General features: G+C 46.3%; 22 protein-coding genes and 1 pseudogene. 5 read left to right on the top strand and 18 right to left on the bottom strand.

The window, feature by feature from the left end:
* From AC5ELV_RS25610 to AC5ELV_RS25575, 8 genes are all read right to left on the bottom strand, one after another.
* A partial coding sequence (locus AC5ELV_RS25610; RefSeq protein ID WP_493432367.1) for an amino acid adenylation domain-containing protein occupies window positions 1–13,965 on the bottom strand: 13,965 nt, incomplete at its 3' end.
* Between the two features lie 2,064 nt (window positions 13,966–16,029).
* Window positions 16,030–16,338 carry a hypothetical protein gene (locus AC5ELV_RS25605; RefSeq protein ID WP_493432366.1) on the bottom strand — a complete coding sequence of 103 codons (309 nt, stop codon included), beginning with the start codon at window positions 16,336–16,338 and terminating at the stop codon, window positions 16,030–16,032.
* Window positions 16,339–16,458: 120 nt separating this feature from the next.
* On the bottom strand, window positions 16,459–18,309 hold the full coding sequence (locus AC5ELV_RS25600; RefSeq protein ID WP_493432365.1) for an ABC transporter ATP-binding protein: 1,851 nt from the start codon (window positions 18,307–18,309) through the stop codon (window positions 16,459–16,461).
* Entirely contained in the window at window positions 18,302–20,065 is a 1,764-nt protein-coding gene (locus tag AC5ELV_RS25595; RefSeq protein ID WP_493432364.1) for an ABC transporter ATP-binding protein, read from the bottom strand. The genes AC5ELV_RS25600 and AC5ELV_RS25595 overlap by 8 nt, the downstream gene beginning before the upstream one ends.
* Window positions 20,066–20,139: 74 nt before the next feature.
* On the bottom strand, window positions 20,140–20,550 hold the full coding sequence (locus AC5ELV_RS25590; protein WP_493432363.1) for a MarR family winged helix-turn-helix transcriptional regulator: 411 nt from the start codon (window positions 20,548–20,550) through the stop codon (window positions 20,140–20,142).
* A 504-nt stretch (window positions 20,551–21,054) separates the two neighbouring features.
* The gene (locus AC5ELV_RS25585) at window positions 21,055–21,285 is read right to left on the bottom strand and encodes a hypothetical protein (protein ID WP_493432362.1); all 231 of its coding nucleotides are present in this window, start codon (window positions 21,283–21,285) and stop codon (window positions 21,055–21,057) included.
* 5 nt (window positions 21,286–21,290) lie between these two features.
* A complete protein-coding gene (locus AC5ELV_RS25580) occupies window positions 21,291–22,514 on the bottom strand; it encodes a Ger(x)C family spore germination protein (protein WP_493432361.1) in 1,224 nt (407 codons plus the stop codon).
* On the bottom strand, window positions 22,495–24,024 hold the full coding sequence (locus AC5ELV_RS25575) for a spore germination protein (protein WP_493432360.1): 1,530 nt from the start codon (window positions 24,022–24,024) through the stop codon (window positions 22,495–22,497). Before AC5ELV_RS25575 ends, AC5ELV_RS25580 begins: the two co-directional genes overlap by 20 nt.
* Before the next feature lie 179 nt (window positions 24,025–24,203).
* Between AC5ELV_RS25575 and AC5ELV_RS25570 the strand changes: the two genes are divergently transcribed.
* Window positions 24,204–25,316, top strand: coding sequence for a GerAB/ArcD/ProY family transporter (locus AC5ELV_RS25570; protein WP_493432359.1), 1,113 nt, complete (start codon window positions 24,204–24,206; stop codon window positions 25,314–25,316).
* Between the two features lie 285 nt (window positions 25,317–25,601).
* On the opposite strand, the gene AC5ELV_RS25565 is transcribed toward AC5ELV_RS25570, so the two are convergent.
* The 3 genes from AC5ELV_RS25565 to AC5ELV_RS25555 all read right to left on the bottom strand — a co-directional run bounded on the left by AC5ELV_RS25565 (window position 25,602) and on the right by AC5ELV_RS25555 (window position 28,100).
* On the bottom strand, window positions 25,602–25,808 hold the full coding sequence (locus AC5ELV_RS25565) for a xenobiotic reductase b (protein WP_493432358.1): 207 nt from the start codon (window positions 25,806–25,808) through the stop codon (window positions 25,602–25,604).
* A 179-nt stretch (window positions 25,809–25,987) separates the two neighbouring features.
* Complete coding sequence (locus AC5ELV_RS25560) at window positions 25,988–27,010, bottom strand: NADH:flavin oxidoreductase/NADH oxidase (protein WP_493432357.1); 1,023 nt, start codon at window positions 27,008–27,010, stop codon at window positions 25,988–25,990.
* 208 nt (window positions 27,011–27,218) lie between these two features.
* Window positions 27,219–28,100 (bottom strand): LysR family transcriptional regulator, encoded by an 882-nt coding sequence (locus tag AC5ELV_RS25555; protein ID WP_493432369.1) that lies wholly within the window; start codon window positions 28,098–28,100, stop codon window positions 27,219–27,221.
* 102 nt (window positions 28,101–28,202) lie between these two features.
* On the opposite strand from AC5ELV_RS25555, the gene dapA reads away from it, so the two are divergent.
* Entirely contained in the window at window positions 28,203–29,084 is an 882-nt protein-coding gene (gene dapA / locus AC5ELV_RS25550; RefSeq protein WP_493432368.1) for a 4-hydroxy-tetrahydrodipicolinate synthase, read from the top strand.
* A 366-nt stretch (window positions 29,085–29,450) separates the two neighbouring features.
* Here dapA and AC5ELV_RS25545 read toward each other — a convergent pair whose 3' ends face one another.
* Together AC5ELV_RS25545 and AC5ELV_RS25540 are read right to left on the bottom strand one after the other, a co-directional pair.
* Window positions 29,451–29,555, bottom strand: coding sequence for a DUF6254 family protein (locus AC5ELV_RS25545; protein ID WP_023988604.1), 105 nt, complete (start codon window positions 29,553–29,555; stop codon window positions 29,451–29,453).
* Between the two features lie 507 nt (window positions 29,556–30,062).
* On the bottom strand, window positions 30,063–30,977 hold the full coding sequence (locus AC5ELV_RS25540; RefSeq protein WP_493432356.1) for an arginase family protein: 915 nt from the start codon (window positions 30,975–30,977) through the stop codon (window positions 30,063–30,065).
* 106 nt (window positions 30,978–31,083) lie between these two features.
* Here AC5ELV_RS25540 and AC5ELV_RS25535 point away from each other — a divergent pair, with 106 nt between their 5' ends.
* The gene (locus AC5ELV_RS25535; protein ID WP_493432355.1) at window positions 31,084–31,425 is read left to right on the top strand and encodes a winged helix-turn-helix transcriptional regulator; all 342 of its coding nucleotides are present in this window, start codon (window positions 31,084–31,086) and stop codon (window positions 31,423–31,425) included.
* Between the two features lie 311 nt (window positions 31,426–31,736).
* Here the strand turns inward: AC5ELV_RS25535 and AC5ELV_RS25530 are convergent.
* From AC5ELV_RS25530 to AC5ELV_RS25520, 3 genes and pseudogenes are all read right to left on the bottom strand, one after another.
* Window positions 31,737–33,388: pseudogene (locus AC5ELV_RS25530) on the bottom strand (glycoside hydrolase family 2 protein).
* A gap of 280 nt (window positions 33,389–33,668) precedes the next feature.
* Complete coding sequence (locus AC5ELV_RS25525; protein ID WP_493432354.1) at window positions 33,669–34,598, bottom strand: ArsR/SmtB family transcription factor; 930 nt, start codon at window positions 34,596–34,598, stop codon at window positions 33,669–33,671.
* 264 nt (window positions 34,599–34,862) lie between these two features.
* Complete coding sequence (locus tag AC5ELV_RS25520) at window positions 34,863–36,923, bottom strand: beta-galactosidase (RefSeq protein ID WP_493432353.1); 2,061 nt, start codon at window positions 36,921–36,923, stop codon at window positions 34,863–34,865.
* A gap of 149 nt (window positions 36,924–37,072) precedes the next feature.
* Between AC5ELV_RS25520 and AC5ELV_RS25515 the strand changes: the two genes are divergently transcribed.
* Window positions 37,073–37,915 (top strand): AraC family transcriptional regulator, encoded by an 843-nt coding sequence (locus AC5ELV_RS25515; protein ID WP_493432352.1) that lies wholly within the window; start codon window positions 37,073–37,075, stop codon window positions 37,913–37,915.
* Window positions 37,916–38,081: 166 nt separating this feature from the next.
* On the opposite strand, the gene AC5ELV_RS25510 is transcribed toward AC5ELV_RS25515, so the two are convergent.
* Entirely contained in the window at window positions 38,082–38,969 is an 888-nt protein-coding gene (locus AC5ELV_RS25510) for a LysR family transcriptional regulator (protein WP_493432351.1), read from the bottom strand.
* Window positions 38,970–39,079: 110 nt separating this feature from the next.
* Here AC5ELV_RS25510 and AC5ELV_RS25505 point away from each other — a divergent pair, with 110 nt between their 5' ends.
* Window positions 39,080–40,465: an MFS transporter gene (locus AC5ELV_RS25505; protein WP_493432350.1), complete on the top strand. Its 1,386-nt coding sequence runs from the start codon at window positions 39,080–39,082 to the stop codon at window positions 40,463–40,465.
* A gap of 278 nt (window positions 40,466–40,743) precedes the next feature.
* Here the strand turns inward: AC5ELV_RS25505 and AC5ELV_RS25500 are convergent.
* On the bottom strand, window positions 40,744–51,026 hold a 10,283-nt coding region (locus tag AC5ELV_RS25500; RefSeq protein WP_493432349.1), incomplete at its 5' end, for an amino acid adenylation domain-containing protein.

Here is a 51,026-nt window from a genome sequence, read left to right as displayed (position 1 = left end):
TTCCCCAACCGTCTGGGTCTGCTCCTTAATCGTATCTAGCTGCTCCAGTGTCAGGCCTTTAAACAGCACATCACTTGGAGTCAATTCGGTCCGCTCCCGTGTGGCACAATGCTCGATAATCTCAAGCAGATTGGATTTCAGCAGATTGGCTAGCATTTGGACGGTGTCCTTACGGAAGGCTTTGCCGTTATACCGAATGTCCAGTTCCAGGATGCCGTTCGTTACGATCCCGCTCACATCCAGAGCATATTTCATCTTCGTCCGGTCACTAACGACCGATCCAATTGAGTAAGGAGACATCCGGATATCGCTGTTTTGCAAGTCCTGATCCAGCTGGCCGAGATAGTTAAAGCTCACTTGTGGCTCGGCAAAAGCTTGATATTGACCAAGGTGCTGTACATCTGCTTGCTGACTGGCGACTTGGCCGGATTCACTCAAATATCTCCATATTCCGTAGCCCATTCCTTTATTCGGAATATGGCGCAAACTCTCTTTGACCTGTTTGATGCGTTCCGACAAAGCGTGATCACGACCGATGTCCAGCCATACCGGATATGGACTCGTAAACCAGCCTACCGTACGAGAAATGTCCATATCCGGCAAAATGTCCTCACGTCCGTGTCCCTCCAGATTGATGAGGCTGCGTTCATGACCCGTCCACGTGTACAGCATCATGCCCAAAGCCGTCAGGAGCAGATCGTTCACTTCCGTGTTATATGCGCGGTGTGCTTGCTTCAATAATCTTTCTGTCTCTTCTTCCGTAAGCTGGAAGGCCACTGTATCCGTGTCAGCCAAGGTAAAGGGCTCAGCCTGCGCTTGATCCTCAGGCAAACGTACTTGGTCAGCCCAAGCGGCTGCGTTCCATTGCTCCCAGTAGGCGTGTTCACTGTCCATAGCTGTGCTATTCGCATAGGTGGAAAGTTGCCCAGACCAGGAACGGAAGGAATCCGTTTTGTCCGGCAGCTGAAGCACTTCCTGATGAACGGCCTGTTCATAGGCAGTAGTCAAATCCTCAAACAAAATACGCCAGGATACCCCGTCCACGACCAAATGGTGAATCGCCATCAGCAGATGATCCCCATCTGCACAGTGGAACAAACCAGCCTTTAACAGCGGTCCTTCATGCAGTTGGATACTGCTTTGAATTTCACTGGCTTTCGCCTCAATTGCCGCGCTGAGCATAGCTTCATCCGTCAAATTTCTAAAGTCCAGCACGTCCAGGTGATACAGCTCGCCTTCCTGTATTCCGCGGTTCCATGCTTTATAGCCTTGCTCGGTCTTGCTGAACACCATCCGCAGAGCATCATGATGCTCTGTCAGTTTGATAAGCGCCTGACGCAGAGCAGCTTCGTCAAAGCCCTGCTCCCGGTGCAGCATAACGGCCTGATTGAAGTGATGCGCATCCACTTGGGTCTGCGCAAAGAACCCATGCTGGATCGGAAGCAACGCCGTTTCTCCGCTCACTTCTCCCTGATCTGCCCTACGACTGACCTCGTGCATATGCGGTGCCAGCGTTGCGACGATGGGATAGCGGAACAAATCCTTCATGTCCAGCTTGTAGCCTGCCTGGAACGCACGAGACACGATTTGAATCGCCTTGATCGAATCGCCGCCCAGATCAAAGAAATTGTCCAACATACCGACGGTTGGCACGCCCAGGACGGACTGCCAGATCGCTACGAGTGTTCGTTCTGTTACAGTGCGTGGCGCTGCATAATCCGCACCGCTGTGCAAACCGCCTTCCGGTGCTGGCAGGGACTTGCGGTCGATTTTACCGTTCGGTGTCAGCGGCATCTGCTCCAACCAGATGAAATACGACGGCACCATATAGCTTGGCAGCTCTTGTCCCAGCTCATGTCTCAGCTCACCCGCTCCAAGCTCTTGACTCGCCACGTAGTACGCCACGAGCTGTGTTTGGCCCGTTTCGTCCGTGCGTGCCATGATGACCGCTTCTTGTACGGACTCCACCTGCAGCAGCTGCGATTCGATCTCGCCCAGTTCGATCCGGTAGCCCCGGATTTTCACCTGATGGTCCATCCGGCCCAAATATTCAATGTTGCCGTCCGGCATCCATCTTGCCAAATCGCCTGTACGGTACATCCGCTCATGGTCTGACTTGTCATCAGCAAACGGATGAATTACAAATTTCTCGGCCGTCAGTTCTTCACGTTTCCAATATCCGCGGGCCAATCCTTCCCCTGCAATATATATCTCACCCGGTACGCCGACGGGCTGCAATTCCTCATTCGCATTCATGATATAGATTTGGGTATTTGCGATAGGACGTCCGATATTAATGTGCTCCGCATGGGTCAGTTCCTGCACGGTTGACCACACCGTCGTTTCTGTAGGTCCGTACATGTTATAGATGCGAGGACCGTTTATTTCTTGCAGTGCTGCCAGCAGCTTGGGCGGAAGAGCTTCACCCCCGACCATCATTGCCTTCACGCCTTGCAGCGCGCGGGAACCTGCTTCATGACCCAGCAGCATTTGCAGCCGGGATGGTGTCATTTGCAACATCTCAATATGATGATGAGTAATCAATTCACCCAGCGCCTGAGGATTGACCTGATGCTGGCTGTCGCCAAGCACCACCGTCATTCCACCCAACAGGGGCAGGATGGTCTCCAAGACGAAAATATCGAATGAAATGGTCGTCAGTGACAAAATGGTTTGGTTCGCTTCAAAGTCAATGACTTCGCGCATCCCGGTAATAAAGTTGAGGACCGAGCGATGCTGGAGCATAACTCCTTTTGGATTTCCAGTCGAACCCGAGGTATAGATGACATAAGCCAAATGCTCTGGGCGGGCAATCGTCTCCAGATTGCCGCTCTCTCCCTGATACAAGGCTGCATCCTCAAGAAACAGGGTATTGGCGTTGTATTGGTGCTCTTCTGCCAAATCACGACGGGTCAGAAGCACTGTGGCCTCGCTATCTTCCAGCATGTATACAATACGAGAGGACGGAAATTCGGGATCAATCGGTACATAAGCACCACCTGCTTTTAGCACGGCCAGCAGACCTACGATCATTTCCACGGAACGCTGTACCATCAGGCCGACCAGTTTGTCAGGTCCTACTCCCTGTGCTTGAAGCATTCGTGCCAATGAATTGGCACGTTCATTCAGCTCCCGATACGTCAGACTCTGATTTGCAAACACCAATGCCACCTGATCCGGTGTACACTCCACCTGATCCTCGAACAGCTGATGGATCGTCTGATGAGACGGAAATGCACAAGCGGTGTCATTAAAGGCCGCTGTAATCTGTTGTTTTTCTGCTGCTGTGAGTAGTTCCAGCTCTTCCACCCGAACATGCGGGTTGATCGAAATTTGCTCCAGCAGGCGCGCAAAATGTCCATACAGACGTTCAATACCTGCTTGATCAAAGCTGAGCGTGTTATACATAAAACGAATCTTGATGCCTTCACCCGGCATCACGACGACGTTCAGGTCGTAGTTGGTTTCCTCTGTAGACACCACGTTCGAAATCGTAAATTTATCCTGTCCGTCACTGCCCAACTGCTCTACCTGCTGCTCCACCGGATAATTCTCAAATATCATAATATGATTGATTAAATCCTGCTTCTGCCCGGTCAGTGCTTGAATTTCATACAATGGGAACGCATCATAGGCATTGGAAGCCAGTGCTTGCCGCTGTGTTCGTTTCATCAAGTCCACAAAAGCTTCGTCCTTTTCAGACTGTACACGCACTGGAATCGTATTAATGAACAAGCCAATCATATACTCCACACCCGGAATATCGCCTGGACGACCGGACACAACACTGCCGAACACGACATCCGAACTGTTATTGTATTTTTGCAACAAAACGCCCCATACCGTCTGAATCAGCGTATTGATCGTCACCTGATTTTGCTTCGCCACTTGTTCGATCTGAGCCACCAGCTCCGGCTGGAAGTCGCAATCCAGTTCTCCAGCGATATATTCCCCGGTGTGCATCGATTTCGGCTGTGCTTTTTGCTGCGGAAGCGTAATTTGCTGCTCATAGTCCGCCAGATACCCACGCCAGTATTGCAGGGCTGCCTCACGGTCCTGACGTTCCAGCCATTCAATAAATCGACTGAACGGCGTGACAGGCTCCAGCGCTGGCTCATGACCCGCGCGCAGTGCCAGATAGCTACCAAATACCTCCTGTGTCATAAAGGACAAGCACCAGCCATCCATCAAAATGTGATGGAAGCTCCAGATAAAGTGGTACGTTTCATCCCCGGTTTGCAGAATAGAGATACGAATGAGTGCATCTTCTGCAAGATTGAATCCTTTCGCTTTATCCTCGATGACAAAAGCTTCAACACGAGCTTTACGTTCCTCTTTTTCTAGTCCGCGCAAGTCTTCATAATATAATTGCCCGCTACGGTTGCGGAAGACGACCTGCACAGGCTCATCCTTCCAGGAGTTGATAAAGTTCGTCCGTAACGCCTCATGACGTTGTACGAGCAGATCCAAGCTTTTACCGAAAGTAACCACATCAAACCGTCCATTCAATTCAAAGGTGGCCTGCTCAAAATAAGCTGCCGAATTCTCATCCATTAGACTGAAGAAGAGCATACCTTTTTGCATCGGCGTCAAAGCATACACATTTTCTAGTTCGCCCATATCTTGTGTATCTTTCACCAATTGCTCCAGCTCGTCTAGCGTTACATGGTTTAACAGGACATCACTTGGGGTCAATACCGTTCTTTCCTGAGCGACACAATGATGAATCACCTCACGCAAGCCGGACGCCAGTAGTTCTCCAAGCCGTGCAATCGTTTCATGCCGGAATTGTGTGGTGCCATAACGAAGGGTGAACATCAGCTCGCCATCCTCGATTAATCCATTGATATCCAGTGCAAAATCCATAATAGCGTTCGTGCTAACAGGCACACCGATGGAATAGGATGAAGGCTGTAGATCGTTGCCTTTATAATCCTGATCGAATTGGCCCAAATAGTTAAAACTGATCTCAGGCTGAGTTTTTAACTGCACGCCCGCTTTCTCTAGCACATTTAGATCAGACAGGTAGCGTAAAATACCATAGCCGATGCCTTTTTGCGGAACATGACGCAGCCCTTCCTTGATCCGTTTGATCAAACGGGCGGTATTTCCCCCTTGTCCCAGACTTCCATCCAGTACAACCGGGAATTGGCTCGTAAACCAGCCGACCGTGCGCGTAATATCCACGTCGGGTACAACGGCTTCCCGTCCATGCCCCTCCAGGTTAACCAGCACCCGTTCGGAACCGGACCATTCATACACGGCTTTGCCGAGTGCGGCCAGCAGCAGGTCATTCATTTCCGTGTTGTACGCGCGATGAGCCTGCTTGAGCAGCTGCTTGGTTTCCTGCTTCGTCCAGCGGACCGTGACCACCTCACTGTCTCCCAGCAGAGCATTGTCATTTGCAAAATCCTTTGGCAAAGGCTTCGCAAGACTGGCTTCTGCTTGTTCGATATGCTGCCAGTATGCGAGCTCCCGCTCCATCGTCGCACTATTCGCATAGACTGACAGCTGTTTGGCCCATACCTGGAACGAATCTGTTTTATGTGGCAGTCGAATAGCTTTGCCTGTTTTACCTGCAACAGCCTGCTCATAACCGGATGCCAAATCCTCCAGTAAAATACGCCACGATACGCCGTCCACGACCAAATGATGAATGACCATTAGCAAATGATCGCCCTCAGCGCAATGGAACAGACCGAGCTTCACAAGTGGACCCTCGCTCAAATGAATGCTGGCTTGAATTTCACTCGCCTTGGCTTCGACAGCGGTGGATTCGTCTTCAACTCCGCTAAAATCTACGATGTCCAGCGTGTATAGCTCGCCTTCCTTTACACTGCGGTTCCAAGCGGTATAGCCTTGCTCCGTCTCACGGAATACAGTGCGCAATGCGTCATGATGCTGGACAATACGTTCCATCGTACGGCGCAACGCGTCGACGTCAAAGCGCCCAGCTCGATACAGCATCATCGCCTGGTTGCTGTGGTGCAGGTCAACCGGTTGCTGCTCGAAGAACCATCGCTGAATAGGTGTCAGCTCTACCTGGCCTACTGCCTCTTCCTGGCTGGCAATCTTGCCATCTGTACGAAGCAAAGGACTGAGTGACGCTACCGTCGGATTGCTGAACAAATCCTTCATGTCCAGTCGATAACCTGCTTGCAGCAATCGGGAGGATACTTGCAGCGCTTTGATCGAATCGCCGCCCAGTTCAAAGAAGTTATCCTGCGTGCCTACCGTTTCCACGCCGAGCACCCCGGCCCATACCGCAGCCAGTACTTGCTCCACCGTGGTACGCGGTGCCACATAAGCTGCACCCGTATGGATGCTTCCTTCCGGTTCCGGCAACGCTTTGCGGTCGATTTTTCCATTGTGGGTCAGTGGGATCGTCTCCAGACGCATCAACCGTGCAGGCACCATGTGCGCTGGCAGCCCTGCTTCCAGTTCGGCCTGTACCTCCTCGATCCGCAGCTCGGCTTCTCCCGTGATGTATCCGCACAAATACTTGTGTCCACGTTCGTCCGTCCGGTCGATGACTATAGCTTGACGCACACCCGACACCCGCTGAATTGCCGTTTCAATCTCGCCTAGCTCGATCCGATATCCCCGGATTTTGACCTGATAATCCATCCGCCCGATAAAGTCTACATTGCCGTCTGGCATCCACCGCGCCAGGTCACCTGTGCGATACAGTCGTTCACCCGCTACATACGGGTTCGCTACGAATTTTTCGGCTGTCAGGTCTGCACGGTTCAGGTAGCCTCGTGCTACCCCGGCTCCGCCAATGCACAGCTCGCCCAGTACGCCGATCGGCACCGGATTCAGCTGGCTGTCCAAGATGTAAAACCGTGCGTTCAGCCACGCCTGACCAATCGGCACACTGCCGCTATTTGGCAGCTTCGACAGTTCTTCGTCGTAGAAGCTGGAGTCGATCGCCGCTTCCGTGACGCCGTAGCTGTTTATAATGCGGATATCCGCACCAAACCGTTCTTGCAGCACCCGGTAATCCGTCACGCTGCAGCTATCCGAGCTGGTGATCAGCAATTCCAGACTGCTCATGTCCAGTCCCTGCTCATATACATGCTGCATAAACGGTACAATCAAGGCCGGGGTCGATTCGAACACTGTAATCTGATACTCGCGAATCCAGCCGTACAGGCGGCTTGGATCAATCCGGTCATTTTTCGGACAAATGACCATCGTGCCGCCGTTATAAAGCGTCCGCGCGATATCCCCGACGAATACGTCGAAGGAGAAGCTTGCCAGTTGCAGCAATCGTACCGGGAACTGGTTCAGACGGTAATCCCGGCGGTAGGCTGCGGCTGTGTTTACCAGACTGTGATGCTCGATCATGACCCCTTTCGGGCGTCCCGTTGTACCGGACGTGTAGATCACATACGCCAGATCCTGCGGCTCGTTGATATGCTCGATATCCGTGGCATCCCCGATGTACAGCGACTCATCGTCCAGCGCCAGTACGGTGTGCAGACGCAAGTTCGTTGCGGATTCGGATGCTGCTTCGCTATCAGATGACGAATCTGATTTCAAGCTTAATCCCTCATTAAGGCTGTTTCTTTCCATCGTTTCAATGCTAACCGCCGTTTCTAGCTCACCCTCAGACTGCCCTCCGGCCAAGGCCTGTCGACTTTCCTCCAGCCATGCTTGGGCACGCTCCTGCAAACTGGTTTGCGTCAGTAGCACTGTCGCACCGCTGTCCTCCAGCATAAAGCGGATTCGTTCGGATGGATAATCCGCATCTAACGGTACATATGCCCCGCCGGCTTTCCATACTGCCAATACGCCAACCAGCATGTCCACCGAGCGCTCGCTCAAAATACCAACAATGGATTCGCGCCCAATGCCTTCATTCCGCAATCTACGAGCAAGTTGGTTCCCACGCTCGTTCAGCTCGCGATACGTAAGCTGCCGCTCCTCGTATACAACTGCCACGTGATCCGGCACAAGCTGCGCTTGTTCTTCCACATAGGCGTGGAACAACCCTTCTGATTGCTTTTCATCAATCCATGCAGATACACCAACGGAACCAAAGCCGTCGATGATCTTCACTTTTTCCTCAGCAGTCACTAGCTCCAGCTCATCTACTAGCGCATTCGGTTTGTGAATTGCTTCTTCTATCACACGCAGCCAGTGCTCACGGAATTGCTCGACAGCTGCACGTTCAAACACTAGCGCGTTGAATTCAAAATGAAAATCCATTTCATCGCCTGGCACCACAGTAATGTTGAAATCATAGTTCGTTTGCTCCGACACGGAAGCATTGGCAATCGTAAAACCATTCGTACCACGGCTACCCATTTGCTCCATGCGCCGTTCCACTGGGTAGTTTTCAAACACCATAATATGGTTCACCAGGTCCTGTTTTTGCTCTGTCAGGGCCTGAATTTCATATAACGGATAGGTTTCATAGGCACGGGAAGCCAGTGCCTGCTCCTGTATCTGCTTCATTAACGCAGCAAACGTCATATCTTTCTCACTGTGAATCCGTACAGGAACCGTATTAATGAACAAACCAACCATTGTATCGATGCCCGGAATATCCGCTGATCTACCAGATACGACACTGCCAAATACAACATCCCGACTGTTGTTATATCGTTGCAGCACAACGCCCCACGCTGCTTGAAGAAGCGTATTGACCGTCACTTGCTGCTGCTTAACCAGCTTGTTCATCCGCTCCGTCACTTCACGGCCCAATGTAAACGAAAGCTTGTCCGCTTCATATGCTTTAGCCTGACCCTCCAGCTGTTTTGCTTGCGGCAATACCGTCTGTTGCTCAAAACCAGCAAAATAGTCACTCCAGAACCGCTCAGCCTCCATGTTATCCTGCCGATCCAGCCATTCAATATATTCGCTGTAAGGCGTTACCGGGGCTAGCTCCGGTTTGCGGCCTTCAAGCAGGGCAAAGTACGAATTAAATGCTTCCCCCACAACTAGGAACAAGCACCAGCCGTCCATCAAAATATGGTGGAAGCTCCACACAAAACGGTACGATTCCTCGCCTGTACGCAAAACAGACACCCGCATCAGCTCGCCTGAACTGAAATTAAAGCCTTCGACTTTGTCACGCTCAGCAAAATCAGCAATGTATGCGTCCTGCTCTTCTTGCCCCAGTGATCGTACATCTTCAAAACGGAATCCAGCCGCTTTATGGCGGTACACCACCTGTAAAGGCTGTTCATTCCAGCCGCTATAAAAATTCGTTCTGAATATTTGATGCCGATCCACCAGTTGATTTAAGCTTTCGGCAAAAGCCTCCACTTGAAAGCTGCCTTGCAGATCAAATGTCGCCTGCTCAAAGTACGCCCCGGATTTCGGCTCCATTAAGCCGTGGAACAGGATGCCTTTTTGCATGGGTGTTAACGAATAAATGTTTTCTAATTCTCCCACAGCAGCCGTCTGCTCTACAATATGATCCAGCTCTCCAGCCGTCAGTCCTTGGAAGGACAAGTCGCTTGGCGTCAGCTCCGGCAGCTCTTTTTGCACACAGTGAGCCAATACCTCACGCAAGCTCTCCTGCAGCAGATCAGCCAGCTTTTTGATTGACTTTTTCATGAACGTTTTGTTACTGTAGCTGATCGTCAGTTCCAGTGCACCGTCCGTGATCATGCCGTTGATATCCAGGGCATACCGCTTGGTCAACGTATCTCTAATGGAAGCTCCGGTGGAATAAGGAGACATGCCAAATGCATTATGTTTCAAATCCTGATCGAATTGTCCGAGATAGTTAAAGCTAATTTCCGGCTCGGCGACAAAAGCGGCTTCCCCTTCCCTAGGCGCAGAAAGATATCTCAAAATCCCGTATCCAATTCCTTTATGCGGCAAACGGCGCAGTCCTTCCTTGACGTTCTTGACACGCCGTCCCACACCCTGTTCCTCGCCCATATCGAGTACAACCGGGAATTGGCTGGTAAACCAACCGACCGTACGCGTCATATCCACATCCGGCAAAATGGCTTCCCGACCATGACCCTCCAGATTTACAAGCACCTGACGAATACCTGCCCACTCCTGAATAGCGGTTCCCAGCGCTGTCAACAACAGGTCGTTCGCTTCCGTATTGTAGGCTCGGTGTGCCTGCTTTAGGAATTGCTCTGTTTCTTCGACCGTCCATGCCACGGTCAGTGTGCGGTCATCTCGTAGCTGAGGCTTGGCCTCGGATTTGCGAGTGTAATCCTTGGGCAAAGCTGCTTGAGTAGCTGCCGCTTGTTCCAGTTGTTGCCAGTACGCACACTCCTTCTCCAAAACCGAACTGTTCGCATATGCCGACAGCTGATCAGCCCACAGACGGAAGGAATCTGTTTTGTTGGGCAAACGGACAGACTCGCCCCGTAAAGACTGCTCATATCCGGTTGCCAAATCCTCCAGCAAAATACGCCAAGACACACCATCGACCACCAAATGGTGGATCGCCACCAGCAAATGATCTCCATCCGGGCAATGGAATAGACCCACCTTTACCAGCGGTCCTTTGGATAGGTTCATGTTGTTCTGAATTTCAGTTGCTTTCACCTCAATCGTCGCGCTCAGCATGGCTTTATCTGTCAAAGCCCTAAAGTCCAGCACGTCCAGATGATACAGCTCGCCTTCCTGTATTCCGCGGTTCCACGCTTCATTGCCTTGTTCGGTCTTCCTGAACACCATCCGCAGTGCATCGTGGTGCTCCGTCAACTTGATAAGCGCCTGACGCAGAGCAGACTCGTCAAACCCCTGCTCCCGGTGCAGCATAACTGCCTGATTAAAGTGATGCGCGTCTACTTGCTCCTGTTCAAAGAACCAATGCTGGATCGGAAGCAACACCGTTTCCCCGCTCACTTCTCCCTGATCTGCCATACGACTTGTCTCATGCATGTACGGTGCCAATGCTGCGATGGTTGGATACCGAAGCAGCTCCTTCATATCCAGCTTGTAACCTGCCTGGAACGCACGGGATACAATTTGAATCGCCTTGATGGAATCGCCGCCCAGGTCAAAGAAATTGTCCAAAATACCGACGGTTGGCACGCCCATGACAGACTGCCAGATCGCCACGAGTACCCGTTCCGGCGCGGTATGCGGCGCTTCATAATCCACTCCGCTGTGCAGACTGCCTTCCGGTGCTGGCAGGGACTTGCGGTCGATTTTACCGTTCGGTGTCAGCGGCATCTGCTCCAACTGAATGAAATACGACGGCACCATATAGCTTGGTAGCTCCCGCCCCAGCTCACTTCTCAGTTCACTGGCTTCCATTGCTTGACTGGCCACATAGTACGCCGCCATTTGTTTTTGGCCCGTTGTTTCGTCCGTACGGGCCACGACGACCGCTTCTCGTACCGACTCCACCTGCAATAGCTGCGATTCGATCTCGCCCAATTCGATTCGGTAGCCCCTAATTTTCACCTGATGGTCCATCCGTCCCAAATATTCAATGTTGCCATCCAGTGTCCATCTCGCCAGATCGCCTGTACGGTACATCCGCTCATAGCCTGCCTTGCCTCCGGCAAACGGATTTTTCACAAATTTCTCGGCCGTCAGATCTTCGAGATTCCAATACCCACGAGCCAATCCTTCCCCTGCAATACATAACTCGCCCGGCACACCGACTGGCTGCAATTCCCCGCTCGCATTCATGATATAGATTTGGGTATTCGCGATGGGACGTCCTATATTAATTTCTTGAGCATGAGTCAGTTCCTGTACGGTTGACCAAACCGTCGTTTCTGTAGGTCCGTACATGTTATAAATAAGGGGACCATTTATTTCTTGCAGCGCTGCGAGCAGCTTGGACGGAAGGGCTTCACCTCCCACCATGATTTCCTTCACACCTCGCAGTACGTGGGAACCTGCTTCATGATCCAGCAGCATTTGCAGCCGGGATGGTGTCATTTGCAACATGTCTATAGAATGATGAGTAATCAACTCACCCAGCGCCTGAGGGTCCACCTGATGCTGGTGGTCGCCAAGCACAACTGTCATTCCACCCAACAGCGGCAAGATGGTTTCCAAGACAAAAATATCGAATGAAATGGTCGTCAGTGACAAAATGGTTTTGCCAGCTTCAAACTCAATGATTTCACGCATCCCGGTAATAAAGTTGAGGACCGAGCGATGCTGGAGCATAACTCCTTTCGGATTTCCAGTCGAACCAGAGGTATAGATAACGTAAGCCAGATGCTCTGGGCGGGCAATCGCTTCCAGGTTGCCTCTTTCTCCTTCATACAATGCTGCATCCTCAAGAAACATGGTATTGGCGATGTAATGATGTTCTTCCGCCAGATCACGACTGGTCAGAAGCACTTCGGCCTTGCTGTCTTCCAGCATGTATGCAATACGAGATGACGGAAATTCAGGATCGATCGGCACATAAGCACCGCCTGCTTTGAGAACGGCCAGCAGTCCTACAATCATTTCCACGGAGCGCTGCACCATCAGGCCGACCAGCTTGTCAGGTCCTACTCCCTGTGCTTGAAGCATTTGTGCCAATGAATTCGACCGTTCATTCAGCTCCCGATAAGTCAGACTCTGATTTCCAAACATAACCGCTGTCTGATCCGGTGTACGTTCTGCCTGTTCCTCGAATAGCTCGTGAATTCCCACATCGTGTGGAAAGGGGACTGCTGTCGCATTAAATACATCCATAATTTGTGCCCGCTCTTCGTCACTCATCAGTGACAACTCCTGAATCCGCTTCTGTGGCCCTTTCACCATATGCTCTACCACACTCAAGAATTGACGAATAATTCGGGCGATTTCCTGCTCGTTGAACAGCTCGGTCCGATAATCCAGTTGCAGTACAAGTTTATCGTCATCCAACATGTCTATCATGGCAATATCGAAGTCGCTCACCGTATCTCCGCAGAAATCGGTATGCACCTGCTGAACAGCTTCATCAAAACGGGAGAAGCTCAGCGTACGGTACTGAATGGTAACGCCAAACAGGCGGCGAATATTCGTGCCGCTTTGCTGTTCACGCAAATCCTGTATGATTTTGTTGTACGGATAACGCTGATGCCGCAAAATGGACGCCTGCTCCTTGCCAACACCCTGCAGGAAGGTAAGTAGCTCGGACTCCGGCTCAACTTGCAAACGTGTAGCCACAGTGCTAACGAACATGCCCATTGTATTTTTTTCCTTTTTCAACGTACGGTTAGCATACAATGTACCCACGGTTAAATCCTGTTCCCCTGTCGTTTTATGTAAATAAATATACAGAGCAGCCAGGAAAAATGTAAAAATACTGATGTTATTCGCCTCGCAAAAAGCCGTGACACCACGATATAATTCGTGCTCCAGTGTATAGTTCTCCCGGCGTGCAGCCGTACTCACCGTGAGCGGATTGTATGGTTTTAAACCTGTAACCTCCGGCAGATCGGCAAATTTCTCCGTCCAGTACGTCTTATCCTTTTGATAGCGGTCCGATTGCTCATAGCTTTGCTCCACCTGAATAAAATCGAGATATGAATTCGCTGGAACTGGCGCATCTGAACCTGTACCATGCACAATATTCATATAATTCCCCGTAATTTCATTAATGGCCTGCTCCATAGTAACGCCATCAGAAATAATATGATGCATCTTGAAACTAAACCAGGTGTCTTCTGCCCCCAGCTGCAAAATAACAAACCGATACAGCTGCGAATCCAGCAAGGGGAACGGCTGTGCGTTATGATGGCTGACCCATAGCTCAGCTTCCTCCGGGGTAACCTGAAGCGTTTCTATGCTTTGAGCAGCAAACGGCTCCACATATTGATAGGGAATGCCGTCCCTAGCCGTGATTTTGATACGAAAAGAATCGTTTTGTGCAATCACCTGGTTCATTGCCTGCTGCAATGCATCTATTCGAACCGTTCCCTTGATTTTAACAGTGGTAATAATCGTGGACGTGTTGCGATTGGGATACACAAGCTCCGTATACCAAATACGTTGCTGGGGTTGGCTTAATGCAAACAATTGAACATTGTGCTGAGTCATACGTATCTCTCCTCGCGAAATAGATATGGGTAGAAAGTAACTCCTCATAAATGACCGCCCTTGTCAAGGAACTGGTCATGCGTGTCTTTTCTCCGGCATTAAATTGCCAATGGCAGTTCGGCAAAGCGACCACTCCTGATATACCATTGAGACATGGGTGCCTTCAAAGAGCTGAATTTGATCGAAACAAGCATATCTCTCTTTTTCATCGATCACACTTTCGCAGTGCAAGCTTTTTTTAGTTGGGCGGACCTAGTGAAATAACTCTGACTCTGGATGTATGAATATGTGCATGGAATGAGAACATTTTTGAATTATGCTGAGAGTACATCTTGGTGGTGGGTTGTAGAATGGCTACCGCAGTGTTAACAACGTAGTGTATCGTGATGTGTGCTGTCTGAATCTTGGCTGGAGGGTATCGATGCTGTGAGATGCATAAGCTGCTGCAGCGTGGTTAGGAGTGTAATTCTAGGCTGAAAGGAGCGAAAAAATACTCACAACTGCGCTTAAAACTTCCTGTTTTTGTACATGGATGAAAAAATAATGGGCATCGGACGAGCCAACGGGATTCCCAGGCTGTTAAGGATACGTTTCGCATACCTTAAAAATAATAGAGTTGTTTTTTGGAATACGGAAAATGTGAGACGGATTTACCAGATATGATGTTATGGACAGCTGTTTCGATTACAATTAGTGCTCCCATTCAGTTTCTAAAAAAGAAAACAGCTTATGTACTTATGAAGCCATTTCGGGAAGCAGTGAGAGCATGTTGTCCTGCTTGATGTCCATGGAGCTTCTGTTGAACAACTTTCATGTTCTGTAAGCCATTCAGGCAAAGCCCTCGTGTCGGGCGAAACAAAATAACTGGATCTTCTCAGTCAGATGGATCACGATTTTAAAAAACCAAGGCATGACCGAGTCGCCATATAAAATTTCTCACATCCTCTTTCTGTCCAAAATTTCTCAATAAATCCTTATATCCCTTTTTTCCTCCCAATACTTTCTAGCTATTTTAAATATACAAACTTTAAAACCGATTAGCATGGGACATAAGTTCCAAATTGATAGATTTCATAAAATCAATAAATAATCCATATTATTCTATTATTTTTATATCTTCAAATGCAATAATTTCACTTTTTTATTAAATTGAATACTGATCATGACCCGTTAATGTGGTTCAAAACGAAATTTTTGATTTTATAAATTGATAAAATCAAAATGATGTAGGCTTGCAAAAAAGGTCCAAAACCCTTGTACCAAAGCAAATTTTACGTTACATATCATTAACATAAATGTAACAAATCAATTCTGACATCATCCGACAAATTTCAACTTTTTCAGCAATATTCTTTAATTACCTATATTATGGAATTTATTTACATAAAGCTGAAATGATTCAAAATTAATAACTCTTCACTTTTTAAATAGATAGTGACTTTTCATAGATCTTTTGAACTAATTCACATGCGGAATTTTCTTTAATTTTCCTCCTGAAATTTCAATTCAGATTAAGTTTTCTCTAATTTAAGCTATAAACTTTATTTTTTAATTAATAGAAACGTTTTGATTTCCCTTTAAAAGTATAAATTTTTAGAAAATTCATAACTTTGGAACTATTATTTTTCACAAAATTTAATGAACAGAAAACACAAAATAGCAAGTCTCTAAGTTGCAAGAGGCTTGCTATTTTTAAGTTTTGGCGACTTGACCCTTAAGTATGAAGTGAATACTGCCACAGCGAACGTACCGGAAACATTTGTTGTGTGATGTATACTGTGTACGAATCGAATCGTTTTTGTTGCCGAGCGCATCACAACCGAGTGAGCTTCTGCCGTGTGACCAGACAGGAAACGAACCCTTAGAAACCACTCACCAGATATATGATATTCAATAACTAAATTTTATTAGCTTTACTACGTCCAATGCAGTTACGTGGTTAACAAAAATGCTGACATCTATGTAACTCGATGTCAGCAGGCAGAAATCAGTACTATCCATTTGCTGTAAAGATTCACTACGAAGTCAATAACCTTCAGCAGAATAAGAATAGTAAATAGTTCATCATCCATCCACCACATCTGCTTGCAAATCTGTTGCAATTTCAATCATCTTAGGCACGACAGCCTCATCGGAAATAGCCACATACACATCCCCCATGTAATGACGAAAAGGTATCTCTACGTCAGCATACTTCCACATGAAAAAATCTCCATCGATCGACATGGTGCTCTCAGCACCTTGTATGATAAGCACTCGTGAATACGAAAAGTCTGGCTGGGATGCAAAGTAATCTTTGCACTCCTCCAGGGAAATGGATTGCTCCACAGGATTCTCCTGCATGGAACGGGTGATTCGAAAACGCTGGTTCATTGATCTGCCTCCACAATTGTGATTAAGAAATTCTGGCTTTCATAACTTATAATGTCCACATGCTGATGTCAATGCTGTTGGAACTATATGGATATTCATTGTAATTTCAAGCAGTTACTTTTAGGATGCATGTTCAAACTGACTGTTGTATAGATCGGCATAGAAGTCGCCTTTAGCTAGCAATTCCTCATGGTTACCCATTTCGATAATGTCACCGTCCTTCATGACCAGAATCAGATCCGCATTCTTGATCGTCGAAAGTCGGTGAGCAATCACAAAGGAGGTTTTCCCCACAGTCAGCTGGTCCATCGCTTGTTGAATCAGCAATTCCGTGCGCGTATCAACCGAGCTTGTGGCCTCATCCAGAATAAGCATAGGTGAATCTTCAATCATCGCTCTTGCAATAGTAATCAATTGCTTTTGACCGGCAGAAAGATTGGCTTTGTCGTCCAGCACTGTATCATATCCCTGCGGCAGTGTTTTAATGAAGCTGTGCAGCCCCACCGCTCTACATGCAGCTTCCACCTGCTCATCGGTAACATGATCCTTGGAAAAGACGATATTGTCACGAATCGTTCCTTCGAACAGCCAGGTATCCTGAAGCACCATACAGAATAATTCATGAATATTCTCACGCGTTAATTGGCTGATCGGGGTTCCGTCAATGTAGATTTCTCCATCGTTCAGCTCATAAAACCTCATGAGCAAATTCACGAGCGTGGTCTTACCCGCGCCTGTAGGACCGACAATGGCTATTTTCTGACCAGCTTCAGCTTTCATGGAGAAGTCCTTGATGATCATACGGTCTGCATTATAGCCGAAACGGACATGTTTGAATTCGACATCCCCTTTGGCGGTGTCGAGCTTTGTAGTCTTGTGACGCTCATCTGCCAATTCTTCTTCACCCAGAAATTCGAATACACGTTCACTGGCAGCGGCTGCCGATTGCAGATTGGTTGCGGCCTGTGCCAGCTGCGACAAGGGCTGCGTAAACAGTCGAATATACACCATAAAGGCGACAATAGTTCCAATGCTTATAGTCTGTTGGTTGACCAGCAAAGCTCCCACAACACAGACTGCGACATAACCAAAATTTCCAATGAACATCATGACTGGCATCATCAGACCAGACATGAACTGAGACTTCCATGCATTTGTATATAAGCGGCTGTTAATGCCATGAAACACTTCCTTGGCTGCTTGTTCCCCGTTATATACCTTGACTACGTTATGACCAGCATAGGTTTCTTCGATATGACCGTTGATCTGGCCAAGTTCCGCTTGCTGTGCTACAAAATATTTCTGTGAATGCTTCATAATCACGCTCATCAGGCAAAAGCCGATCAGCGTAGCTACAATTCCGGTAACGGTCATGATCCAGTTCGTATAAAGCATCATAATCAAGGCGCCCACGAAGGTAGCCAGCGCACTGACAAGCGTGCCGAGACTGTTGTTTAACGTTTGTCCGATGGTATCGACATCGTTGGTTACGCGGCTAAGCACATTACCGTAACTCGTAGAGTCAAAATACTTCAAAGGCATATGATCTATTTTTCGAGACAGCTCTGTCCGCATCTTCTTGGTAAGACGCTGTGAGACGGTTGCTGTAATGAAGCCCTGAAAATAGTTAAAGATAAGACCAAATCCATATAAAAGCGCCAATACAAGAACAATCTTCTGTACAGCACTTACATCAATCCCGGTTACGATTCCTTCCTGAATCAGGTTTGCAATATCACTGAGCTTTTCCGGGCCAATCACGTTGAGGGTAGAGCCGACCAAGGCCAGGACCATAGCGAGTATAATCATAGGCACATAGGCCTTGCAGTAGGATACAAGCTGGCTGATGGTCTTTTTAAAATTATTTGCTTTTTCACCAGCACCCATGCCTCCCGCGGGTCCTTTACCCATGGGACCTCGCTGATTCATTTTCATTTGCTGGCTGTCGACGGTGTGTTCATTCTTATCCATGTATGAGTTCCTCCTTCGAAAGCTGCGAATACGCGATCTCCTGATAGGTGCTGCAGTTTGTCATCAGCTCTTCATGTGTGCCGCTCCCTACAATCTCCCCCTGGTCCAGCACGATAATCCGGTCAGCGTCTTTGATAGTGCCTATGCGCTGACCAACGATAAGTGTCGTAGCGTGGCCGGTTTCTTTTTTGAGAGCGGAGCGCAGAATCCGGTCTGTTCTGTAGTCTAGTGCCGAGAAGGAATCATCGAAAATATAAATTTCCGGCTGTCGGTAGATGGCACGCGCAATGGACAGCCGCTGCTTTTGACCACCGGACACGTTCGCTCCACCTTGCGAAATTCTACCCTGATATTGACCATCCATTTTTTCAACAAACTCCGTTCCTTGAGCAATACTAACGGCATCTTTGACGAGTTTCTCCGATGCTCCTACTCTTCCGTTATCACCATACGAAACGTTGGATACCACCGTACCGTTGAACAGTACAGCTCTCTGGGGAACATACCCGATTTTGTTATGGAGTGACTGCTGATTATAGTCCCTGACATTCACACCGTCCACAAGCACCTCTCCCTCGGTCACATCATAGAAACGGGGAATCAGATTGATCACGCTGGTTTTGCCGCTGCCTGTAGCGCCAATAAAGGCAACCGTCTCGCCTCGTTTGGCGGTAAAGCTAATGCTGCGAAGCACGGCCTCCTCCGCGTCCGGATATTTGAAGCTGACATTACGGAATTCCACTTGCCCCATAACGCTCTCTTCTCCAGTCGTCTCATGCCCGTTAACGATGCTGGATTCGGTATTCAATACCTCCATGATCCGTTTGGCAGAGATCGAAGCGCGAGGCATCAGGATGAATATCATACTTACCATCATAAAAGCCATAACCACCTGCATTGCATAAGAGGAGAATACGACCATATTGGAGAACAACGTAATGCGGTCTGGTACGGCCGCCCCGTTAATCAAGTAAGCGCCGATCCAATAGATAGAGACACTCAGACCTGACATAATAAAGGTCATACCTGGGCCAATCATCGTCATTAATCGGTTCGCAAACAGGTTTGTATTCGTCAACTCGACGTTAGCCTGCTCGAACTTCTCCTGCTGGTACTGATCTGCATTATAAGCGCGTACTACCCGAAGTCCGATCAGATGCTCACGTGTTACCCTGTTCAGATTATCGGTGAGACGCTGGATTCTCTGGAAACTTGGAAGAGCGAAAACAACAATGACACTTAGCATCAGGATCAGAACAGCCACAGCCGCTCCTGTAGAGGCGGTCCACTGCCAGTTTTTGTCCGCAATCTTCACAATGGCCCATACAGCCAGAATCGGTGCCTTGATGATCACCTGCAACCCCAACGCAACCACCGTTTGAATCTGCGTAACATCGTTCGTGGAGCGGGTAATGAGGCTTGCCGTCGAAAAGCTGTTCATCTCTTCCATCGAAAAGGATAAGGTTTTGTCAAAGACCATCGCACGCAGACGCATGGCCAGCCCTGCAGCCACCTTTGCCGCGAAATAGCCCACAATAATAGATGCAATCATACTGCCGACGGCACAAAACAACATGTAACTACCGGGAATCAGCAGTTCGGACACAGGCGTTCCTTCCGTTTGCAGCTTGGTCGTAATTTCTGCCATATAATCAGGTAGCTTTAGATCAAGCCATACCTGCACAACGATGAAAGCCAAGCTGCAAAGCACGAGCATCCATTCATTTTTCTTGAGATATTTGAATATCTTCAGCATTCTGTTACTCTCCTTTTATCTGATAGTCTTTGATGTCTGGTGAAGTATGGTGCATCCTGCATTTGCATAGAAATTCAACTTCTAGAGACAATAAGCTTAATGAGTCGGATCAGTTCTTTGGCATCCTGTTCGTCTAATTTTCGAAGGATATTCTCCGTCCATGCGATTCCTTCATTATGCCTGTCAATCATAAATTGCTTACCTGAATCCGTAATGAATACAATCACCTTACGTTTGTCATTGACATCAGTACGCCGTACAACTAGTCCTTTCTTCTCTAGGCTCTTCAGTGCCGTTGCTACCCGTCCTGTACTAACTGACAAGTATTCGCTCAAGTGACCAGAGGTGACCCCGTCCTTATTGAAATTCAGACAAATGAGAATCCCCATTTCACCACGTGAGAAGTGCCCTCGTTCCTCTAATGCCGGTTTCCGCGATTTGACGATATACTCGAATAGTTCTGTCGCTAATGCTTTATAATCCAATGGTCACAACACCTTCTCGCTAATACCTTATAGTATTAGATAATTAATCTTATAGTATAAGATAATAATAATGTCGGGTTACAAAGTCAATTAGAGAAAATATGGAATACAAAAAAGCATGCGTAACCAGCTAGTATTTTCGCCAAATTTCCCACGCAAAAAGTTCAATGGGAATGAAAAAAAACATGAGGAGTAGTTTGCAGCAGATATGAAGAATCCTCATGAATCTTGAAAAAGACCGGATCAGTACGGGGAAATATAAAAGACTGCTTCTAAAAGTAAAGCAGCAGCTCACTAGGACTTAAAAAGTAAAGTCTTAGACTGCTGCTGCTTTTACCAACATTCACTTCTACCATTAAAATCAAAGATACTACTACTATTTTCAAAAGCATTTCTGATAGAATCACCCCAAGAGATTCTTTCGTCGGCAAGCACTTCCTTTTGCTTCATAAAGTAACTTCAAAGATTGTATCCTTCCGCTCAAAAGTTAAATTTCTCTACAACCTAATAAAACCAGGATGTAAACAGATTGTTAACCGGTTTATAGATCATCATGATGAGAAGCAATGGACTCGGCACATTGATCTTGTACAAGGAGCAGACCACCCCACTAATGCCCGTAATCCAAAACAAGCCCCAGACTAGAAGGTCACGGCGCCTGCTTCCTCGTGTCAGCAAAGGCACATCGATGACCGCACAGACCGCTGCTGTTGCCAGAAAAAGCAGTAACACCATTGCCCTCACTCCTTGATATCTTCAATAAAAGATTTGTCTGTAATGCCAATCCGGTTAATCGACACGCTGGCTTTGTAATGGACGGGTAGCGATTTTAGGTAATTGTCCCCTTTTTCCTGTTGTAGCCTAGCCCAAGCTTGGGGGTTGGCACGGTAGATCAACTGTCCAAAACCCATAGTATCCGCATTGTAGCGCTCAATAATATGCTCAACTGAAGTTTTCATCCGCAAGATAATTCGTTCTTCCGATTTCCTTTCCAGCTCTGTAATCACGCGCTCTGCCTCCAGATTATCTTTGCTCATTACCTCTTCAACATTACACAAGGCCTTTACATGGATGTAAATATGTGGTTTACCGTCAATCATCTTGACTTTACGTTCGGTGTCTGTATGTAGTGCTTCAATGACGATGGGCCGTCCGTCGTCTCCTATTACAGGACCTGAACTTTTGACAACGTTATTGGTGACATAATTGTAGCCGATCGTCTCGTTATCGCTTAACCACCCGATCATCTTATCCTTCCGAAATACGGCTATATTACTGTAACGTAATCTGGCTGTGGGCGAGCTATCTTCCACATTGCTCTTCTTTTCGCCCTCACTGACACTGCCGGACATCTTCACTCCGGTCAACACCGGATTCTTCCCCTCGTACAGCAAATCCTCAATAAATTGGTTCAAAGAAACAGCGACTGTTTTTGCCGACGCCTTATATGATTTGTCCAGGGAATTATACAATTTACTTGCCGGCAATTTCTCTAGCGGGGTAAGGACCTTCAGGACATCTTCGGCAGTGGTGTCTTTGGCGACCATGGCGTAGAAATCATTACGCGGCTCTCGGCTCCGCTTCAACATATCAAGTGCCTCGCCAATTCCGGCCCGGGCAAGCTCCTCTCCGATCACCAGTATACGGATATGCCCAAAGTAGCTGGCTCTCGCACTGTCGAGACTGTACTTGCGCTGGGCTTCATAGATCGTGGGTACCGTTAAGGTAGATACAATCACCGGCACCCCGGCACCTCCTGAGCCTCCTGCCGTCTGCGAGGCAATTGCTGAAGGAATAACCACCTGCAGCGTAACCTTATAGCCAGATTCAGCCTTATCTAGCCCCATCCCCAACACAAAGGCCATTTCATTTAACTCCTGTCTTTCCCAGCACCCGCTGAGCAGCATAGGGACTAAAAGGAAAAGCAGGAGTCGGTAAACAATTTTACGGTTTTTTGGGCTCATCTGCCGACTCCTTTCGCTTGTCTGTGCTTTGACGGTCAAGGTTCTGAACCATACTTTCTGCCGGCCTTGTCTTTAAAAACGGCCAAGGAAAGCGGAAAATGGAATCCTTCAGATCATTTGAACGGTATGGACCGATCGGACTCATATAGGGCATGCCAAAGGAACGCAGACTCGCCAAATGCAGCACGATCAAAAAGACGCCGAATAGTATTCCGTATAGTCCAATAAAGCCGGCCAGTCCGATAAGAACAAAACGAATGATTCTTGCAGCGATCGACATGCCCGTCTCTGGTATGACAAAACTGGATATGGCCGTAATGGATACAATGATAACCATTGCTGATGAAATAAAGCCCGCCGCAACCGCCGCCTGGCCTATGACAAGTGTTCCAACAATGGATATCGCCTGCCCTATATTTTTCGGAATCCTCACTCCCGCTTCCCGCAGAATCTCATACGTTAATTCCATAAGCATCGCTTCCACAAATGCGGGAAAGGGAACGCTTTCCCTCTGTGCTGCAAGGCTGATAACCAGATTGGTAGGAATCATCTCCTGATGATAAGTCGTAACCGCCACATAAAAGGAAGGGGCAAGCAACGTAATAAAAAAGGAAAGAAAACGGATAAACCGCAGCAAGGTGCCGATATCGGCCCGCTGATAATAATCTTCGGCGGATTGAAAAAAGGTGACAAAAAAGGTAGGCACCAACAGGACAAATGGTGTTCCATCTACAAGAATCGCAACTTTGCCTTCGAGGACCCCCGCTGCGATAGTATCCGGTCGGTCGCTGTTATAGATCGTAGGGAACGGCGTAGCAGCCGTATCTTGAATAAATTCCTCGATATATCCGCTCTCCAGAATACTGTCCGTATCGATTTTGGCCAATCTACGCTTCACCTCCTGCACAAGGTCAGGGTTTGCGATGTTGGTGAGATACATAATGGCTACACTGGTTTGAGTCACCTTGCCGATTTGGAAGGTTTCCAGCCATAACTGGCTGTCTTTAATTTTCCTCCGGATCAGCGCCGTGTTTGTCCGCATATTTTCCGTGAACCCTTCCATCGGCCCACGCACAACTGATTGTGAGCTGGGTTCGCCTACATTGCGGTCCTCCCATCCAGGCAGTCCGATCCGCAGGGCGCTGGATGTTCCGTCCACCAGCACCATGATATTACCGGATAGCAGTTCATGAACAAATTGCCCAAGGTCATGCGTGACGGACAGATCCCCCGCAATCAGCATGCGTTTTCGCAAAAGCTCAATCTTCTGATTAGCATCAAGATCTCTCATCTGCTCAGGGGTACAGCGTTCCTGAAGCGAAAATAATATGGAGTTATGCAGAACCTGTGTATCCACAAGACCATCAATATAAAGCAAAGCGATATGCGTAGATTCATCCAGTTCCAGCTTTTTAGTGATCAAATCGGTGCTTGTCCCGAGCAGTTGAACCAACTGCACCAAATTGTCCTCCAAGCGGTGTGATAATGTGCCAGTAATTGTATCCTTCATGTCACAACCTCCGCATTCCGTGAGCAAACTAAAACTAGTATGACAGAAGAAGTTGATAATTATCCCCTTATCATTCCTTTTCGACTATCAATTAATAATTATGTTATAAAATCACATACTAATGGAAATGACAAAAGAAAAACTTGAGGGGCAGTTTGCAGCAGATTTGGAGGAATCTCATGAATCTTGAAAAAGACCGGATCAGTACGGCTCAAATGATAATGCTTGGTTTTTACTCGCTCATCGGGGAAATGGCACTTGTGTATCCTGCGGCAATGACAACAGGAGCCCACGAGGACGCGTGGATTGCCGCCTTGATTAGTATTCCGCTAGGACTTGCATGCGTAAAGCTGATGGTATCTACATCAAATATTGATCCAACTAAAACGATTATCGAGCTTTCATTACAAGTGTTAGGAAAATGGGTGGGTGGAGCTGTAGCGTTGAGCTATTTATTCTTTTACCTGATTGCTGCCTCCACCTATGTCAGAGAAATTGAAGATTTCATGTGCACACAGATTTACGAGGGGACACCAGGCGGGGTCATTCGCTTCATGGCGATTTTTTTGCTGGTGTATGGCTTGCGGCTGGGTCTTGAATCGCTGGGCAGAGCAGCCCAAATTTTTTTTCCTTTCTTTGCGTTTTTTCTGATTTGCCTAATCGTTCTCTTGTTCCCCGATGTCAAGTTAGAGCGTATCTATCCTATTTTGAATACACCATTTCCTGACATGCTGCACACCATTATGTTCGGCGTATTTTATCCCTTTGGAGAAATGTGCGTGTTCTTCATGGTGTTTCCCTATGTCCAAAAACAAAGCAATACGAGCCGCAATTTATTCATCTCCCTGTTGGTCGGGGCCGTTGGACTCAACCTCATTTTGTTTCTCTCCCTGACAGTACTCGGGGCATATTTCTCAGAACACGAATTTTACGCTGCCTATATTCTTGCCCAGAGAATCAACATTGCTAATTTTCTGCAGCGGATTGAGGCTTTAATGGCCACCACGTGGATCATTAGCACCTATTTCAAAACAGCGCTTTTCTTTTACGCATTTGTTTTGGGGACAGCTCAGCTACTAAAGCTTAAATCCTACCGGCCATTGATCTTTCCAGTAGCATTTCTGATTTTCGGACTGTCACATCTGATTGCAAAAAATATTATTTTCTACGTCAAGGAGATCCCAGCCTATTGGGTAGATTGGGATCTCACCCATGCCTTTGCTTTCCCGTTAATCCTGCTCATTGTTTATCATATCAGGAAACGTATCAGTCACAATAACCAACTAACGTAAACTAGTAAAAGCTAAAACTGAATCTCTTCTTATGTATCTTCCTCTGAACATATTCATTATTGTTTGCAAGATCAGGCTCAACATGCCGTACTTTGATGAACTGTCTGGTCATGGATTCCACCCACAGATTCATAAGTATATTCAGCAATTTTACACACTTCTCCCGCCACAATCGCAAACCTTCTTCCACGCTCTCCATGATTGCAGAGTTCATTCAATTAGACCTTTTGTAGAGTACCTTGATAGAGTACTTTACAGAAGGTCTAAAGGATGTACTTTTTTTGCTTAATCGACCATTTCAAAGTCCTTTATCGTTGCATTCGGTCTTAAAATCTTTTCCTGGTCAAATATAGCTAGCGATTCATCATTTTTAACTTTGACAGGCCGATTATGATTAGCAAGAGCTCCTTTGCCCAAAGTAATAATATCGGCTGTACAATTTTTGACCATCTGACTTGCTTTAGATGAGTCTTCCACGTGTCCATTAGCCATCACTGTAATGTTCCCATACTTCTTGGCAAGCGCAGCAAGAGATTGTCTACTACTGTCTGGAAAGAAGGCTGGTTACCAAGCCTCATATTTCTGTTACATGAATATAATCAAGCCCCGACTTTCTCCGTTCGAATTTTGCTGACCCAAGCAGGGTCAAACAGTAATGCAACCAGTCAGTCTTAGAATCCTGTAGTATACTGTGTAGGGATTGCAGTTTCTTTTTTCAATTTTGATGCGGCTTCCAGTGACCAATAAGGATTTCTCAACATCCCTCTACCCACAGCAACCAGATCGGCCTCTTCATTTCCGATAACTGCATTCGCCAAAATTGGATCTTCTAGTCTTCCAACGGCCATCACCGGAATATCCAGTGCTTCTTTGATCTCTTTTGCCAAGGGAACTTGATACGCTGCGTGAGTTCCTGGTCTACCCCATGCAGCTATAGGTCCCTCACCGCCAGATGAAATATCAAACATATCTACTCCAGCCTTTTGATATTCCTTGGCAAAAGCAATGCTTTCCTTAATACCATATCCACCTTCTACGTATTCTTTGGCAGAAATACGCATCAAGAGCGGCATATCTTCCGGCATTTCGCCCTTCGCTGCCTGAATGATCTCCCGACCAAATAGGGTAAGGTCCTTACCATATTTATCTTCCCGTTTATTCGTAAGCGGCGAATGAAATTGATGAATCAAGTATCCATGTGCACCATGAATTTCAATGGTGTCGAATCCAGCCTTGACAGCGCGAGCTACAGCAGCACGAAATTTCTCAACTAGTCCTTTAACCTCTTCTGTTGTAAGCGCGCGAGGTTGTTTTGAATTTTCATCAAATGCGATAGCAGATGGTGCTACAGGAACTTCAGCATCTTCCGCCTTGCGTCCGGCATGCGCGATCTGGATTCCCACTTTGGCACCGTAGCTGTGACAAGCATCTACAATCCGTTTGAGAGCAGGAATCTGCTCATCTGACCATAAACCAAGATCAAAATCAGAGATACGACCATCCGGCTCTACATCTGTCATTTCAATCATGATAAAACCAGCTCCGCCTATCGCTCGGCTAACGTAGTGTATATAATGCCAATCTGTGGCGACCCCATCCTTTTTGTCAACCGAATATTGGCACATTGGAGGCATAACTACGCGATTCTTCAATTCCAAACCCTTAATTGTGTAGGGACTAAATAAATCTTTCATGTGAGAAAGACCCCTCTCTGAGTTATATGATGAAACAGATCAACAAAATGCATGCACACGCATATATACTAACATGTTTGTTTCATTTGTCAACTCTAAGCATGATTTCAAAATTTCAAAGTAAGATTCGCCATTTACTACTGTGAGCGCTTCTGGTTTCCACAAGGAAGCGCTCACACTGTATATTAATTTTGATGTGGACGAAAATCTACATTCTCAGACTCTCCATAAAAAAGCTCAATGCGTTGGACACCCACTTCTTGGGATGAAGAACAAGCTGAATTTCCAGCTTAAGCTCGGCGTGCTCAAAGGGTAACACCTTCAGCTCTTCTCGTTCAATCTCCTCCAGCGCAGCCATTAGAGGTAGAATGGATATACCCTCTCCAGTCTTGATGCTCCGTTTGATCGCTTCCGGATTACCCAGCTCCAGGCTCACGCGATAGGTGATTCCATTTGCTCGAAGCACTCTTTCCAACAGTTGCCTGTAGTTGCACGTATGCTCGGGCATGATCCACTCCGCATCTACCAGATCATCCAGGCCGATTCGCTCTTTAGCGATAAGCGGATGGTTCGGATGGACAATCAGCACAAGGGGTTCTTCTCGAATCGTAATCCACTGTAGGTCCGGATTGCTTGAATCGTCCGCAAGGATCAGCCCAACATCAGCCTCCCCTTCCCTAACCTGGTGCAAAATCATCTCTTCGCGATCCGTATGCAATCGTATGTTCAGATCAGGGTATTCTTTGCGAGTCGCCTGCATATACGGCGGCAGAAAATACGAAGCGATGGAATCCATAGTACCGATCGTCATGGAGCCCCCGCCCTGCTTAGCCAATTTTTCTTTCGATTGCTCAAAAAGTTCCAGCATTTGTCCGGCAAGCTTGAACAGCTCTTCCCCGGCAGAGGTAAGACGAATCTTATTGTTGCTGTAGCGCTCGAACAATTTGACTTGATACGTTTTCTCCAGCTTCTGAATCTGGGTCGTGACGCTGGATTGTGCGTAACCGAGCACTTCTGCTGCTCTTGTAAAGCTTTCACGAATGGCAACTTCCCGAAATGTGTGAAGATAAATGAAATCCAATCTGGCCACCCCATCGAAAATTTTGATTAGAATCATCGTTTATTATAGATAACTCTGATGCTGTCTCCTATGTTACATTAGATTTAATTCAACGGGAAGGGATAACTGATGATGATGAACGAACAACATATTCATGGGATTTTCATACCGCTGATTACACCTTTTACGCGTGACTATAAGTTGGACGTCGATTCGTACCGTAAGTATGTTACCTATCTTGCAGGCCATGACATCCAGGGTCTGGTCATTAATGGTACGACAGGAGAGTCGCCAACCGTATCCTGGGATGAAGTGAAGCAGATGGTGCAAGTGACGCAGGATGTTCTGAAGAGTATGAACAAATCCATTCCGATCGTCATTGGCACAGGAACGAACGATACCTATTCAACCATGCATCGGACGGAAATGGCGGCTGAATTAGGAGCGGATGCAGCCATGGTGGTCACTCCGTATTACAATCGGCCGACGCAGGAAGGAATCTTGGAGCATTTCCGTGTCGTATCTCGTGTAGGCTTGCCTGTGCTAGTATATGAGATTCCGGTTCGCACGGGCAGTCGCATGACAATAGACACAATACGCAAAGTTCTGGACCTGGATGGCGTAATTGGGCTCAAGGATAGCACGGGCGGCCTTGATCTGCTCTTGAAATTGACCCAGTACGAGACCAAGCCTGTCCTCTGCGGAGAGGACGCCTATTTCCATGCCATGCTATGCCAAGGCGCTGCCGGCGGTATGCTTGCATCCGCTCATCTCAATATCCAGAAGTATGTGGATGTATACCAACGTTTTGTGACTGGCGACATGAACGGGTCGCGAGACAGTTTTATGCTACTGGAGCCGATGATCCAGCATGTATTTGCAGAGCCAGCCCCGGCTGCGATCAAGTGGTGGCTTGCCCAGCAAGAGATTATTACCGCCGAGCAGTTACGTCTGCCACTTATGCCACTGTCGGATCAGGTGAAGCAGGGTCTCCTGAATTCAATCGTATCCTGATAAATCAGCTTATCTCAGCCTAGCCATTTATAACGTAGAAGAAGCATCTCTTGGACAGGAGATGCTTCAATTTTTAGCCGGAACTGACAACCTTCAGATAATATCTCGGGGGAAATGGATTTAATTTATTCCATGATTTCGGGTTTAAGGTCTGAGACTCTCAGAAAAACGAATTTAAGAAGATACCCTCTATAGTAGAACGCTGTAAATAACTGGACCCATATGCGACACATAGCTGGATGGGTGTTAGTAAATCCAGTTGCAGCATTAAGGAAATTCTTTCTGTAAGCGAAATTATCGCAAAAAGAAGGCTGCCGATGAATTTCACCGACAGCTCTTTTCTTTCAAGCAGTATACTCCTCACTCCTATTCGCTGGACAGCTCCTTGAGCGATTTGACTTTACCATGGGGATGCTGTTCTTGCTTTCGTGACTTCCAGGCTGCTTCTTTCCTTTTCTTCTGGTGAGCCATAACAGATATCCTCCTTTGGAAATTGTGATGTATACTACTTTTCTTAATTTGTCATTTTTTAGCTCTGTTCATTCATAAAACTAAATTCTTCTAGATTTTCAATGCTCATGGTATCAATGGCCACAGCTTTGCAGTTCGGTAAATTTTTACGGATGAATTCCGCTGCTTTGGGAGAGACGACTGGGAAATATTAAGCGTATTTCTCAAAATTCGTATCTCGGTGTGATACATACTTAACATACTTCCATTCCAGTCATCCCCTTTGTCCAAACGCTCTCTAGGCTCTAACTTCACTCTGGCAATCCTGGATAAACAGGCATTCCTTCATATATTGGGTAACCGATTTCAACGTATTTTGACATGCTAAGACGCTCCGTAATTAGTTTTAGGAATCCATTATAGGGGATATTTGCCTAATCATAAAAATACACTCTCGCAAACATAAAGTGCGTGAGTGTATTTTTATGATTAAGCAGATCAGTGTTCTATTATAATCTGTGTATGAACTTACTTATTTAAAATAGGTATCTCTCCGAGCAGATTCTTTAAGTTAATAGAATCCCACGGCATATGCTCCGTTATACCTAATCCAACTACATCTGTTTCTTCAGATAGTTCTTTAATCAGATTAAGTAACTGAGGCATTTGCATTGTTCCCGCAGGAGAAAAATTATAAGGTGCTTCAGGGTTGGCGAATAATAAAGAACGAAATGCTTTTGGGTCAAGCACATCTAAATCAAGGTGAATAGCTAGGTGCTTAATGCCACTTTCTTTAATCCACTTTCTAATAGGTTCAGTACTGTTCGTTAATTCTTTGGTACTTGCAGTCCTAATACCTAGTCTTTGAATTACTTCTGTGTCTGATTCTGCAGGAGCTATACCTAGTTTTTGAAACGCTTCAGAAATCACTTCCGTTTCTTGTTCTGTAGGAGTTGCCAATCCCGCGATAAAGACATTTTCAGGTTTTAGTGGGATTTTCACATGTTTTCCAAACTCCTCATCTCCTTCTCCCAAAAGATTCCCGAGCGGTAATGTATGACCGTTATCATAGCCTACATATCTAACTAAATCACTGTGAGCATCGATCCAAATTAAACCTAGTTCGCCACCATATCGTTCGTTTAAATAGGCAAATGGAGCTTGTTCGACTAAACAGTCACCACCAAACATTACAATGCGATCTGGCTTATGAGCGTTAATGATATGCTGGGCAGCCTCTAATTGATCAAGTAGCTGTTTTCTCCCATTCATACCGTTCTCGTTTTCAAGAGGAGTTCCATCATAAGCTTGAACTGGAACATGAATAAGAGGTTGATCATTATCCGGAGCTAGCCAAGCAAGCAGTTCGGCTCCAAAAGAGTAATTAGGATCATTTCCCCCTTGCCATTGTGGCATTAACAGGCGTATTGTTTTTTTAGTCATGTTTTTCTCTCCTTTACTTCAAAAGTAAGGTTAGTATAAACTGAACACAAATAAAAACGTAGTACGCACTATTTTGATAGGTACTACCCGAAAGGATAGTGTAGACATGAGTATGGCTGAATTTAAAGGTAAAGTTAAAAATATTCAAGATACACCTTTTGGTTATACAGTTTCATTGATTGGTGGTAAATGGAAAATGGTTATTATTTATCTCCTAGCCGAAAACCGAACAGTTCGCTTTAATGATCTGAAAAGACAGATAGGAGCTATTACTTATAAAACATTGAGTTCACAACTAAAAGAATTGGAAGCGGATGGTTTGGTGATTCGAAAAGAGTATCCTCAAATTCCCCCTAAAGTCGAGTACAGTCTCACAGATAAAGCAGAAACACTATTGCCTGTTTTAGAAGGGTTATGTGAGTGGGGAACAAAGAACCAAAATAATTAAATCCAGGTTTCTAAATGAAAAGCCTGTATGCGAAAAAATGAAACTTTGTTTATTTAGCTCTAAATGCTGAAAATGCCGTATTCATATACTTCCCCTTATTCTTCAACCGAAGAGGAAAGGCGGCCTTCCATAATGGCTCTGATTTGTTTAGTCGGCATCTTCGGTTGTCTATCATGCGTCAGTAGAACGTTGATTCCCTGTTCCACGTCCGTCAGCTGTGTGTAACAAAACCTTGTACGACAGGTGAATCCAGCAATGACTGGACAACAGCATGTAGCAATTCTGCAAATTCTATGATCTTAATTATCGCTTCAAGCCAGATTTATCTCCCGAATCACTTCAAGCGGAACCTTCGGTTTTCGGTCTTCCGTCAACAACCCGTTGACTTCCTGCTGTACATCGGTTACCTGTGTATAGCAATAGCCCGAAAGATAGGGGGTTGCTTTAATTGCCCCGGTGATTGCACGGAAACGTTCGATAAAAGCTTCGACTGAATCCACCTGATTTCCGTATCCCCAGCCCTTGTGCGTCTGGAAAGCAATGCCGCCGAATTCGCTTATGATAATCGGTTGTCCCCGGTAGGCATATCCTTCTGCAAAGGCATATTTCCAATTGTTAAAAGAAATGCTGTTGTTTACGATGCTTTCCTTGTCCTGATATCGCTCCAAAAACTCTTCGCCCGTCTCCACATAATCATGAAGAGTTAAAATATCCGAGACCGTATGCTCCCATCCGTCATTGGTAACCACCGGACGATACGGATCAATCGTCTTCGTCAGATGATAAATGGTTTGCGTGAACTGCTGCTGCCTTACATCATGTCCAATGGTCGATATGCCCCACGATTCATTGAACGGGACCCAAGTTATGATGCTTGGATGATTGTACTGCTGCGGCACGATTTCCAGCCATTCCTTCGTAAAGCGGCTAACCGCCTGATCATTGAACTCAAAAGTCGACGCCATTTCCGACCAGACGAGCATGCCTTTCACATCACACCAATATAAAAAGCGAGGGTCTTCCAGCTTAATATGTTTGCGAACCCCGTTATATCCCATCGCGGCTATTTTATCGATATCTTCGATAAGAGCTTCTTCAGACGGCGGAGTCAGATGAGTTTCCGGCCAGTAGCCCTGATCCAGAATCAGCCGCTGGTAAAGAGGGCCATTATTCAATAGAATCTGCCCGTTTTCAATCGATATTTTCCGCATGCCAAAATAAGAATACACCCTGTCGCTCTCTTTCTCATCCTCATAAAGAATAAACTCTACATCGAACAAATTTGGCGATTCTGGTGACCACAAGCACTGCCTCCATGGTCCAGCTGCTTCATGAAATATATGGACCTCTACCGTTATCCAGGGCCTGTCGGAAGATAAGCTGACCTTTTTCACATGCTGTCCTTTCAGCGCAATTCGTGTCTCCAGGCGTAAATTATCTTTACCCTCGATACCCATGAGCTGAAAGTCAAAGCGGATCATATGACGGTCGATATCCGGTGTTATCTTGACCTCATTGATTCTTACCTCATTCACATATTCAATCCACACACTTTTCCAGATTCCGGTGCTCTGTACATAAAAGCATTCAAAGTTTTGATCCACCCAGCGCTGCTTTCCACGGGGCTGAGTGCAGCTCTGACTATCCTCCACTTTAAGCACAATGCTATTCTCCGAGTCGTAAGTGATATAGGGTGTGATGTCGAAAAGAAAACGCAGCATAACCTCCTTCATGCTCACCAGCCATAATTCCGTTCACCCAGCATTTCGCTTTATAATCTACACCCTGAAAATGTAGAATTCTCCTTTTCGCTATTGCCTCCTGCGGGATCTTCACGCTCCTGCAGTACCAGACCACCGGATGGAAGGTCTCGACTCCGATCCCACTCCCCATTCAAATCCAGCCACTCCTTGCGGACAAATTGCGGCCTTGGATAATTTTTGATATAAGCGTTTGTAGTCATACAGTTTCCACCTATCCTTTGATATATAATTAGCTACCTTAGCTTGATGACTTTACAGTGTATTGCTATCAGCTGTAAGTCTGATCGTCATCCTTTCCTTCCGTTTCGAAATACAAACAATAAAATCAATTCGTTACACTATTATTGTATTTTTAGGGGATTATATAGCGATGTATTTTTAATGTCAACGCTTTCAAGTTAATTTTATGTAACTAATAAACTGAATAAGGCTTTAGCTACAGAGTACCTGTAACTAAAGCCTATCCATCTCACTAATATCTCAATCCATGACATAATTCACAGTCATTTTGATATTCTGATCATAATCTCCAAATTGCTTTCCGAACAGGTTGAGCCCACCTTGATGCACCGCATCTGGCTTAATTCCGATCCGCAGACGCAACTTGTGGCTGTTTTGCAGGTTGAGCTGATCCAGTGTAACCGAGGAAACCTTCTCCATATCCAGCGCAGTATTCTCTTTATCTACTCGCCAGGTCTTGAGCAAACCATACTGGGTAGACCACTCATACCACCAGGCAGGATTAAGCTTGCCGCGCCTGTCTCCAAAATCACCGGGACATGTCCACATGCCAATCTCCACGCCATTAATCCACAAGGAAATATCAGAAGGCCAATTGTTGTCATAGTTTGGTGCTTCAGAACACATTTCCATCGATAGCTCAAGCGATTTTATTCGCGCTCCTGTCGGTATTTCGAGCGGCATTAAATATTCAACATAGCCCTTGCGGAACCATATCATCTGGGCTCCAATATGCTTCGGGTGGAAAAAACTCGCCGGTTCGTCCTCGCGTATGATCATCCCGTCGGCATTGGCCATACCACACGTCGGTGAAACCTCACAATCGCTATAATGACCGATCGGCATGTCCACTTCGTAGGTCTGTACATCCCCTTTGGGTACTGCTTCTTCAAGATTCAGCGCAATATGAATGTCATCATAATTGCGGGTGCACATCTTCATCGCGCCGCGAGAGGCAGGCAGCAGCTCTGTATTAATCAGTCTAGCAGCCTCCAGAACCTTGATATTGTTGGCTACCGTAGACACCGGAAGTTGAAGAGCTTCCGCTATTTCTACAATATTAAGGTTTTTGGAAATCAAGAGGCGGAGAATATCAACTCGGGAACGGGTGGATAAAGCATGCGTAACAGTTACCAGCTTGTCCGGATCATCAAAACTAAGCTCAAGCATTGCATCACCCATCTCATTTTACTGTGATTATATTACAATTATTTTACTTGTATGCTTTGAAGCAGTCAATAATATTGTATCAAATTATTAATTTTGTATTAAATGCTGATCATGTTCGATTTTTCTGGTTCAAGGACCCATAAGAAAGACAGCGATTATTGAGCCGAACCCTGTACACAAAAGCAACACCGTTATTCCCTTGCTTTATGCAATAAAAAGCCACTGATCTTCGGACTAAGATCAGCGGCTGATACTCTCTTCATTTTAAACTATCTTCAATACCCATACTCCATACGGTTCCAAAGTTACGGTACCAGTAAGCCTGCTACCGGAAAGGAGTTCCTCCGTCTCAACACTCAGTTTAATCTGAGCCGTTTCTCCGCTGTAATTCAGTAGAAATACCAGCTCTTCTTGTACATCCGCACGAATAGCGACTTCTACCGTCGAAGGAGCTTGGCACCACCCCGCAAGCGGAGATGTCACCGGCAGCTGTCTTAGGAGCTCAGCCGCTAACGCTAAGTCAAAAGCTGCACCCCAATAGTAGACCAGTCCCTCGCCGACACGGTTGACGGTCAAGGCCGGTTTCCCTTCATAGTAGCTTGATGCGTACTTTGCGAGTACTTCTACCGTATCAGCATGAACCTTCAATATATCGTTGAAGCCCGGAGCCCAAAAATCAAGAGCTTGATCCTTAAATCGCACCGATACAGGTGATGCCGTCCCATTTATCATCGTAAATTCCTCTACGTGAACGCCGCTCATTGCGGCTGCAGGGCCTGGGAGTGGCTGCATACGGCAGTGACCGAACTCGTTCTTATAACCGGTGCGGCATCCGAAGATCAGGATGCCCCCATCCTCTACATATTTTTGTAACATAGCTGCCGTACTGTCTCGTAGGATCGCCGGATGCATGTATACCAGCACCTTGTAATTGGCCAGTTCCCGCAGCTGTTCTGATTCCATACCCGGACGGATTGTAACCATATCCGAAGGTATATGTCCATACTGCAGTGCCTTGTACCAGCCGAGCTCACTTTGTTTTGTCAAGGGGCCATACCATTTATCCAACTCGCCATCCCACTCGTTATCATAATCGCGAAGTAGAGCAACCTCTGCCACGTAGCGTTTGCCAAGAATCCGCCCTCCAACCTTTTGCAGCTCCTTTCCGACGCGGCCTGCTTCTGCGACCCGACGATTCGGCTGATTGTGATAATCATTAATTCCATGCCAGTACATTTCCGTACCAAACGTTGCCGTTCTCCAGCGGAAATACAAAATCATGTCTGCCCCGTGAGCAATGCTTTGGTAGGTCCACAATCGCATCTGCCCCGGGCGCGGAGATGGCATCCCCATCCTGTTCACCCATCCTCCCGGACCGGATTGCTGCTCCATCACGCAGAAATTTGGTGACATCCCTCTAACGTTACTTAAAGAAAGTCCCCACTTACGATCCAGCAGTGGCTTCTCTCCTTGGTCCGGATAAATGGTACTAAATTGAGGGTAAGAATCGTACGAGAAAAAATCAAGTAGTTGATCCGTCATCCTATGGCTATCCAAATGCCCGAATACACCGTTGGTTGTCACCCACTGATTAGGCGCCACTGACCGAAGTATGTCCACTTGTAGCTTGGCAAACGAAATGGTGTTATCGGATATAAATCGTTTCTCGTCCAAAGCCTGATGAGGATTTGTTGACCCGGATACGGTCGGACGAGTTAGATGGACCTGCTTCCAGCTGTCATAAGTTTGATTCCAGAATACAGCACCCCAGGCCTTGTTGAGCTGCTCTAACGTACCGTATTTTGTCTCTAGCCAGCGCCGGAAAGCCTGATGATCTGCCTCGGCATAGAAGACATTTATCTCGCAGTTCAGCTCATTATCAATTTGCCACCCAATGATGGCCGGATGATCTTTGTAATGTTGTGCCATCTCTCTTGTAATACGTGCGCAAAGCTCTAAATAAATGGGACTACTGTAGTTATAATGCCGACGCTGACCATGTTGGAACGTGACCCCCTCCATAGATACGTTCAGCACCTCGGGATACTTATAAGTAAGCCATGCTGGTGGCGTAGCTGTTGGTGTGCCCATGATCACTTGAATCCCATTCGCGTCTGCCTGCTCCAAGAAACGGTCAAACAGCGTGAATTCGAACTTTCCTTCCTCCGGCTCGAAGATCGACCAAGCAAATTCTCCAATCCGAATGATGCTGAAGCCCAGTTCCTTCATTCTTATGAGATCGTCCGACCACAACGATTCGTCCCAGTGTTCAGGATAATAACAAGCTCCTAAATGAAAGCGATCTAAAGATAAGGATTTCGGCATGCTCCAATTCTCCTTCAGTAGAAGTGATAGTACAAAAATGTGATTCTCTGATAATCGTATCTATTGTAATATAAGAATAAAAGGTTTAGAATAACTCGATTTTGCTAATTGAATTACTTTTTTGCTAACTTACTCAAGGAGATGGATACATGATTAAAATAGATTGTTATCTTCCTTCGCCCATTTTAAATAAAGGTATGCTGTTTCCCGAATCGTTAGGGCGTTACAAGAACTTCCCTAATCATGGGGAGCGAAGGAATGCAGGATTACTGAAAGAATACAATTTACATATCATTTTTGCAGGCAAAGGCGTTATTGTGCATGATGGGAAGGAAATCGAGCTTACCCCTGGCATGGGCTTTCTTTTCGGCAAGCATGCGACGCAGCAATATCGAACAAAACCCGAGGATCCCTGGGATGTTCGATGGATTCATTTTGACGGGCAAGATGTAGATTCGCTATTACAAGGTCGAAGCATGCACGAACCGTATCTGTTCTCGCTCCACCGGCCAGAACGTTTAAAACCGCTGATGGAAGAAATGTTGCAACTTGCCCAAGCATACCGTCACGACTATGATGTACGGATCTCTTCCCTGCTTTATGAAGTTCTGCTGGAGATCGCCCATCATTCCCACCAAATTTTTGGTGCCTCTCCCGGCGGCACCGTCCATGAGAGGATTCGTCATACGGCAGAATATATTCGTACGCATTGTCGGAACATGCTCGATTTGAAGACAATGGCTGCGACGTCAGGTTATAGCTCCTTTCATTTTAGCCGGCTCTTTCATCAGATCATGGGCAGCACCCCAGCTCAATATTTGCTCCAATGCCGAATAACGCTGGCCAAACATCTCCTTGTATCCACGGCACTTACTGTAAAACAGATTGCACTGGAAACTGGCTTTCATCAAAGTAGCTATTTTATCAAGAGGTTTCGGGAGCAAACAGGCATCACACCGGAGCAGTTTCGCCAGCTAAGAAGGATGGGTTAGTACAATCCAAAACTTTTTCAATAGCTGGGTGTATGTGTATGGCAGCATACAAATGAAATTACAAATTTTACGGTTGAATAAAAGAATAAGCGGCCGCTTAGGACATTTGGTTAACATGTCCTACGCTACCGCTTCTGTTAATGTTTTATTTCGCTTATATATGGGATTAAATTGTCTGTTTGGATATCGATCGGAAATATTCTACAACTACCTCACGGAATTCCAGAGCAGCCCGCGAAATATACCGACTCCTGTGCCATAATAAAGCGATCTCCCGTACCAATTCGTGATTTTCTACTTGGAGATATTTAAGATGTTCCCGTGAATTCCTTGCCGTGCTTGGTATGAAGGCTATGCCAATTTCAGCTTCCACAAGCGTACTAAGCCTTGCAGGTTCATCCCCCTCATACACATATTTAGGTACAAATCCTTCCGATTTGCATACAGAGTCCACTAAATCGCGAGTACCGTAGCCTCTCTTTACACCGACAAACCATTCATCCCTTAGATCTGTCAATGTTACACTGCTTCGATCTGCCAGCCGATGCCCCTTTGGAACAGCTACAAGGATTGGGTCGATAAACACGATCTGGCATTCGATGTCATCTCCCTCTATTGGAGGTGAGGACAAGCAAAAATCGACCTCGCCTCTATGAAGAAGCGTTACCATTTCCTGTGTGGTGAGCATTTGCACATGAAATTGAATATAAGGTCGCTTTTTCCGAAACTCTCGAAGGATATTGGGTAATGTGCTTGCAGTGGTCACCGCTAATTCGAGAGTGCCATGTTCCGGGCTGGATAAATCACTAAGCTCCTGCTTCCCCTGCTCCAATTCAAATAAAGCCCTCTCTGCACGGTGAAGGAATCTACTTCCGAACTCATTCAATCGCAGTTTCCTCCCTGTTCGATCGAATAGAGGAACCCCCAGATCTTCCTCCAGGCGCTGAATCGTTTTGCTCAGCGACGATTGAGTAACGTGCAGACTTCGTGCAGCTTCGGTCACATGTTCCAAACGAGCTACCGTCAAAAAATATTGCAGTTGAAGAAGTTCCATTATGCCCCCCATTCATTCCCTCAAGTCAATGAGATTATAACATCAAATGCGTTGGAATAAATAATCGATTTCAAGTACCATGACATTAATTCGCTATGGGGGGACCAGAAATGAGCGTTCGCAGCTGGTGGTTAATGATATCGGTTGGTCTAGGGATACTATTGAACCCATTAAATTCTTCGATGGTTTCTGTTGCTATTCCAAGTCTTCAAAATGTGTTCCAACTTGACTTTACAGGTGTTTCCTGGATTATTTTTTCTTTCTACATTGCAAGTAGCATCGCTCAACCTGTCATGGGAAAGGCCAGCGATTTATTTGGTCGTAGAAAGATATTTCTTACCGGGCTTGTTGTAGCCTTCATTGCATCATTATTAGCTCCATTATCACCAAATTTCGGGTGGCTCATCGTGTTCCGCATTGTGCAATCCATCGGAACAAGCATGATGGTCGGGGTTGGAATGGCTATTGTTCGAATTCATATTGCAGAGAAACAAGCAACTGCATTGTCTGTTTTGTCCATATTCCTATCTGGAGCAGCAGCAATTGGCCCCTTTATTGGCGGGGTCTTGATTCATTGGTGGGATTGGCCTGCTATCTTTTTCATTAATATTCCGTTTGTAGTGGCCAGCTTTCTATTGGCTTGGAGGAATATTTCTAAGGACGAACTGCCAACATCCGTAACACGCAACATGTCCTTTCGTAAATGGTTTGAATTGATTGATGCATTAGGGATTCTGCTCTTCACAGTGGCTTTGGTTACCCTGCTCGTTGGATTACTCTCAGCAAAATCATCTGGACATATCTCATTAGGAAATGTCATTGTCGGCCTGATAGGTCTCGTTGCGCTGGGGATATTCGTACGACATGAATTAAAAGCGACTTCACCCTTTATTCCTTTACGCACATTCGCCAAGTACCCTGCTATGACTTGGGTGAATGTTGAATTCATGCTCGTTAATATACTATATTACTCGCTCTTTTTCGGGCTTCCGTCCTACTTGCAAATGGTACGCCATGTCAGTGAGTTCCAAACAGGCATTCTCATGCTAAGCTTAGGCTTATGCTCGCTAGTTACTTCTCCAATTGCAGGACAATGGATCGATAAATCAGGACCTAGACCTGCATTACTGGTGTCCGCAATTATGATGACATTGGGGGCATTGTGGCTCGTGACATTGAATCCAACTTCACCGGTTATCAGCGTGTGTTTGGCTTTAGCTGCATTCGGAATTAGCAACGGTTTGAACAATGTAGGTATGCAAGCAGCCCTGTTCCAAAGTTCTCCAAAAGAAATAATCGGTGTAGCATCCGGACTATTTAACACCTCAAGATATCTGGGAACCATTATCTCTTCATTATTGATAGCTATCGTAATGGGAGGTACGTTTAGCTTCAAGGGATTTCAAATGCTAGGGATTATCCTCACGGTAATTGCATTGTCTTTGGTATTCATGAGTCGGCGGCACCGGGAGTCAGCGCAATTGTATGAGTCATAGGTTCACCAAGTTCATATCTCAAACCATTATGCGGTACGGATTATCATGCACCAAATGTCATTTATTTGGCGCAAAGATCTACTACAACAAGTTTTAATTCAGCGACATTGCTACATAAAACTTCGCTACATACAAACCACAAAAGCCGTAAATCTCCGGGGTTATTGGAGACTTGCGGCTTTTGTGGTCTGTTTAGATTGCCCCAAAGCCATTTGAAAGCTTTGGGGCAGTTTTCCTATTTTGAACTCGGAGCTTGTTTTTAATGCCTAAAGTGAAAATTAGGTGGACATTATTCCATTTCCGTCTGTTACTAGTAAGTTCGCTAGCTCTGTTTCCAACATCGCTTTAACGGTTTCTGGATTTTCTTCAAAAGGTAGTTCCAGCGAGATTTGCAATACATTCTCCACATGCTGAACAGTAAAGAAAATGATTGAATCCCGATAGATGTCCCTCTCTTCTGGCTCGATATTTTTAAACAGCTGGTATTTATCCGACGCTTCGCCAAGGTAATTGAAGACAATAGGTAGCTTATTCAGGCTATGCTTCAGATACCGATTAGACTGCGGATACAACGAAGCCATTTCATCATTGTATATGAGATTTAGAAAATTCAGGTTACGCGCTACGGCCAACTGCATACTGTTTCTGATCTCATGCCCATGTTCATCCGCATCTGTAAGCAGTACAGGGATTTGGTCTATAAATTCACCTATAATATCAAAATACTGCTTGTCCTCGTATGCCCGGCCATAATTGGTGAGAAGAATAGGAATCTCGCCTACTTGCAAATATCTGCGGAAAAAGCGGCTAGCTAGCCGTATAGCCAAGTCCCACATGTGTCCGATTGCCTCAGAATCATTCCAATTTGCAAGTTCTACTGTCACATCTGTGCCCGTTGTATGGTTGCGCTCATCAATTGCGAGGACTACAGCATCCGAGGCAGCAGCAAATGTGGACAAGCGAAATTTGTCGACAATCTCTTGATCGCCCATGCCCTGAGGTCCTTTGCGGACCTGACTCACATAATCACGGTAGCTTCCTGCTAATTGCCCTTTTACATTGCTCATATCATCATATGCACGGTACAACTCACTCTTAACGATCTCTCCGCTCATGCCATCATAGATGAGATGTGAACAAGGGAGCAGCAGCAAATGATCCCTTAAATTGAGGCGAACAAGCGCAATACGATATAACAAGTTTCCGGTTGTTTCATAAGGGTTCATAAAGAATGCAGGCAATATATATGAGAGTATACGATTTTGCATCTCTGCACCGTAGTTCGATAAATCTATCATTGGAATGTCCATGCGCTCCTTCATGGACAACATTTCCCATTCCCATCCGACATCCGTTTGGACCAACACACTTCTAAAGAGTTCATGGCGCTCCATCAGGCGTTGCATGACTGCAGATAACCGTTCTACATTCAACAGGTAACTATCAAAAGGAATGACACCTCCTGAGGATTGCGGATGCTCCAAATGATAATGTTGAGCGGGAGCAAGCGCATAGCGTTGTAAAGGCTCTCCTGCCAGCATCGTGCTGTTCCATTGGTCATTCATCCGCAACAGATGTTCCAGCCATTCCTCAGCATGCCGTTTCACAGCTTCATTGTCTACCATCGTATCTGTGTACAGCTTTTCACAGTCAGGTATTTGAGCAGCTGCTTCAAAAGGAAGCAAATGATGTGGATGAAGGTCAGGATGAAGGCGTGACAAAATGACTTCCTTCAGGGCCTCTGCTTGTATAGAATCGAAAGGATCTATGTGCAAAGTTAATTGATCTCGCCCTTCAACAGTTGTTGATTGGAAATGAGCATATACGTCATAAGCCCTTTCGACGATGTCGATTGCCTCGGCAATATCACGTGTTAACATATCCGGCATCGAAGTGTCTGACCGCATATACTCTGACATTTGGCGAATAGTCTGATATTGAAACACCTGATTAATCCCTATTTCAATGCCAACAGCCTGAGCTTGGGAAACCAATTGAATGGCTTTTAGGGAGTGTCCGCCTAAATCAAAATAGTTATCATCAATGCCAACAATACTGGCACCCAGATTCTGTTTCCAAATATCTACCATATGCCGTTCTATGTCGTTTCGCGGGGCTGCATATTCAACACCTGTTTGAATGTCTCCATCCGGCGCAGGAAGCAATTTACGATCAATTTTTCCGTTAGTGGTCAACGGCATCTTCTCCAATTGAACAAAATAGCTTGGCAGCATGTACATCGGCAGATTGGGAACCAACGCTACTTTAAGTTCCTGAATGGTCATATTCCTATCAGCCACAAAATAAGCACATAAATCCTTGTGTCCTGATTCATTCTCACGAGCAATTACCACCGCTTTACGGATCGCAGGCAGGTTCATTATTTGCGCTTCTACTTCTCCAAGTTCAATTCGGTAACCCCGAATTTTTACCTGATGATCCATCCTGCCTATATATTCAATATTTCCGTCTGCCATCCATCGCGCCAAATCTCCTGTGCGGTACATACGTTTTCCTGGTTTGAAGGGGTCGGCTATAAATTTCTCATCTGTCAGCTCACGATTTCCCATATAACCTCGACCTACTCCATCACCACCGATGTAGATTTCGCCTGCAATTCCTATCGGAACCAACTTCCGATTCATATCCATAATATATACGTGCTGGTTAGCCATTGGCTTGCCAATCGGCACTGTATGTGTCCATGCTGTCATCGTCTCCCCGTCAATGTCGTACGCAGTTGTGTCTACGCAGCACTCGGTAGGACCATAAACATTAGTTATTTGCGGACGATATCCGGGCCGGGTGTTCAAAAATGTTTTAACGAGATGACCGGGCAGCGCTTCTGCACCAAAAATAAAATGCTGTACATTCAGATCTGCAACGGAGTCTTTCATTTCCGTCAGCATATGCATGTGTGCCGGTGTACCATCAGTAAAATCAATCCGTTGGGATCTGAAATAGTCAGCCAAACGATGACCATTGGTGCTAATCTCTCTCGGCACCACGTGAAGCGCATGCCCAAGAAGCAGACATGGAAAAATTTGTTTTACTGATGCATCAAATACATACGGCGATAGCCATGCCATCCGCATTGGCGAGTTGTATTTCTCATATACTTGTTGTCTAAATGCAGTTGTCATATTAACGACATTAGAGTGTTGAATCATCACTCCTTTGGGTTTGCCCGTTGTACCTGAGGTATACATCACATAAGCCAAATGGCCAGGATCACATACTTCAACCAAGTTGGAACAGTCTTCTGCGGATAACCTGTGACTGTCAGGTGAAATGACCAACACATCCGACGGTACCTTCGCGGCCATTTCTGGCTTGGCAATCATAAGCTTAATATGGCTGTCTTGTAACATATAGAGCATACGTTCCTGCGGAAACTCAGGATCGATAGGTACATATCCCCCGCCAGCTTTTAAAATACCAAAAATCCCTACAATCATTTCGATAGAGCGTTCCATAATCATTCCGACCAAATGATCTGCCTGGACTCCCTCTGCTCTTAGCACACGAGCCAGTTGATTTGCACGCACATTTAATTCGTTGTATGTGATCTGGCTATCTCCAAAAACTACAGCTATTTGATCCGGAGTCTTCTCTACCTGTTCTTCAAATAATTGATGAATGGTTTTTTCACATGGGTATTTCACCGCGGTATTTCCCCAGACATCTAATATCATTTCGATTTCCTGAGGCGTAATGATCTCAATTTCAGATAGCTTGGTCTGTGGTTCATCTACAACAGCTTTAATCAACTGGATGAAGTGATCGGCCATTCGTTTAATCGTGCTTCTCTTGTACAGGCTATCGGCATATGTGAAGCTGAAAACCAAACTTTCAGAGCTTTCTATGGCCGTGAGTGTCAAATCGAATTTTGCCATATTCTGTTCGCCTGGGCATAGAGTAACCTGCAAGTCTTGGAATTCCGTCGTACCAGAGTCCATGTTATCGAGCTCAAAAAGAGTATCGAACAATGGATTTCGGCTCAGGTCCCTCTGTACATTCAGCTTCTCCACCAGCAGCTCAAACGGATAATCCTGATGCTCAAAGGCGTCAAGCACCTGGTCCTTTACTTCCTCAACATATTCGTAAAATGACTTGTCCCCTTCAGGAAAGCTCCGCAATGCAAGCGTGTTGACAAACATACCGATGACCGGCTGCAAATCATGATGCTGTCTACCTGCAATAGGTGTTCCAACAACGATGTCCTCCTGACCGCTGTACTTGAACAATAGGGTCTTGTAGGCCGCCAGTAATACCATAAATAAGGTAGCTCCCGCCTGCAAACTGATTTCTTTCAAACGGTCCACGTCCTGAGGTGAAATGGCAAAGGAAACGGTGCTGCCCGAAGTGCTACGTGTTGCAGGTCTTTCAAAGTCGACTGGGATACCCAAAATCGGAATGTCGCCGCTCATTTGCTTGAGCCAGTATGCTTCTTGTTTTTCCATCCATGAGCTACCAATATCTCCTTGCTGCCATACCGCATAATCCTTGTATTGAATTCGCAAGGCGGGCAACGTTTTTTCTTCATACAGTGCGGGCAGCTCGTTCAGCAATATACTCATGGATACACCATCTGAAATCACATGATGCATGTCAAACATAAACCAATGACGCTGCGGAGATTCTTGCAACAGAGCAGCTCGAAGTAACGGTGCCTTCCCAAGATCAAAAGGTCTGATAAATTGTCTCATCATAGCTCTTGCTTCGTTCTCGCCGTGTCCCTGCATAACCTCCAAAGTGAAATCGACATGGTCGTGAATCCGTTGTACCAGTTTATCATCAACGAACTCAAAAGAGGTTCGCAATGTATCATGACGCTGAATTAATTGCTTAAGCGCTCTTTCTAATCTTAAAAAATTCAGTTCCCCTTCCATCAAAAGCATGGCAGACATATTGTAATTATTCATGCTGCTCAAAACGTACAGTCTATTTTGAGTTATAGATGCTGGATAACTGTCTCTCAATTCGGCAACAGGAATCGCTGCAAATGGATTGGGAGACAATTCAAGAACAGCCTGCGCCATTTGCTCAATTGTTGGAAAGTCAAATACATAACGCAACGGTAGCTCAATATTCAGTTCTTTGTGAATTTTTGCGGCCAACGCAGTCGCACGAAGTGAATGTCCGCCAATGGCAAAGAAATTATGATGAATTCCAACGGACGGAACGTCGAGTACCTCTCTCCAGATTTGTGCTAACTTCACCTCCATGGCAGTGCGCGGCGCTGCATATTCTGCAGTCAAATCAGCATGTTCCTTGAATGCCGGTAGTGCCTTACGATTAATTTTTCCGTTCGGTGTCAGCGGCATGTTCTGCAGTTGTATAAAATACGACGGTACCATATAGTTCGGCAATTTCTCATTCAGCAAATTCAACATCACACTGCCGCTGATTTCTTTTTCAGCTACGTAGTAAGCGGCCAAATGATAGTCTCCCTGCTGATCTGCACGAGCCATGACAATAGATTCTTTAACACCGTCCACCTTGATAATTTGCGCTTCAATCTCACCGAGCTCAATCCGATACCCGCGGATTTTGACCTGATGGTCAATCCTACCCAAATATTCAATGTTCCCATCTGGCAACCATCGTGCCAAGTCACCTGTACGGTACATTCGCTCATAGCCAGCTTCCTCTGCTGCAAACAGATTGGCTACGAATTTTTCTTTTGTCAGCTCTGGACGGTGCAGATAGCCGCGTGCCAGCCCCGGACCGGATACACACAGCTCACCAGGGACTCCTGCAGGTGAAAGATTTCCGTGTGTATCCACTATATACACGCGGTGATTAGATACTGGCCGTCCGATGGATATGATTCCACCTAACTCAGAATTTTCTTCCGATACCGGCCAAAGAGACGTTGCAACGGAATTTTCGGTAGGACCATACGCATTGTAATAAGCCACCCGGTCCTTCCATTTGGACACCAGTTCTGCGGTAGAGGCCGATCCTGCTGTAAGCAGAACACGCAAATCAGGCATGCGATCCGGGTTCAGGTATACAGCATAGTTTGGCGGCAGCGTTGCAATTGTAATTCTGCAGGCAGCCATGTATTGCTCAAAACGTTCATAATTCAAAATAGTCTCGGAGGAAGGTATATACAATGTCGCTCCGCATAGTAAAGACTGGATTATTTCCGAGCATGACGTATCAAATGAATAACTGGCAAACATGACAACCCGATCGGACAAGCCAATACTCAACTTTTGCTCGAAGTAGGTTTTAAGATTACTAAGACTGTGATGCTCAAGCATTACTCCCTTAGGCTGACCCGTCGTTCCGGACGTATAGATGACATATGCCAGATCGTTTGGACCCGATACAGCCTCCAGATTCGAACCGTTCTGATGATATACGGACAGCATTTCTCTGCGTACATCCGCTTTTCTTGTATCGGAAGCGACTCCGTCCTGTTCACCGTCAAGCAACAGCACCTTGCCTCCAAACAGCACCTTTTCCGTCAGGTGCTGTTGCGTTAACAACAGTTCCGTACCTGAGTCGTCCAGCATGTAGCGGATGCGTTCCTCCGGATAGGTTGGGTCTATCGGGATATATGCTCCCCCCGCCTTCAAAATTCCCAATATGCCCACAATCATATCTACAGAACGCTCTGTCATCAGACTAACCAGACTATCGGCTTTCACACCATAGCTGCGTAAAGTACGGGCCAGACGGTTTGCGCGCTCGTTCAATTCATGGTAGGTCAATTGTTGACCTTCAAAATATACCGCTGTCTGATCCGAAGTCTGCAAAACCTGTTCCTCGAACAGTCCGTGAATTGTTTGTTCACGCGAATACTCTGCCGTGGTATTTCCCCACACCTGGATGATGTGCTCCCGCTCCTGCTTAGTCAACAGATCCATTTCCTCAATTAAACTATCCGGATTCGCTATAATTTGATCCAGCAACTGCAGTAGATGTCCTTGAATCTGCGACACACTCTGATGATCATATACCTGGGCATTGTAGGCAAAATCAATTCGTAGCGTATCTCCCTGAAGTACTATGATGCTTAAATCGTAGCTTTCTTGCTCAGTATTGGCCTCTTCCAAAATAGTCTCAAACACCATTCTATGGCCAAAAAGTGCTAGCTGTTGCACTTTCGTTGTAACCATTTCAGACATTGGCAAATGTTCATATACCGCAGATTCATCGGTTTGCTGCTGCACATTTCTCATCAACCCGATAAAGTTGGCTCCTGATTCGGTTCGAATGCGAACTGGTAAGGTGTGGTTACCCAGTCCAATTGAATGCTTCGATTCCAATATATCTGTCAAAGGACTTGATATGGAGCAAGCGAACACCACATCATCTGTACCGTTATACTTTTGCAATAAAATTCCCCAGGCTGTCTGCAGCAGTGTATTTGTCGTCACCTGCTCATTCAGCGCAATTCGCTGCAGTGCCACCGTTCGTTCAACATCCAAATTAATCTCCAGATGCTCTGTCTGGTATGGACTGCGCCCCATCAGATTGGCATATGGCAATTGAGGTGCTTCTTCATAGCCTTCGAGCAGAGTACTCCAGTAGCGAGAAGCCTTTAGGGTGTTCCTATGTTTTTTTAGAATCCCTTTGTCTTCTTCCGAAATCAGCGTCAATTCGCCCAGCTTAGTATTGGGATTGGCTACAACAGTTTTAACCAACTGTACAAAATGCCTTGCCATGCTTTCTACCGTTTCCCGTTTAAACAAAGATGTAGCGTACAGAAATTGGAGCTGAATAGATGCTTCCTCCTCATTAACTTCAAGCGTCAGGTCGAATTTCGCAGAAACCTGATTTATGTCAAAAGAGCGGAAGAACAACTTGTCCAACTTCACTTCCTTTTTCTCCACATTTTGCAATACAAACATCGTGTCGAACAACGGATTACGGCTCATATCTCTTTGTAGGTCGAGCTTTTCCACCAGCTCCTCAAACGGATAATCCTGATGTGCATATGCTTGCAGTGCACACGTCTTGGCGTCCTCAATGCAGTTATAAAACGTCTGTTCAGCGTGAGGATGATTACGTAATGCGAGCGTGCCGACAAACATACCGAGCATAGGCTCCAGGTCAGCATGCGGTCTACCTGCAATCGGAGTACCGACAATGATGTCTTCCTGCCCTGTGTAATAATGCAGCAATGCTGTGTACGCAGCCATAAGTACCATGTACAGCGTAGAATCCGTATGCACCGCCAGTTCTTTTAAACACTGAGTCAATTCCTGTCCCATTTCAAATTCAACAGCGTCACCTTTCGTACATCGTGTTGCTGGACGCTCAAAATCAGTTGGTAAATCCAGTTGAGGCAAATCACCACTAAATCTATTCAGCCAGTACTCTCCCTGACTCTTTATTCGCTCCTGCTGAGTTTTGCTATGCTGCCACACAGTATAGTCCGTATATTGAATACGCAGCGGAGATAATACTTCACCGCTATATAAGCGGGCAAAATCACCAGCTAATATTTCAATGGATACCCCGTCTGAAACGATGTGGTGCATATCAAGCATCAATAAGTGCTGCGGCTCCTGTCCTTCTTCGTCCAACCCCAATTTGACCAGCTTTACACGTAGCAACGGAGCGATCCTCAAGTCAAATGGGCGCACAAAGGAACGGGCATGTTCTTTTGCTAAATTTTCAAGCATAAGTTCATTGGATTCTGTCCGCAGTTCTGATATTGTGGCATATTCCAACTCAAAGTGAATCGTATCGTGCACCCGCTGCATCGGCACACCATTTACCAGCTCAAAGCTTGTCCGGAGGGACGCATGACGTGAAATTAATTGACGGAATACCTCTTCCACCTGGTTCACATCTATCAGACCAATTACTCTCAGTGCTGATGTGGTGTTATAGCTTATCCCTTCCGGGTCCAGCTGGTGAAGCACATACATCCGTGTCTGTGCGAAAGAAAGCGGGTAAATGTCGCGTTTTTCTGCCACCGGAATGGATGCATATGTGATTTGATCCTGTTCTTCAAGCAAGACCGCCAATTGCTCGATCGTCGGTGCCTCAAATATGTTTTGCAAATCCATCGGCTTGTTTAAATCTTTGCGAACTCTAGAAGTCAGTGTCGTCGCCCGCAGCGAATGACCACCAATTTCAAAGAAATTTTCGGTAATGCCTACTTGCGGTAGACCCAGTACATCCTGCCAGATATCTGCCAATTTTATTTCCATCCACGTTCGCGGTGCAACATGGTCGGCCAAACGAACTTCTGGTATCGGCAGCGCCTTACGGTCAATTTTACCGTTTGGTGTAAGAGGTACGTTCTGCAACTGAATGAAATGTGAAGGGACCATATAATTCGGGAGTTCTTCATTTAACATCTTGCGAAGCTCGCTCCCCGTTACTTCCCGTTCCGCCACATAATAGGCAACGAGTTCGTGTTGGTTTTGGCTATTTGCATGTGCCAGTACGATGACCTCTTGCATGCGATCTGCCTTCAGCATAGTCGCCTCAACTTCGCCTAGTTCAATCCGGTAACCGCGAATTTTGACCTGATGGTCAATCCGACCCAGATACTCAATGTTGCCGTCAGGCATCCATCTCGCCAGGTCGCCTGTCCGATACATGCGTTCATAGCCCGCTTCCCCACCTGTAAACGGATTGGTCACAAATTGTTCAGCCGTTAATTCCGGACGGTGCAGGTATCCGCGTGCCAGTCCTGGACCGGATACGCACAGTTCACCTGGGATTCCTGTCGGTGCAAGTTGCCCATGTGCATCGACCATGTACACACGGTGATTCGGTACAGGACGTCCGATTGAGATGGACTCCCCTGCTTCGGTACTTTCCGGTACAGGCCAGACAGACGTTGCTATGGAATTCTCCGTTGGACCGTAGGCGTTAACATAGGACACACCGTCTCTCCATTTAGTAACCAGCTCAGTGCTGGTCGCCGATCCGGCCGTGAACAGGATTCGTAGTTCCGGCATTCGTTCTGGGCTCAAATATACAGCATAGGTTGGAGGGAGAGTTGCAATTGTAATGTGATGATCCGCCATATACTGCTCAAACTTGTCATAATTGAGAATGGTTTCTGATGTCGGGATACATAAAGTGGCCCCGTTGAAGAGCGCCTGAAGCATTTCCCAGCATGCCGCATCAAAGGAAAAGCTGGCGAACGAAACAACACGGTCGGAACTGCTGATCCGCAATGTCTCCCTGAAATACGTATGCAGATTGCAGAGTCCACGATGCTCGAGCATTACTCCCTTAGGCTGGCCTGTCGTTCCGGATGTATAAATTACATACGCTAGGTTATGAGGACCGGATGTGGCTTCCAGATTCGAACCATCCCTGTGATATGCGGATATAGCTTTTCCTTTTGCCTCAGCTGTGCCTGCATCCGCACTGCTTTCGCCCAGTTCTGCATCCAACAGCAATACCTTGCCCCTAAATTCCACTTTTTCAAGCAAATGCTGCTGCGTTAACAGCAGCTCCGTACCTGAATCGTCCAGCATATAATGGATGCGGTTCTCCGGATAAGTCGGATCGATCGGAATGTAGGCGCCCCCTGCCTTCAAAATACCCATGATGCCGACAATCATGTCAATCG

The sequence above is a fragment of the Paenibacillus sp. NMA1017 genome, from assembly GCF_058895805.1.
Note: the sequence above shows the minus strand (reverse complement) of the source record. Positions and strands in the feature narration are given on the sequence as shown.

Coding starts and splice junctions, on each gene's coding strand:
- AC5ELV_RS25605 (WP_493432366.1), bottom strand. CDS start 16,338: ATGAACCAGCGTTTTCGAATCACCCGTTCCATGCAGGAGAATCCTGTG.
- AC5ELV_RS25600 (WP_493432365.1), bottom strand. CDS start 18,309: ATGGATAAGAATGAACACACCGTCGACAGCCAGCAAATGAAAATGAAT.
- AC5ELV_RS25595 (WP_493432364.1), bottom strand. CDS start 20,065: ATGCTGAAGATATTCAAATATCTCAAGAAAAATGAATGGATGCTCGTG.
- AC5ELV_RS25585 (WP_493432362.1), bottom strand. CDS start 21,285: ATGGTGTTACTGCTTTTTCTGGCAACAGCAGCGGTCTGTGCGGTCATC.
- AC5ELV_RS25580 (WP_493432361.1), bottom strand. CDS start 22,514: ATGAGCCCAAAAAACCGTAAAATTGTTTACCGACTCCTGCTTTTCCTT.
- AC5ELV_RS25575 (WP_493432360.1), bottom strand. CDS start 24,024: ATGAAGGATACAATTACTGGCACATTATCACACCGCTTGGAGGACAAT.
- AC5ELV_RS25570 (WP_493432359.1), top strand. CDS start 24,204: ATGAATCTTGAAAAAGACCGGATCAGTACGGCTCAAATGATAATGCTT.
- AC5ELV_RS25565 (WP_493432358.1), bottom strand. CDS start 25,808: ATGGCTAATGGACACGTGGAAGACTCATCTAAAGCAAGTCAGATGGTC.
- AC5ELV_RS25560 (WP_493432357.1), bottom strand. CDS start 27,010: ATGAAAGATTTATTTAGTCCCTACACAATTAAGGGTTTGGAATTGAAG.
- dapA (WP_493432368.1), top strand. CDS start 28,203: ATGATGAACGAACAACATATTCATGGGATTTTCATACCGCTGATTACA.
- AC5ELV_RS25545 (WP_023988604.1), bottom strand. CDS start 29,555: ATGGCTCACCAGAAGAAAAGGAAAGAAGCAGCCTGGAAGTCACGAAAG.
- AC5ELV_RS25540 (WP_493432356.1), bottom strand. CDS start 30,977: ATGACTAAAAAAACAATACGCCTGTTAATGCCACAATGGCAAGGGGGA.
- AC5ELV_RS25535 (WP_493432355.1), top strand. CDS start 31,084: ATGAGTATGGCTGAATTTAAAGGTAAAGTTAAAAATATTCAAGATACA.
- AC5ELV_RS25525 (WP_493432354.1), bottom strand. CDS start 34,598: ATGCTTGAGCTTAGTTTTGATGATCCGGACAAGCTGGTAACTGTTACG.
- AC5ELV_RS25520 (WP_493432353.1), bottom strand. CDS start 36,923: ATGCCGAAATCCTTATCTTTAGATCGCTTTCATTTAGGAGCTTGTTAT.
- AC5ELV_RS25515 (WP_493432352.1), top strand. CDS start 37,073: ATGATTAAAATAGATTGTTATCTTCCTTCGCCCATTTTAAATAAAGGT.
- AC5ELV_RS25510 (WP_493432351.1), bottom strand. CDS start 38,969: ATGGAACTTCTTCAACTGCAATATTTTTTGACGGTAGCTCGTTTGGAA.
- AC5ELV_RS25505 (WP_493432350.1), top strand. CDS start 39,080: ATGAGCGTTCGCAGCTGGTGGTTAATGATATCGGTTGGTCTAGGGATA.